The organism is Streptomyces sp. NPDC051664, assembly GCF_044453545.1.
Classification (GTDB): Bacteria; Actinomycetota; Actinomycetes; order Streptomycetales; family Streptomycetaceae; genus Streptomyces.
In genome coordinates, this window is record NZ_JBITCU010000004.1 from 429,779 (window position 1) to 485,431 (window position 55,653).

At 70.4% G+C, this 55,653-nt stretch carries 55 protein-coding genes; 37 read left to right on the top strand and 18 right to left on the bottom strand.

Translation table 11 applies throughout. The features are described from left to right. The first annotated feature begins 132 nt into the window (after positions 1-132). Positions 133-492: a hypothetical protein gene (locus ACIA8E_RS10985; RefSeq protein WP_399296667.1), complete on the top strand. Its 360-nt coding sequence runs from the start codon at positions 133-135 to the stop codon at positions 490-492. 104 nt (positions 493-596) lie between these two features. On the opposite strand, the gene ACIA8E_RS10990 is transcribed toward ACIA8E_RS10985, so the two are convergent. The 4 genes from ACIA8E_RS10990 to ACIA8E_RS11005 all read right to left on the bottom strand — a co-directional run bounded on the left by ACIA8E_RS10990 (position 597) and on the right by ACIA8E_RS11005 (position 3,657). Continuing rightward, positions 597-749 carry a hypothetical protein gene (locus ACIA8E_RS10990; protein ID WP_399296669.1) on the bottom strand — a complete coding sequence of 51 codons (153 nt, stop codon included), beginning with the start codon at positions 747-749 and terminating at the stop codon, positions 597-599. 124 nt (positions 750-873) lie between these two features. Then, positions 874-1,887, bottom strand: a complete 1,014-nt coding sequence (locus ACIA8E_RS10995; RefSeq protein WP_399296672.1) for a heme A synthase — start codon at positions 1,885-1,887, stop codon at positions 874-876. A 79-nt stretch (positions 1,888-1,966) separates the two neighbouring features. After that, a complete protein-coding gene (locus ACIA8E_RS11000; protein WP_399296674.1) occupies positions 1,967-2,734 on the bottom strand; it encodes an ABC transporter permease in 768 nt (255 codons plus the stop codon). Then, positions 2,731-3,657, bottom strand: a complete 927-nt coding sequence (locus tag ACIA8E_RS11005) for an ABC transporter ATP-binding protein (protein WP_399296677.1) — start codon at positions 3,655-3,657, stop codon at positions 2,731-2,733. Before ACIA8E_RS11005 ends, ACIA8E_RS11000 begins: the two co-directional genes overlap by 4 nt. Before the next feature lie 136 nt (positions 3,658-3,793). On the opposite strand from ACIA8E_RS11005, the gene ACIA8E_RS11010 reads away from it, so the two are divergent. From ACIA8E_RS11010 to ACIA8E_RS11055, 10 genes are all read left to right on the top strand, one after another. Then, a complete protein-coding gene (locus tag ACIA8E_RS11010; RefSeq protein WP_399296679.1) occupies positions 3,794-4,534 on the top strand; it encodes a helix-turn-helix transcriptional regulator in 741 nt (246 codons plus the stop codon). Then, the gene (gene sufB, locus ACIA8E_RS11015; RefSeq protein WP_326603017.1) at positions 4,531-5,952 is read left to right on the top strand and encodes a Fe-S cluster assembly protein SufB; all 1,422 of its coding nucleotides are present in this window, start codon (positions 4,531-4,533) and stop codon (positions 5,950-5,952) included. The genes ACIA8E_RS11010 and sufB overlap by 4 nt, the downstream gene beginning before the upstream one ends. Before the next feature lie 59 nt (positions 5,953-6,011). Further along, positions 6,012-7,193, top strand: a complete 1,182-nt coding sequence (gene sufD / locus ACIA8E_RS11020; RefSeq protein ID WP_399296682.1) for a Fe-S cluster assembly protein SufD — start codon at positions 6,012-6,014, stop codon at positions 7,191-7,193. Next, positions 7,193-7,510, top strand: coding sequence for a bifunctional 3-phenylpropionate/cinnamic acid dioxygenase ferredoxin subunit (locus ACIA8E_RS11025; RefSeq protein WP_030919832.1), 318 nt, complete (start codon positions 7,193-7,195; stop codon positions 7,508-7,510). Before sufD ends, ACIA8E_RS11025 begins: the two co-directional genes overlap by 1 nt. 7 nt (positions 7,511-7,517) lie before the next feature. Next, on the top strand, positions 7,518-8,282 hold the full coding sequence (gene sufC / locus ACIA8E_RS11030; protein ID WP_327423740.1) for a Fe-S cluster assembly ATPase SufC: 765 nt from the start codon (positions 7,518-7,520) through the stop codon (positions 8,280-8,282). Beyond that, the gene (locus ACIA8E_RS11035) at positions 8,279-9,535 is read left to right on the top strand and encodes a cysteine desulfurase (protein ID WP_399296685.1); all 1,257 of its coding nucleotides are present in this window, start codon (positions 8,279-8,281) and stop codon (positions 9,533-9,535) included. Before sufC ends, ACIA8E_RS11035 begins: the two co-directional genes overlap by 4 nt. 10 nt (positions 9,536-9,545) lie before the next feature. Beyond that, complete coding sequence (gene sufU, locus ACIA8E_RS11040) at positions 9,546-10,001, top strand: Fe-S cluster assembly sulfur transfer protein SufU (protein WP_037852851.1); 456 nt, start codon at positions 9,546-9,548, stop codon at positions 9,999-10,001. Next, complete coding sequence (locus tag ACIA8E_RS11045; RefSeq protein WP_030974666.1) at positions 9,998-10,336, top strand: metal-sulfur cluster assembly factor; 339 nt, start codon at positions 9,998-10,000, stop codon at positions 10,334-10,336. Before sufU ends, ACIA8E_RS11045 begins: the two co-directional genes overlap by 4 nt. A 140-nt stretch (positions 10,337-10,476) precedes the next feature. After that, the gene (locus ACIA8E_RS11050; protein WP_399296689.1) at positions 10,477-11,871 is read left to right on the top strand and encodes a DUF3616 domain-containing protein; all 1,395 of its coding nucleotides are present in this window, start codon (positions 10,477-10,479) and stop codon (positions 11,869-11,871) included. Between the two features lie 65 nt (positions 11,872-11,936). Further along, positions 11,937-12,302, top strand: a complete 366-nt coding sequence (locus ACIA8E_RS11055) for a VOC family protein (protein WP_399296691.1) — start codon at positions 11,937-11,939, stop codon at positions 12,300-12,302. 55 nt (positions 12,303-12,357) lie between these two features. Here the strand turns inward: ACIA8E_RS11055 and ACIA8E_RS11060 are convergent, their stop codons facing one another. After that, on the bottom strand, positions 12,358-13,380 hold the full coding sequence (locus tag ACIA8E_RS11060) for a hypothetical protein (protein ID WP_399296694.1): 1,023 nt from the start codon (positions 13,378-13,380) through the stop codon (positions 12,358-12,360). Positions 13,381-13,654: 274 nt separating this feature from the next. Here ACIA8E_RS11060 and ACIA8E_RS11065 point away from each other — a divergent pair, with 274 nt between their 5' ends. Next, positions 13,655-13,975, top strand: coding sequence for a multidrug efflux SMR transporter (locus ACIA8E_RS11065; RefSeq protein ID WP_267005785.1), 321 nt, complete (start codon positions 13,655-13,657; stop codon positions 13,973-13,975). Continuing rightward, positions 13,975-14,511, top strand: a complete 537-nt coding sequence (locus tag ACIA8E_RS11070) for a TetR/AcrR family transcriptional regulator (protein WP_399296696.1) — start codon at positions 13,975-13,977, stop codon at positions 14,509-14,511. Before ACIA8E_RS11065 ends, ACIA8E_RS11070 begins: the two co-directional genes overlap by 1 nt. Before the next feature lie 89 nt (positions 14,512-14,600). Here ACIA8E_RS11070 and ACIA8E_RS11075 read toward each other — a convergent pair whose 3' ends face one another. Then, positions 14,601-15,470: a winged helix-turn-helix transcriptional regulator gene (locus tag ACIA8E_RS11075; protein WP_399296698.1), complete on the bottom strand. Its 870-nt coding sequence runs from the start codon at positions 15,468-15,470 to the stop codon at positions 14,601-14,603. A 100-nt stretch (positions 15,471-15,570) separates the two neighbouring features. On the opposite strand from ACIA8E_RS11075, the gene ACIA8E_RS11080 reads away from it, so the two are divergent. Together ACIA8E_RS11080 and dapD are read left to right on the top strand one after the other, a co-directional pair. Further along, a complete protein-coding gene (locus ACIA8E_RS11080) occupies positions 15,571-16,818 on the top strand; it encodes an MFS transporter (RefSeq protein WP_399296700.1) in 1,248 nt (415 codons plus the stop codon). 91 nt (positions 16,819-16,909) lie between these two features. Further along, a complete protein-coding gene (dapD, locus tag ACIA8E_RS11085; RefSeq protein ID WP_399296702.1) occupies positions 16,910-17,896 on the top strand; it encodes a 2,3,4,5-tetrahydropyridine-2,6-dicarboxylate N-succinyltransferase in 987 nt (328 codons plus the stop codon). On the opposite strand, the gene dapA is transcribed toward dapD, so the two are convergent. After that, positions 17,893-18,777 carry a 4-hydroxy-tetrahydrodipicolinate synthase gene (gene dapA, locus ACIA8E_RS11090; RefSeq protein ID WP_399296704.1) on the bottom strand — a complete coding sequence of 295 codons (885 nt, stop codon included), beginning with the start codon at positions 18,775-18,777 and terminating at the stop codon, positions 17,893-17,895. The two genes, dapD and dapA, sit on opposite strands and share 4 nt — an antisense overlap. A 213-nt stretch (positions 18,778-18,990) precedes the next feature. On the opposite strand from dapA, the gene ACIA8E_RS11095 reads away from it, so the two are divergent. Beyond that, on the top strand, positions 18,991-19,620 hold the full coding sequence (locus ACIA8E_RS11095) for a DUF4232 domain-containing protein (protein WP_399296706.1): 630 nt from the start codon (positions 18,991-18,993) through the stop codon (positions 19,618-19,620). A 15-nt stretch (positions 19,621-19,635) separates the two neighbouring features. Here ACIA8E_RS11095 and ACIA8E_RS11100 read toward each other — a convergent pair whose 3' ends face one another. Beyond that, a complete protein-coding gene (locus tag ACIA8E_RS11100) occupies positions 19,636-20,079 on the bottom strand; it encodes a GNAT family N-acetyltransferase (RefSeq protein WP_399296708.1) in 444 nt (147 codons plus the stop codon). Between the two features lie 423 nt (positions 20,080-20,502). Here ACIA8E_RS11100 and ACIA8E_RS11105 point away from each other — a divergent pair, with 423 nt between their 5' ends. From ACIA8E_RS11105 to ACIA8E_RS11120, 4 genes are all read left to right on the top strand, one after another. Continuing rightward, positions 20,503-21,960 (top strand): hypothetical protein, encoded by a 1,458-nt coding sequence (locus ACIA8E_RS11105; RefSeq protein WP_399296710.1) that lies wholly within the window; start codon positions 20,503-20,505, stop codon positions 21,958-21,960. A 178-nt stretch (positions 21,961-22,138) separates the two neighbouring features. Further along, on the top strand, positions 22,139-23,602 hold the full coding sequence (locus tag ACIA8E_RS11110; RefSeq protein ID WP_399296712.1) for an alkaline phosphatase PhoX: 1,464 nt from the start codon (positions 22,139-22,141) through the stop codon (positions 23,600-23,602). A gap of 488 nt (positions 23,603-24,090) precedes the next feature. Continuing rightward, positions 24,091-25,671, top strand: a complete 1,581-nt coding sequence (locus ACIA8E_RS11115) for a TROVE domain-containing protein (protein ID WP_399296714.1) — start codon at positions 24,091-24,093, stop codon at positions 25,669-25,671. A gap of 78 nt (positions 25,672-25,749) precedes the next feature. After that, positions 25,750-25,980 (top strand): hypothetical protein, encoded by a 231-nt coding sequence (locus ACIA8E_RS11120; RefSeq protein WP_014156926.1) that lies wholly within the window; start codon positions 25,750-25,752, stop codon positions 25,978-25,980. A 120-nt stretch (positions 25,981-26,100) separates the two neighbouring features. Here ACIA8E_RS11120 and ACIA8E_RS11125 read toward each other — a convergent pair whose 3' ends face one another. The 3 genes from ACIA8E_RS11125 to ACIA8E_RS11135 form a co-directional block, all read right to left on the bottom strand. Then, positions 26,101-27,315: a TerD family protein gene (locus ACIA8E_RS11125; protein ID WP_399296717.1), complete on the bottom strand. Its 1,215-nt coding sequence runs from the start codon at positions 27,313-27,315 to the stop codon at positions 26,101-26,103. A 64-nt stretch (positions 27,316-27,379) separates the two neighbouring features. Further along, positions 27,380-27,613 (bottom strand): hypothetical protein, encoded by a 234-nt coding sequence (locus ACIA8E_RS11130; RefSeq protein WP_399296719.1) that lies wholly within the window; start codon positions 27,611-27,613, stop codon positions 27,380-27,382. 63 nt (positions 27,614-27,676) lie between these two features. Further along, the gene (locus tag ACIA8E_RS11135) at positions 27,677-28,486 is read right to left on the bottom strand and encodes an NAD-dependent epimerase/dehydratase family protein (protein WP_399296721.1); all 810 of its coding nucleotides are present in this window, start codon (positions 28,484-28,486) and stop codon (positions 27,677-27,679) included. A gap of 262 nt (positions 28,487-28,748) precedes the next feature. Here ACIA8E_RS11135 and ACIA8E_RS11140 point away from each other — a divergent pair, with 262 nt between their 5' ends. Beyond that, complete coding sequence (locus ACIA8E_RS11140) at positions 28,749-29,726, top strand: 5-dehydro-4-deoxyglucarate dehydratase (protein WP_399296723.1); 978 nt, start codon at positions 28,749-28,751, stop codon at positions 29,724-29,726. Beyond that, positions 29,723-30,904, top strand: a complete 1,182-nt coding sequence (locus ACIA8E_RS11145) for a hypothetical protein (RefSeq protein WP_399296725.1) — start codon at positions 29,723-29,725, stop codon at positions 30,902-30,904. Before ACIA8E_RS11140 ends, ACIA8E_RS11145 begins: the two co-directional genes overlap by 4 nt. Here ACIA8E_RS11145 and ACIA8E_RS11150 read toward each other — a convergent pair. Then, positions 30,887-32,119, bottom strand: a complete 1,233-nt coding sequence (locus ACIA8E_RS11150) for an MFS transporter (RefSeq protein ID WP_399296727.1) — start codon at positions 32,117-32,119, stop codon at positions 30,887-30,889. The two genes, ACIA8E_RS11145 and ACIA8E_RS11150, sit on opposite strands and share 18 nt — an antisense overlap. A 225-nt stretch (positions 32,120-32,344) precedes the next feature. On the opposite strand from ACIA8E_RS11150, the gene ACIA8E_RS11155 reads away from it, so the two are divergent. From ACIA8E_RS11155 to ACIA8E_RS11205, 11 genes are all read left to right on the top strand, one after another. Then, positions 32,345-33,004 (top strand): GntR family transcriptional regulator, encoded by a 660-nt coding sequence (locus ACIA8E_RS11155; protein WP_030974630.1) that lies wholly within the window; start codon positions 32,345-32,347, stop codon positions 33,002-33,004. A 32-nt stretch (positions 33,005-33,036) separates the two neighbouring features. Beyond that, positions 33,037-33,939 (top strand): dihydrodipicolinate synthase family protein, encoded by a 903-nt coding sequence (locus tag ACIA8E_RS11160; protein ID WP_399296829.1) that lies wholly within the window; start codon positions 33,037-33,039, stop codon positions 33,937-33,939. Continuing rightward, complete coding sequence (gene araD / locus ACIA8E_RS11165; RefSeq protein WP_399296729.1) at positions 33,927-35,672, top strand: L-arabinonate dehydratase; 1,746 nt, start codon at positions 33,927-33,929, stop codon at positions 35,670-35,672. The genes ACIA8E_RS11160 and araD overlap by 13 nt, the downstream gene beginning before the upstream one ends. Positions 35,673-35,804: 132 nt before the next feature. After that, positions 35,805-36,734 carry a carbohydrate ABC transporter permease gene (locus ACIA8E_RS11170; protein ID WP_399296731.1) on the top strand — a complete coding sequence of 310 codons (930 nt, stop codon included), beginning with the start codon at positions 35,805-35,807 and terminating at the stop codon, positions 36,732-36,734. Beyond that, complete coding sequence (locus ACIA8E_RS11175) at positions 36,731-37,639, top strand: carbohydrate ABC transporter permease (RefSeq protein ID WP_399296733.1); 909 nt, start codon at positions 36,731-36,733, stop codon at positions 37,637-37,639. The genes ACIA8E_RS11170 and ACIA8E_RS11175 overlap by 4 nt, the downstream gene beginning before the upstream one ends. Before the next feature lie 109 nt (positions 37,640-37,748). Continuing rightward, positions 37,749-38,924, top strand: a complete 1,176-nt coding sequence (locus tag ACIA8E_RS11180; protein ID WP_399296735.1) for a Gfo/Idh/MocA family protein — start codon at positions 37,749-37,751, stop codon at positions 38,922-38,924. Next, complete coding sequence (locus ACIA8E_RS11185; RefSeq protein ID WP_399296737.1) at positions 38,921-39,751, top strand: PmoA family protein; 831 nt, start codon at positions 38,921-38,923, stop codon at positions 39,749-39,751. Before ACIA8E_RS11180 ends, ACIA8E_RS11185 begins: the two co-directional genes overlap by 4 nt. Further along, positions 39,748-41,328 carry a family 43 glycosylhydrolase gene (locus tag ACIA8E_RS11190; protein WP_399296739.1) on the top strand — a complete coding sequence of 527 codons (1,581 nt, stop codon included), beginning with the start codon at positions 39,748-39,750 and terminating at the stop codon, positions 41,326-41,328. Before ACIA8E_RS11185 ends, ACIA8E_RS11190 begins: the two co-directional genes overlap by 4 nt. Continuing rightward, the gene (locus tag ACIA8E_RS11195) at positions 41,325-42,659 is read left to right on the top strand and encodes an ABC transporter substrate-binding protein (protein WP_399296741.1); all 1,335 of its coding nucleotides are present in this window, start codon (positions 41,325-41,327) and stop codon (positions 42,657-42,659) included. Before ACIA8E_RS11190 ends, ACIA8E_RS11195 begins: the two co-directional genes overlap by 4 nt. Positions 42,660-42,853: 194 nt before the next feature. Then, entirely contained in the window at positions 42,854-44,176 is a 1,323-nt protein-coding gene (locus ACIA8E_RS11200; protein WP_399296743.1) for a polysaccharide lyase family 1 protein, read from the top strand. 88 nt (positions 44,177-44,264) lie between these two features. Continuing rightward, the gene (locus tag ACIA8E_RS11205; protein WP_399296745.1) at positions 44,265-45,329 is read left to right on the top strand and encodes a pectinesterase family protein; all 1,065 of its coding nucleotides are present in this window, start codon (positions 44,265-44,267) and stop codon (positions 45,327-45,329) included. Positions 45,330-45,699: 370 nt separating this feature from the next. Here ACIA8E_RS11205 and ACIA8E_RS11210 read toward each other — a convergent pair whose 3' ends face one another. The 3 genes from ACIA8E_RS11210 to ACIA8E_RS11220 form a co-directional block, all read right to left on the bottom strand. Next, on the bottom strand, positions 45,700-46,530 hold the full coding sequence (locus ACIA8E_RS11210; protein WP_399296747.1) for a pectate lyase: 831 nt from the start codon (positions 46,528-46,530) through the stop codon (positions 45,700-45,702). A gap of 94 nt (positions 46,531-46,624) precedes the next feature. Then, complete coding sequence (locus tag ACIA8E_RS11215) at positions 46,625-47,335, bottom strand: hypothetical protein (RefSeq protein ID WP_399296749.1); 711 nt, start codon at positions 47,333-47,335, stop codon at positions 46,625-46,627. Then, positions 47,335-47,907 carry a SigE family RNA polymerase sigma factor gene (locus tag ACIA8E_RS11220; RefSeq protein ID WP_399296751.1) on the bottom strand — a complete coding sequence of 191 codons (573 nt, stop codon included), beginning with the start codon at positions 47,905-47,907 and terminating at the stop codon, positions 47,335-47,337. Before ACIA8E_RS11220 ends, ACIA8E_RS11215 begins: the two co-directional genes overlap by 1 nt. A 233-nt stretch (positions 47,908-48,140) precedes the next feature. On the opposite strand from ACIA8E_RS11220, the gene ACIA8E_RS11225 reads away from it, so the two are divergent. Continuing rightward, positions 48,141-49,565 carry an NCS2 family permease gene (locus tag ACIA8E_RS11225; RefSeq protein WP_399296753.1) on the top strand — a complete coding sequence of 475 codons (1,425 nt, stop codon included), beginning with the start codon at positions 48,141-48,143 and terminating at the stop codon, positions 49,563-49,565. Between the two features lie 123 nt (positions 49,566-49,688). On the opposite strand, the gene ACIA8E_RS11230 is transcribed toward ACIA8E_RS11225, so the two are convergent. The 3 genes from ACIA8E_RS11230 to ACIA8E_RS11240 form a co-directional block, all read right to left on the bottom strand. Beyond that, a complete protein-coding gene (locus ACIA8E_RS11230) occupies positions 49,689-51,140 on the bottom strand; it encodes a peptidoglycan D,D-transpeptidase FtsI family protein (RefSeq protein ID WP_399296755.1) in 1,452 nt (483 codons plus the stop codon). Between the two features lie 105 nt (positions 51,141-51,245). Then, positions 51,246-51,770, bottom strand: coding sequence for a GNAT family N-acetyltransferase (locus ACIA8E_RS11235; RefSeq protein WP_399296757.1), 525 nt, complete (start codon positions 51,768-51,770; stop codon positions 51,246-51,248). 3 nt (positions 51,771-51,773) lie between these two features. Next, positions 51,774-52,544, bottom strand: a complete 771-nt coding sequence (locus ACIA8E_RS11240; RefSeq protein ID WP_030919961.1) for an IclR family transcriptional regulator — start codon at positions 52,542-52,544, stop codon at positions 51,774-51,776. Between the two features lie 155 nt (positions 52,545-52,699). Between ACIA8E_RS11240 and ACIA8E_RS11245 the strand changes: the two genes are divergently transcribed. From ACIA8E_RS11245 to ACIA8E_RS11255, 3 genes are all read left to right on the top strand, one after another. Further along, positions 52,700-54,220, top strand: a complete 1,521-nt coding sequence (locus ACIA8E_RS11245) for an aldehyde dehydrogenase (NADP(+)) (protein WP_399296760.1) — start codon at positions 52,700-52,702, stop codon at positions 54,218-54,220. Then, positions 54,217-54,828, top strand: coding sequence for a DUF1349 domain-containing protein (locus ACIA8E_RS11250; RefSeq protein WP_399296762.1), 612 nt, complete (start codon positions 54,217-54,219; stop codon positions 54,826-54,828). Before ACIA8E_RS11245 ends, ACIA8E_RS11250 begins: the two co-directional genes overlap by 4 nt. Before the next feature lie 219 nt (positions 54,829-55,047). Further along, entirely contained in the window at positions 55,048-55,518 is a 471-nt protein-coding gene (locus tag ACIA8E_RS11255; RefSeq protein WP_399296764.1) for a GNAT family N-acetyltransferase, read from the top strand. The last annotated feature ends 135 nt before the right edge of the window (positions 55,519-55,653 follow it).

A 55,653-nucleotide genomic window follows, 5' to 3' on the forward strand; every position in this document is an offset into this window, starting at 1 on the left:
CCGCGCGGGCCCCCGCCCCCCCGCCGGCGCCCCCCCCCCCCCCCCCCCCCCCGGGGCCCCCCCCCCCCCCCCCCCCCCCCCCCCCCCCCCCCCCCGTCGCCAGTTGATCTACCCGTCGGTAGCATCCGTTGCATGGCAGAGACGGCAGAAACCCAGCAGGTTGACGACAGCAAGCAGGCCGCCCGCGCGGAGCGCAGGGCAGCCAGGCTCGCCAAGCAGATCGGCGCCTTCGCCAAGGCGCACGGCGGCGCCGAGGGGCACCTCGCGTACATCGGGCAGATGGGCACCCGCATCGTCCTGGTCGGTGGGGACGGCGGCTGGGGCGACCTCGTCGCACCGTCGTACGCGGTTGCCGAGAGCGCCACCGCGAAGGCCGGGATCACGATGCACGAGTCCTTCGACGGCGAGTTCGCCGCCAAGGTCCGCACCGGCCCCTACGAGTGGACGCGGATGGCCGGGATCCAGGTCGGCGGCCCGTCCAACAAGGCCTGACCGGCCGCCCGGGCCGCATCCGACGGCGTGCGGGGCGCACCCCGGTGGCGCAGGAGCAACACCTGACACCGGGTTCACCCGTTAGGACGTGTACACACACGTGGTCAGCCCTTGTCCTTGTCGGTGGCCTTCCCGTGGGATTCGGCCGCCGGAGCGAAGCGGGCTCCCTGTTTCTCGGCCGAGCCGCGGAAACCGGACATGTGGGTGGGGGTCGTGAAATGACCGGGGTCCTCTCCCGTGCCCGTGCGCAGCAGCACGTATTGGCACCCCTGGCAGTGCTTGAGGTCCGGTCCCTGCGTACCCCCGGTCGCGTACACCCGATCCGCGAAGTGGGCGGCGCTGTCTGGGGGAGGGGAAGTGAGCCGATCGCCGCCCTTGCGCTCAGCCGGCGGCTGCGGGCTCCGGCTGTTCCGCGGCGGGTCCGGGCACGGAGGCGACGGCCGAGGGGCGCTCGCGCAGCGACAGCAGGACCCGCAGGACCGCGATCCACACCAGGCACGAGCCGAGCATGTGCAGCCCGACCAGGATCTCCGGGGTGTCGGTGAAGTACTGGACGTAACCGATCACGCCCTGCGCCATCAGCACCAGGAAGAGATCACGGGTGCGGCGCCGCGGCCCGGCCGGCGCGTCGACGGCCTTCAGTACGAACCAGAGCGCCACCGTCAGCGCCACCACGACCCACGCGAGATCGGCGTGCAGCTGTGCGATCGTCTTCCAGTCGAGCGGGATGCGGTGGACATCGCTGGAGTCGCCCGCGTGCCGTCCGGCACCCGTGACGATCGTGCCGACCGCGATCAGCAGACCGGCCGCGCCCGTCAGCAGCCAGGTCAGCTGTGAGACCGCCTTGCCCACCAGCGGACGGGGCTCGGCATCGCCCTCACGGACCCGCTGCCAGGTCACCACGGCGACCGTGAGCAGCGCCGTGGAGAGCAGGAAGTGCGCCGCGACGGTGTACGGGTTGAGGCCGACGAGCACCACGATGCCGCCGAGCACCGCATTGCCCATGACCACCCAGAACTGTGCCCAGCCGAGCCTTGTGAGGCTTCGCCGCCACGGCTTCGCCGAGCGGGCGGCGATGATCGTCCAGCCGACCGCCGCGCACAGCACGTACGTGAGCATCCGGTTGCCGAACTCGATGGCGCCGTGGAGGCCCATCGCGCTGGTCGCGGTCAGGGACTCGTCGGTGCACTTGGGCCAGGTCGGGCAGCCGAGGCCCGAGCCGGTGAGCCGGACGGCGCCGCCGGTCACCACGATGAGCACGGCCATCACGACGGCCGACATCGCCGCCCGGCGGACCGTCCGGGGGGATGGAGTCCAGCGTCCGGCGATGCAGAGAAGCGGGTTCCGCGTGGCTTGAGCGACTTCGGCTCGGGTCAGCTTGGGCACGCGCACCATCGTAAGCGGCGGCTTGTGCAAGCTTTCACGAGGGGGACGAGTTACCCCGAACCGCCGGGCCGGAGCGGTCCGTCCGCGGTCATTCCCAGCGGAAGAACTTCGCCGCCGCGCCCAGCCCGAGCACCGCCCAGACCGCGAGGATCCCGAGATCCCGCCACGGCATCGAGGCGCCGTGCTGGAGCACGTCCCGCAGCCCGTCCGACAGGGCCGCGATCGGCAGCAGCCCGAGCACCGACTGCACCGCGTCCGGGAACTTGTCCAGCGGCACGATGACCCCGCCGCCCACCAGCAGCAACAGGAAGACGAGATTGGCAGCGGCGAGCGTCGCCTCCGCCTTCAGCGTCCCGGCCATCAGCAGCCCGAGCCCGGAGAAGGCCGCGGTGCCGAGCGCGAGGAGCAGCAGGACGGCGAACGGACTGCCGTGCGGCGACCAGCCGAGCGCGAACGCGATCGCCGTCAGCAGCACGACCTGCAGCACCTCGGTGACCAGCACGGAGAGGGTCTTGGCGGTCATCAGACCCCAGCGGGGCAGCGGTGAGGCACCGAGCCGCTTGAGCACGCCGTAGCGCCGCTCGAAGCCGGTGCCGATCGCCTGGCCGGTGAACGCGGTTGACATGACGGCGAGAGCGAGAATGCCGGGCGCCAGGAAGTCGACGGACCTGCCCGCGCCGGTGTCCACGATGTCGACCGCACTGAACAGCACCAGCAGCAGCGTCGGAATGATCACCGTCAGGAGCAGCTGCTCGCCGTTGCGCAGCAGCATCCGTGTCTCCAGCGCGGCCTGGGCACCGATCATGCGGGGCAGCGGGGCGGCACCGGGCCGCGGGGTGTACGTACCGGCGCTCATGCGCGCAGCTCCTTGCCGGTCAGTTCCAGGAAGACGTCCTCCAGGGTGTGGCGCTCGACGGAGATGCCGTCCGGCATCACGCCGTGCTGCGCGCACCAGGAGGTGACGGTGGCCAGCAGCTGCGGGTCGACCTGGCCGCTGATGCGGTACGCGCCGGTGGTGAGCTCGGCCGCCTGCGTGCCGTCGGGCAGCGCCTTCAGCAGCGAGCCGAGGTCGAGACCGGGGCGGCCGGTGAAGCGCAGCGTGTTCTCGGCGCCCCCGCGGCAGAGCGTCTCCGGGCTGCCCTGGGCGATGACCCGGCCCGCGTCGACGATGGCGACATCGTCGGCGAGCTCCGCGGCCTCGTCCATGAAGTGGGTGGTGAGGACGACCGACACACCGTCGGAGCGCAGCTCCCGTACGAGATCCCAGGTGGAACGGCGGGCCTGCGGGTCGAGGCCCGCGGTCGGCTCGTCCAGGAACACCAGCTCGGGGCGGCCGACGACGGCCATCGCCAGGGCGAGCCGTTGCTGCTGGCCGCCGGAGAGCCGCCGGTAGGTCGTACGGCCGCAGCTGCCGAGGCCGAGGCGCTCGATCAGGGTGTCCACGTCCAGCGGGTGGGCGTGGAGCTTCGCCATGTGGCGGAGCATCTCGTCGGCGCGTGCTCCGGAGTGGACACCACCCGACTGCAGCATCACGCCGATCCGGGGGCGGAGTGCCGCCGCGTCGGTGACCGGGTCGAGGCCGAGGACGCGGACGGTGCCCGCGTCGGGCCGGCGGTAGCCCTCGCAGGTCTCGATCGTGGTGGTCTTGCCGGCGCCGTTGGGGCCGAGGACGGCCGTGACCGCACCGGTGCGTATGCCCAGGTCGAGGCCGTCCACGGCGGTCTTGGTGCCGTACCGCTTCACCAGGCCACGGATCTGCACGACCGGCTCGTTCTTCATGGCCGGTAAGTCTAGGCAGCGGCCCGGCGGACGAGTCCCCCGGGGCCGGATTAGGTAACCCTAAGTGACGAACTCCACCATTGATCGTTTCGGACCGTGGTTGTCAGGGCCGGAGGAATTACGCAACAATGGCGTTGTGAAATACCAGGGCGAGGCTCCGCAGGAGGAACTCGCGTCCGGCGAGCGCTCGACGCGCAACCGGGTCGCGCGCTCCATCCTGGACCACGGCCCGTCCACCGTCGCCGATCTGGCGAAGCGCCTGGGACTGACCCAGGCCGCCGTCCGCCGCCATCTGGACGCTCTCGTCTCCGACCGTGTCGTCGAGGCCCGCGAACAGCGGGTGTACGGGGCGCGGACCCGCGGCCGTCCGGCCAAGGTGTTCGCCCTGACCGACTGCGGCCGGGACGCCTTCGACCAGTCGTACGACAAGCTTGCCGCCGACGCCCTTCGCTGGATCGCCGAGACCGCGGGCGACGAAGCGGTCGTCGCCTTCGTCCGCGCCAGGGCGGCTGCCCAGTCGGTGGGCTACCGCAAGACGATCGACGCGGCGGCCCCCGAGAAGCGCACAGAGGCGCTGGCCAAGGCCTTGTCCGCCGACGGGTACGCTGCTACGGCGCGAAGCGCGCCGGGCCCCCAGCAGGGCGAGCAGCTGTGCCAGCACCACTGCCCGGTCGCACATGTCGCCGAGCAGTTCCCGCAGCTGTGCGAGGCGGAGACGGAGATCTTCTCCAGCCTGCTCGGGACCCATGTGCAGCGTCTGGCCACCATCGCCCACGGCGACGGGGTGTGCACGACGTTCGTACCGCGCGGCGGACCCGCAACCGCACAGACCACCACATCAGCATCTGCAAGCACGGCCGGGAGGAACCCCGAATGACGCTCCCCACGGAGACTGCCCACCCTGAGCTCGAGGGTCTGGGTACGTACGAATTCGGCTGGGCCGACTCCGACGCGGCAGGCGCGGCGGCCAAGCGTGGCCTCTCCGAGGCTGTCGTACGCGACATCTCGGCAAAGAAGAACGAGCCCGAGTGGATGCTGAAGCTCCGTCTCAAGGGGCTGCGTCTGTTCGACAAGAAGCCCATGCCGAACTGGGGCTCGGACCTGTCGGGCATCGACTTCGACAACATCAAGTACTTCGTGCGGTCCACCGAGAAGCAGGCGGAGTCCTGGGAGGACCTGCCCGAGGACATCAAGAACACGTACGACAAGCTCGGCATCCCGGAGGCGGAGAAGCAGCGCCTGGTCGCCGGTGTCGCCGCGCAGTACGAGTCCGAGGTCGTCTACCACCAGATCCGTGAGGACCTGGAGGAGCAGGGCGTCATCTTCCTCGACACGGACACCGCGCTGAAGGAGCACCCGGAGCTCTTCAAGGAGTACTTCGGCACCGTCATCCCGGTCGGCGACAACAAGTTCGCCTCGCTGAACTCGGCCGTGTGGTCCGGTGGCTCGTTCATCTACGTGCCGAAGGGTGTCCGCGTCGACATCCCGCTGCAGGCCTACTTCCGTATCAACACGGAGAACATGGGCCAGTTCGAGCGGACGCTGATCGTCGTCGACGAGGACGCCTACGTCCACTACGTCGAGGGCTGCACCGCGCCGATCTACTCCTCGGACTCGCTGCACTCCGCCGTTGTCGAGATCATCGTGAAGAAGGGCGGCCGCTGCCGCTACACGACGATCCAGAACTGGTCGAACAACGTCTACAACCTGGTCACCAAGCGTGCCGTGGCGTACGAGGGCGCGACCATGGAATGGGTCGACGGCAACATCGGCTCCAAGGTCACCATGAAGTACCCGGCCGTCTACCTGATGGGCGAGCACGCCAAGGGCGAGACGCTCTCCATCGCCTTCGCGGGCGAGGGCCAGCACCAGGACGCCGGATCCAAGATGGTCCACATGGCGCCGAACACCTCCTCCAACATCGTCTCCAAGTCGGTGGCGCGAGGCGGCGGCCGTACCTCGTACCGCGGTCTGGTCGAGATCGGCGAGGGCGCCGCGGGCTCCAAGTCCAACGTGCTGTGCGACGCGCTCCTGGTCGACACGATCTCCCGCTCCGACACGTACCCGTACGTGGACGTCCGCGAGGACGACGTGTCCATGGGTCACGAGGCCACCGTCTCCAAGGTCTCCGAGGACCAGCTCTTCTACCTGATGAGCCGCGGTCTGACCGAGTTCGAGGCCATGGCCATGATCGTGCGCGGATTCGTCGAGCCGATCGCGCGCGAGCTGCCCATGGAGTACGCGCTCGAGCTCAACCGGCTGATCGAGCTGCAGATGGAGGGTTCGGTCGGCTAGCACAGCCTGACGACCGAATCCCCCGACTTTTGACAGAGAAAGCGAGCACTACGACAGCCATGGCTGAGGCTCAGAACATTCCGGCGGGGTCCACCACCACCGGGTCCATCGCGGTGGCCGCCGAGTCGACCGTCGCCACGCGCATGAGCGCGCCCCCGTCCTTCGACGTAGCGGACTTCCCGGTCCCCCACGGCCGCGAGGAGGAGTGGCGGTTCACGCCGCTGGAGCGGCTGCGCGGGCTGCACGACGGCACGGCCGTCGCGACCGGTGGCGCCGTCAAGGTCGCGGTGGAGGCCCCCGAGGGCGTCACCGTCGAGACCGTCGGCCGTGACGACGCCCGGCTCGGCCGGGCCGGCACCCCGGTGGACCGTGTCGCCGCCCAGGCGTACTCGTCCTTCGAGCAGGCCTCGGTCATCACGGTCGCCAAGGAGGCCGTGCTCTCCGAGCCGATCCGGATCGCCGTGCACGGTGAGGGTGGTGTGGCCTACGCCCACCAGATCATCGAGCTGGGAGCCTTCGCCGAGGCCGTCGTCGTCATCGACCACACCGGTGACGCGGTCGTCGCGGGGAACGTCGAGTACGTCCTCGGTGACGGCGCGAAGCTCACCGTCGTCTCCGTCCAGGACTGGGACGACACCGCCGTCCACGCCGCCCAGCACAACGCGCTGATCGGCCGGGACGCCACCTTCAAGTCGATCATCGTCACCTTCGGCGGGGACCTGGTCCGGCTCCACCCGCGGGTCTCCTACGCGGGCACCGGCGGCGAGGCCGAGCTCTTCGGTCTGTACTTCACCGACAAGGGCCAGCACCAGGAGCACCGCCTCCTGGTCGACCACAACACCCCGCACTGCAAGTCCAACGCCGTCTACAAGGGCGCGCTGCAGGGCCAGGACGCGCACGCCGTCTGGATCGGTGACGTCCTCATCCAGGCCAAGGCGGAGGGCACCGACACGTACGAGATGAACCGCAACCTGGTTCTCACGGACGGTGCGCGGGTCGACTCCGTGCCGAACCTGGAGATCGAGACCGGCGAGATCGTCGGCGCCGGTCACGCCTCCGCCACCGGCCGCTTCGACGACGAGCAGCTCTTTTACCTGATGTCCCGCGGCATCCCGGCCGAGGAGGCCCGCCGACTCGTCGTGCGCGGTTTCTTCGCCGAGCTCGTCCAGCAGATCGGTCTGCCGGACGTCGAGGCCCGTCTGCTCGACAAGATCGAGGCCGAGCTGAAGGCTTCCGTCTGATGGCCTTCGTCAAAGTCTGTGCGCTGAGCGAGCTGGAGGAGGACACCCCGAAGCGGGTGGAGCTCGACGGTACGCCGGTCTCTCTGGTCCGCACCGAGGGCGAGGTGTTCGCGATCAACGACATCTGCTCGCACGCGAACGTCTCACTGTCCGAGGGAGAGGTCGAGGACTGCATGATCGAGTGCTGGCTGCACGGCTCCAGCTTCGACCTGCGCACCGGCAAGCCGTCCGGTCTTCCCGCGACGCGCCCCGTCCCCGTATACCCCGTCAAGATCGAAGGGGACGATGTGCTCGTCTCCGTCACCCAGGAGTCCTGAGTCACCCATGGCAACGCTTGAAATCCGCGACCTGCACGTCTCCGTCGAGGCCGACAACGCCACGAAGGAGATCCTCAAGGGCGTCGACCTGATCGTGAAGCAGGGCGAGACCCACGCCATCATGGGCCCCAACGGGTCCGGCAAGTCGACCCTCGCGTACTCCCTCGCGGGTCACCCCAAGTACACGATCACCAGCGGCACGGTGACCCTGGACGGCGAGGACGTCCTGGCGATGTCCGTCGACGAGCGCGCCCGCGCCGGCCTCTTCCTGGCCATGCAGTACCCGGTCGAGATCCCCGGTGTCTCGGTCTCCAACTTCCTGCGTACCTCCGCCACCGCCGTCCGCGGCGAGGCGCCCAAGCTGCGTACCTGGGTGAAGGAGGTCAAGGAGACGATGGCCGACCTCCAGATGGACCCGGCGTTCGCCGAGCGCAACGTCAACGAGGGCTTCTCCGGTGGTGAGAAGAAGCGCCACGAGATCCTTCAGCTGGAGCTCCTCAAGCCGAAGGTCGCGATCCTCGACGAGACCGACTCCGGTCTGGACGTCGACGCTCTGCGCGTCGTCTCCGAGGGCGTCAACCGGGTCCGCGAGACCGGCGAGGTCGGCACGCTGCTGATCACGCACTACACGCGGATCCTCCGATACATCAAGCCCGACTTCGTGCACGTCTTCGCCAACGGCCGCATTGCCGAGTCCGGCGGCGCCGAGCTCGCCGACAAGCTGGAGAACGAGGGCTACGAGGCATATGTGAAGGGTGGCGCTTCCGCGTGACACAGCTGCCGGGCCTCCTCGACACCGAGGCGATCCGCAAGGACTTCCCCCTGCTGGATCGTACGGTCCACGACGGGAAGAAGATCGTTTACCTGGACAGTGCGGCGACTTCGCAGAAGCCGCGCCAGGTGCTCGACGCTCTCAGTGAGTACTACGAGCGGCACAACGCCAACGTCCACCGAGGTGTGTACACGATCGCGGAGGAGGCCACGGCGCTGTACGAAGGCGCCCGTGACAAGGTCGCCGCGTTCATCAACGCGCCGAGCCGCAACGAGGTGATCTTCACCAAGAACGCCTCGGAGTCGCTCAACCTGGTGGCGAACATGCTCGGCTGGGCCGACGAGCCCTACCGGGTGGACCACGAGACCGAGATCGTCACCACGGAGATGGAGCACCACTCCAACATCGTGCCGTGGCAGCTGCTCTCGCAGCGCACCGGCGCGAAGCTGAAGTGGTTCGGCATCACCGACGACGGCCGCCTCGACCTGTCCAACATCGACGAGATCATCACGGAGAAGACGAAGATCGTCACCTTCACGCTGGTCTCCAACATCATGGGCACGATCAACCCGGTCGAGAAGATCATCCGCCGTGCCCAGCAGGTCGGCGCGCTGGTCTGCATCGACGCCTCGCAGGCCGCCCCGCACATGGTGCTCGACGTGCAGGCGCTGCAGGCCGACTTCGTGGCCTTCACCGGTCACAAGATGGTCGGCCCGACCGGCATCGGTGTGCTCTGGGGCCGCCACGAGCTGCTGGAGGACCTGCCGCCGTTCCTCGGTGGTGGCGAGATGATCGAGACCGTGTCGATGCACTCGTCGACGTACGCCCCGGCGCCGCACAAGTTCGAGGCGGGTACGCCCCCGATCGCGCAGGCCGTCGGCCTCGGCGCGGCCGTGGACTACCTCTCGGCGATCGGCATGGACAAGATCTTCCAGCACGAGCACGCGATCACCGAGTACGCGGTGAAGCGTCTCCTGGAGGTCCCGGACCTCAAGATCATCGGTCCGGCCACCGCGGAGGACCGCGGCGCCACGATCTCGTTCACGCTCGGCGACATCCACCCGCACGACGTGGGCCAGGTCCTCGACGAGCAGGGCATCGCGGTCCGGGTCGGACACCACTGCGCACGGCCGGTCTGCCTGCGGTACGGAATTCCTGCGACGACGCGAGCGTCGTTCTATCTGTACTCCACGCCTGCCGAGGTCGACGCCCTGGTGGACGGTCTGGAGCACGTACGGAACTTCTTCGGCTGAGGGTTGACTGGTGAAGCTTGATTCGATGTACCAGGAAGTGATCCTGGACCACTACAAGCACCCCCACGGGCGTGGCCTGCGGGACGGCGACGCCGAGGTGCACCACGTCAACCCGACGTGCGGCGACGAGATCACGCTCCGGGTGAGGTACGACGGCGAGACCATCGCCGACGTGTCGTACGAGGGCCAGGGCTGCTCCATCAGCCAGGCCTCCGCCTCCGTGCTGAACGAGCTGCTGGTCGGCAAGGAGCTGGGCGACGCGCAGAAGATCCAGGAGACCTTCCTGGAGCTGATGCAGTCGAAGGGCCAGCTGGAGCCGGACGACGCGATGGAGGAGGTGCTGGAGGACGCGGTCGCGTTCGCCGGTGTCTCGAAGTACCCGGCCCGGGTCAAGTGCGCGCTGCTGAGCTGGATGGCGTGGAAGGACGCGACGGCGCAGGCGCTGTCCGAAGGGAAGACGGCATGAGCGACAACGAGACTCTCACCACCAAGCCGGCCTCCGAGGAGGAGGTCCGCGAGGCCCTGTACGACGTCGTCGACCCCGAGCTGGGCATCGACGTCGTCAACCTGGGCCTGATCTACGGCATTCACATCGACGACGCCAACATCGCCACCCTCGACATGACGCTGACGTCCGCGGCCTGCCCGCTGACCGATGTCATCGAGGACCAGGCGAAGTCCGCGACCGACGGCATCGTCAGTGAGCTGCGGATCAACTGGGTCTGGATGCCGCCGTGGGGCCCGGACAAGATCACGGACGACGGGCGCGAGCAGCTGCGCGCGCTCGGCTTCAACGTCTGAGCCATTGCGTGGCCGAACGGCCCCCGGCTTCCGCCGGGGGCCGTTCGGCGTTGTTCGTCTGCTGGACGCATGGTGTGTGTCCGCCGTTGGCGCGGGAGCCGGAGCCTACTCCTCGACATCACGCCGACGAGAGGCACGTTGTGCTGCATCAGCTTTCGCTCCGGAACCGCAGGGCGGCCACCGCCGCGACGGGCGTTCTTGTGCTGGCCGCCCTGGGGGGAAACGCCCCTGCGCACGCCGTCACTTACGGGACTCCGACGATCACTCTGTCGGCCGCCTACCTCTCCGGCGCCGTCGCAGCGACCGGCGACCCCGTGGTCACCGTCACCGTCGCGCAGAGCGGCGCCGATGTCACCGCGCTCGGCGTGGCGGCGTCCGCCAGCTCCAAGTCGTCCGTCGCCGGAACCGGTGATGTGACCGTGACGGGGACCGGCGCCACCCGGCAGCTCGCAGTCGCCGCGCACGCGCGCGGCTACACGGACCTCACGATCAAGGTCACCGGGCTCGGCGGCAAGACCGCCACCAAGACGCTGCACTACGCCGCGTCCGCCGCCGTGCAGAACTCTGCCGACACGCGCTACCTCACCGGGTCCTCGGACGCCTCCGCCGCCGTCGATGTCGGGGGCGGTTACGCGGTGGTGGCCGACGACGAGTCCAACACGCTGCGGCTGTACAGCCGTTCGGTATCCGGTGCGCCCGTGAAGAGCTGGGACGTCGGTTCGGCGCTCGGGGCGGACAAGGAGATCGACATCGAGGGCGCGACCCGGGTCGGGAACACCATCTACTGGACCGGTTCGCTCGGCAACAACAAGGACGGTGAGTACAAGTCCGCCCGCAACACCGTCTTCACCACGACGGTGACCGGGTCGGGCGCCACCACCCAGCTGACGGTCGGCGGCTCGTACAAGAAGCTCCGGGACGACCTCGTCGCCTGGGACAAGGCGAACGGCAACCGGTACGGCTTCGCCGCGGGTACGGCGAGCGGTCAAGTGCCGAAGCAGATCGACGGGTTCAACATCGAGGGCCTTGAGTTCGCGCCCGGCTCGACCACCACCGCGTACCTGGGCTTCCGGGCTCCGCTCGTACCGCCGAGCGAGGGCGGCAAGGCGCTGATCGTGCCCGTCACCAACTTCGACAAGGTGGCCGGGAGCGGGGCGAAGGCGGTCATCGGCACGCCGATCGAGCTGGACCTCGGCGGCCTCAGCATCCGGGACATCCGGAAGAACGCCGCCGACCAGTATCTGATCGTGGCCGGCTCCTGGGCAGCCGATGACAACTCCGACCCGTACGCCCTCTACTCGTGGGACGGTGTCGCCGGACATGCGCCGGTCAAGCGGGCCGATCTGCCGACCGCCGACCCGGGCGGCTGGGAGGCCGTCGTCGACGTGCCGGACCTGACGGTGCCGGGTGCGCGGGCGCAGCTGATCACGGACGCCGGTTCTGCCGACCTGTACGGGGACGGTACAGAGGCGAAGGACCTCGACCACGCCGAGTGGAAGAAGTCCCGTTCCGTCTGGTTCACCGTCAGCAGCTGACGAACGGGCACGGCTTCGCGTCTCGTCATGGCGAACGGCCATGTCCACCGGGCAGACTGGCGGTCATGGCCGTTTCCTTTTACTCCATCGTCGTCGACGCCCACGATCTGCCGTCGCAGGCCCGGTTCTGGTGCCGGGTGCTCGACTGGAAGTTGCTCTTCGAAGCCGACGACGAAATCGTCATCGGCGCCGACAAGGACGCCTTGCCCGGCATCACTTTCGTCCCCGTACCGGAGGAGAAGGCGGTCAAGAACCGGCTGCACATCGATCTCGCCCCCGACGACCAGGCCGTGGAGGTCGCGCGGATCATCGGTCTCGGGGCCACCCGGGCGGACGTCGGCCAGCGCGCCGATGCGAGCTGGGTCGTGCTGGCAGACCCCGAGGGGAACGAATTCTGTGTGCTGAGCCCGAAGAACTCGCTCATCGACTGAGAGTCGCCTGCACCCGTACCCGGGTCGGGCCCGTGTACGCGGGCCCGACCCGCGCTCACGGACCGAACTGCGGGGGTACGGCAGCGGCTTCGGCGAGCACCGGGCCGAGGTTCTCGTTGCGCATCCGGCGGTCGACGTACAGCAGACCGGTCACCAGCTGCGGGAACGTTGCCGAGACGAGCTGGCTGACCAGCTGCCCCAGCAGCGTCGCCACCAGGTAGCCGCTCATGGCGACGACGACCGCTGTCGCATTCGGGTCGGAGCCCAGGCTCTCCATGCCGATCACGCCGGGGAACATGCCGAGGATCGAGAACGGCAGCTGGATGACGTAGCTCGCCACGGCTGCCATGAGCATGGCCAGCAGCGAGATGCCGAAGATCCGCCACCAGTCACCGCGCACCAGCTGCGACGAGCGGCGCAGCGCGGCGATCGGGCGCTGCCCCTCGAAGACCGCGGCCGCGGGGGCCAGCGAGAACTTCACCCAGAGCCAGATCGCCAACGGGGCGGTGGCCAGAGCGCCCAGGACGCCCACCGCGATCGCCACCCCGCTGCCGGATCCGCTGTCCAGGGTGATGAAGGCGATCGTCATGGCGATGAAGGCGACCAACATGAGCACCATCGGGATCACCGCGACCAGGGAGGTCAGGAGCACCGTGCCGATCACGGCCGGGACCCGCGCCCAGGCCCGGCGCCAGATGATGCCGAAGGTGGTCGGCCGGCCCAGAACCGCGTCCTGCAGAACCGCCGGAACCGTCGCGTACATCGTCGCCGTGGCGGTCACCAGCGCCAGGACGGCCACCAGCCAGACGGCGCCGAAGGCGATCACCAGCGGCACGATGTCCTCCGTGCGCGGGCTCTCCTCCGAGGAGAGCTCCATGACCCGGTGCAGAGGGTCGTTGACCGCGGAGTACGCGATCGCGACCGCCGCCCCGACCACGACCAGCGCCCCGCCGTACACGGCCGCGCCCACGCCGAACAGCTGCTTCCAGTAGCGGCCCATCGTGGAGAAGGCTCCACCGAGTATGTCCCCGAGGCCGAGGGGCCGGAGAGGTATCACCCCGGGCTTCGGCGGCGGCATCCAGCCGCCGCCCCATCCCGGTGGCCCGGGAGGCCCCCCGTACGGCGCTCCTCCGTACGGTGTGCCGCCCCCGGGCACACCGCCGCCCCACCCTGCGTCCTGCGCCACTGCTGCTCCGTTGTCTGTTGTCGTTGCTGTGTGCCGGTCGGGACACCGTAGCGGTCCGGACCCGGGAGCGGATCCCGGCCGGCGGCACCGACCGCTGCGGGCCGGGGATACCGGGTCCGGCCATGGTTGTGTACAGATGTACGCAACGATGCGTACACTCGTACATATGGGATACGGACTGCTGGCCGCGGCCATCGCGGCGGAGGTGGCCGGGACGACGGCCATGAAGTACAGCGAGGGCTTCACCCGGCTGTGGCCCTCGCTCATCACCGTCGTCGGCTATCTGCTGGCCTTCTCGCTGCTCGCCCAGACCCTGAAGACACTCTCCATGGGCACCGCGTATGCCATCTGGGCCGGGATCGGCACGGCCGCGGTCGCCACCATAGGCGTCCTGTTCATGGGCGAGTCAGGCAACCCGGTCAAGGTGGCGGGCATCGCCCTGGTCATCGCCGGTGTGGTGGTGCTCAACCTGGGCGGAGCCCACTGATGGCCCGCCGTTACGACCCCGCGCGCCGTGGCCGCATCATCGACGCGGCGATCCGGGTGGTGGGCGCCAAGGGCATCGCGGGGCTCAGCCACCGCTCCGTCGCCGCCGAGGCCGATGTGCCGCTCGGCTCGACGACGTATCACTTCGCCTCGCTCGACGAGCTGCTGATCGCCGCGCTGCGCCGGTCGAACGAGAACTTCGCCTGCGCCATGCGGGAGAGCGAGGCGCTCCTCGCGCCGGACGCGGACCTCGCCGAGGAGCTGGCCCGGCTGCTGGGGGAGTGGTTCTCCGGCGGGCGCGGGCGACTGGAGCTGGAGTACGAGCTGTATCTTGCGGCGCTGCGCCGGCCCGCGCTGCGGCCCGTCGCCGCCGAGTGGACGAACGGTACCGCCGAGCTGCTCGCCGGACGCACCGACCCGGCCACCGCGCGGGCGTTGACAGCGCTGATGGACGGGATCTGTCTGCAGGTGCTGCTGACGGGCGGGACGTACGACGCGGCGTATGCGCGGGAGATGCTGGCCCGGATCACCGGCTGACCCGGGCCGGCCAGGGCAGGGCAGGGCGGTTCCGGGCCGGGTGGGCGTCGGCGCATCGCTCATCGGCAAGCCGGGGGCGACCGCCCGGTTCAGCCGCCGACCGCCATCAGTGCCGCCCGCACGCTCGCCTCGATGTCCGTGATCGGATACAGCGCCTCGCGGACCGTCCGGTCCCGGTCCACCACCAGCGTCAGCCGCTTCAGCCGGCTGGCCCCCGCGACCCGGAACGTCGGCAGGCGCAACGCTGCCGCCAGCTCCAGCTCCGCGTCGGACAGCAGTGGGAAGCGCAGCCCCTCCGCGTCCGCGAACGCCCGCTGCTCGTCCGGGCGTTGGGTGGAGACTCCGTGCACGCTCGCCCCCGCCGCCGTGAACTCGGCCAACTGGTCGCGGTACGTGCAGGATTCGAGGGTGCAGCCGCGCGCGCCCGGGATCCCCGCCCAGCCGGGCGGATAGGCGTCCTGGCGGGCGTACGCGCCCGGAAAGCAGTACAGGACGGTGTGCGGGGTGTCGGCGACCGGGTCGCGCAACACGCCGTAGCTGTCGAGGAGTTGCAGCTCGGGCAGGCGTGTGCCCACCAATGCGTGCACCCGCGCCGCCTCCCGGGACGCCTCCGTGGTCGTTGCCATCGTCTCTCCGTCTCCCGTCACCCAGGTGTCACCCCAGTCCTGGAGCGCGATCAGCACAGGCAGCAGTGCCCGACCGCGCGGGGTGAGCCGGTACTCGTACCGGGCCGGGCGGTCCTGGTACGGCTCCCGGGCCAGTACGCCCGCGTCGACCAGCAGGCGCAGCCGCTCGGTGAGCACCTTGCGGGACATGCCCAGCTCCTGCTGGAGCGCGTCGAAGCGGTGCACCCCGCGCGCGGTGTCCCGCACGATCAGCAGGGTCCACCAGTCGCCGACGACATCGAGGGCCTGGGCGATCGCGCAGTCGGCGTCGGCCAGGCTGGTGCGCTGCGGCATTGCTTCGTCTTCTTCCGTTCTCTTCCTCATGGATTGACCCGCGGAAAGCATGCTGCCATAGTCCGTTCCCAAGGGGAACTCACTGGGGAGGGTGATGGGGATGGGGATGCTGCGGAACGTGCCGCGGACGGTGCGGCTGTTGGCCTTCGGCGCCTTCCTCAACGGAGTCGTGAGCTTCACCTTCGTCTATCTCTTCGTCTATCTGACCGGACCGCGCGAACTGACCGTCCCGCAGGCCGGAGTGATCGCGGGCGTCGGAGGGGTCGGCCTGGTCGCCGGGAACTTCACCGGCGGCTGGTTCGGCGACCACTACGGCCACCGCCGGATGCTCCTCGCGGGCGCGCTGGTGAGCGGCGCGGCGCTCGTCACCCTGCCGGTCCTGCCGGTCGCGGCGATGTACGGGGTGCTGCCGCTCGCGCAGTACGCGGCCGGCGTCGTACGCGCCGCCAACTCCGCACTCGTCGCCGTCTCCGTGCCCGAAGGCGGCCGACGACAGAGCTTCGCCGTGATGCGCGCCGGCGGCAACGCGGGCTTCACCGTCGGCCCACCGCTCGGCGCGCTGATCGCCGCCCACTTCTCGTACGACTGTCTGTTCGTCGTCGACGGCCTCGGGACGCTGCTCTTCGCCGTGTACGCATCGAAGGTGCTCCCGGCACGCGGCACCGTACACACCCGGCCGGCCCACGACCCCGACGCGCCCGGGCTCCTGAGGGAGCTGCGGGCAAGGCCCGCGGTGCCGGTGCTGCTCGCCGCGATCCTCTGCGTGGACCTCGTCTACCGGCAGCAGTACTCGACCCTGCCGGTCTTCCTCGCCGATCACGGCCGCAGCACCCAGTTCTACGGCTGGCTGCTCGCCATCAACGGCGGCGTCATCCTCTGCCTCGAACTCCCTGTGACGCACGCGCTGCGCCGACGGGCGCCGCTGAGCATCGTCGGCGCCGGCCTGTTGCTGGTGGGGCTGGGGTTCGCGGTACTGATCCCGGGGGCGGGGGTGCTGTTCGCCGTCACCATGATGGCGTCGGTGACCGCGGGCGAGATCCTGTACAAGACCACCGCCACGGCATACGTCGCCGACCAGGCACCCGCCCATGCGCAGGGCCGCTTCCAGAGTCTGTACGCGGGCGCCTCCATCAGCGGGCAGGTGCTGGCGCCACCGCTCGGCGGCGCGCTCTACGCCACCGCGCCGGAGCTGCTCTGGCCGGCCTGCGCGCTGCTGGCGGGCGGCGCGGGTCTCGCGGTGCTGGCGGCGCGGCGGCTGAGGGGGCCCGGGGCGGGAACCGCGCGGGGGCCGGTGCGAGACGTGCCTGCCGGGCAGGCGCCACCCGTACGGCAGCCACAGCCCGGGTGACCGGACCGTGCGAAGCCGGCGGGGGCTGAGCGGTGACCGTCCGGCGAGACCGGTTGGCTCCGGCGGGGCCTCGCCGGTTAGGTTTCGTGTCATGACCGACACGACTTCTCGCACCACCGGCGCCGTCGCCGCCGGCCTCGCCACCATCGCCGGCGACGGTTCCGTTCTCGACACCTGGTACCCCGCCCCCGCGCTCACCGCCGAGCCCGGCCCGGCCGGAACCGAGCGGCTCACCCCCGACCTCGCCGTGAACCTGCTCGGTGAGGGTGCGGCCAAGGCCATCGGCGTGGACGCCCGCCGCGGTGTCGAGATCGTCGCCGTCCGTACGGTCATCGCCTCGCTCGACGACAAGCCGCTCGATGCGCACGACGCGTACCTGCGCCTGCACCTCCTCTCGCACCGCCTCGTCCAGCCGCACGGCCAGAACCTGGATGGCGTCTTCGGCCTCCTCACCAACGTCGCCTGGACGTCGCTGGGTCCGGTCGCTGTCGACGACCTGGAGCACGTGCGGCTGAACGCCCGCGCCGACGGCCTGCACCTCCAGGTCGGCTCGGTCGACAAGTTCCCCCGGATGACGGACTACGTCGTACCGAAGGGCGTCCGGATCGCCGACGCCGACCGGGTCAGGCTCGGCGCGCACCTCGCCGCCGGTACGACCGTCATGCACGAGGGCTTCGTCAACTTCAACGCCGGCACGCTCGGTACGTCGATGGTCGAGGGCCGCATCTCCGCCGGCGTCGTCGTCGGCAACGGCTCCGACATCGGCGGCGGCGCCTCCACGATGGGCACCCTCTCAGGCGGCGGCAAGGAGCGCATCGTCATCGGCGAGCGCTGCCTGATCGGCGCCGAGGCCGGCGTCGGGATCGCGCTCGGCGACGAGTGCGTCGTCGAGGCCGGTCTGTACGTCACCGCCGGTACGCGCATCACGCTGCCGGACGGCCAGATCGTCAAGGCGCGCGAGCTCTCCGGCGCCTCGAACATCCTCTTCCGCCGCAACTCGGTCACCGGCGCCGTCGAGGCCCGCCCGAACAACGCGGTGTGGGACGGCCTGAACGACGTTCTGCACAGCCACAACTAGCGCGTAGCTGCGAGGAGTTCCTCGTACGCCCTCCGCAGCCCGTCGGTCGCCTCGCGCCCGGCGGGCTGCAGCGGTTCCCGGACCGGGCCCGCGTCGAGCAGCGCCTTGGCCGTCACGGTGCCGGGCAGACCCGATGCCATCATCAGCTCGGCCAGTGGCGCGGCCAGCCGGTTGAGCCGGGCGGCCTCCGCGGTGTCCCCGGCGTCGAACGCGTCGAGGACCGCCCGCAGCTGTCGGGGCGCCACATTGGCTACCGTGCTGACATAGCCCGCCGCGCCCACCGCGTACAGCGGCAGGTTGAGCTCCTCGCAGCCCGAGTAGTACGCGAGCGAGGTCGCGCCGATCACCTTCGTCGAGCCGAGCAGGTCGTACGCACAGTCCTTCACCGCCGCGATGCGCGGGTGCTCGGCCAGCCGCAGCAGGGTCGCCGGCTCGATCCGGGTGCCGGTGCGGCCGGGGATGTCGTACAGCATCAGCGGAATGCCGGTCGCGTCGGCGACGCGCCCGAAGTGCGCCTCGACGGCGGCCTGCGGGGGTCTGCTGTAGTACGGCGTCACGACCAACAGCCCGTCCGCGCCCGCCTGTTCGGCCTGTTGTGCCAGCTGAACGGTGTGCCGGGTGTCCGCACTGCCGACCCCCGCGACGAGCGGTACGCCGTCGCCGACGGCTTCCCGGACCGCGCGCAGCAGCGCGGTCTTCTCGGCGTCGGTGGTGGTCGGGGACTCGCCGGTGGTTCCGCTGAGCACCAGGCCGTCGCAGCCGTCGGCGACGAGGCCGGCGGCATGCTTCCCGGCCGTGTCCAGGTCCAGGTCGCCGTCGGCGGTGAACGGAGTGATCATGGCGCAGAGGGCGCGGCCGAAGGGGGCTACGGATGTTGTCATGTCCGAAGTGTCGGACGGTGGGACCGTAAAGGTCTACTTAGTTCTTCTTGGGGTGAAGAGGAAGGAACGCTGAACAATGGTCGTTGGGGCTCAGCCCACGCTCTGGCATGATCGAACGCCTATGCGGCAGGCCGATACGGGGGCGGGTGCATGAGCATGCGGGGAACGGCAAATACGGGGAACGGGACGCCAAGAGCGGTGGCGGCCGTGTGCATGGCCGGGGCGTTGGCCCTGTCGCTGTCGGGATGCGCCGGATTGTTCGTGCCGGCGGGCGAGGGGGAGCCGGCGCCGACGCCGAGCGTCTCGCAGACACCCGGCCGGGTGCACGCGGAGAAACTGCAGCCGGGTGACCTGTCCACCGCCCCGCCCGCCACCGGCGACGTGCCCAGCCCCGCCCCGCCGCCGAGCGCTGCCGCCCGGGCCGACTGCCCGTCCTCCGGCCTCGTCGTGGACATGGGCGAGGTGCAGGCGGCGCTGGGCCACCGGGCCGTGGGGCTCACCCTCACCAACTGCGGCAGGAAGTCGTACCGGGTCGACGGCTACCCGTCCGTCCGGGTCCTGGACGACGAGGGCGAACCGCTGCCGGTCAAGGTGAACCCGGGCTCCTCGTACATGGGAACCGACCCGGGTCCGAAAGAGATCATGCTGAAGCCGGGGAAGTCTCTGCACTCGTTGCTCGCCTGGGTCTCCACCGCGACCGGCGGCGACCTCATCGAGGGCGACGCGCTGGAGATCGCACCGGCCCCGGGGCTGGAGGCGCGCACGTTCCCGCTGAAGGGGAGCGACGTACGGCTGCTCGACGAGCTGAACATGACCGCCTGGCGCACCGTGTCGCCCCAGTAGCGCCGCCGGGGCGGCTCAGAGGGCGAGCCTGAATCCTTCGTGGCTGCGGTCGAAGCCCAGCGACTCGTAGAACCGGTGCGCGTCGGCACGCCGCTTGCTGCTGGTCAGCTGCACCAGCGCGCACCCCCGCAGCCGGGCCCGGGCGACGGCCTGCTTCATCAGCTCCCGCCCCAGCCCACCGCCACGCCGGTCGGCCCTGATCCGCACCGCCTCGATCAGCGCCCGCTCCTCGCCGCGCTTCCCGAGCCCCGGTATGTACGTGGTCTGCAGACAGCCCAGCACGGTGTCGCCGTCCACCAGCACGAGCATCTCGTTGCGCGGATCGCTCTCGATATCGGCGAAGGCTCTCTCGTACTCCTCGTCGACCACGACCGAGGCCGGGTCGACGACCCGGTTCTCGTCAGCGAGGAGCGCGAGCACGGCGGGCAGGTCGTCGCGGGTGGCGGTGCGAAGGATCACGCCCCGGAGTCTGGCACGTGCACCTGAGCGCTCAGCGGCCGGATACGGTCCGGCCGCGCGGCCGGCCGGCACGGGATCCCGTGAAGCCGGTGGTTGACCTCGTCTGCGGGCGGCCGAGTAGTCGGCCGGAACCGGGGCCACGGGCGCAAGCGCGGCGCCTGCGGACCGGCGGTGGTTCGGGCGGACGATGCGGGAGGCAGCACGGGCCCCCGGGAGTGCGGGAGGTGGATGAGGGGATGCCCGCACGCGTCGATCCCCTGCTGTGCACGGAAGTTGTCGAGGCCGGCCGAGTGACCGGCCGCCGTCCGTCGTAGGGGCCGAGTGGCACGGGCGGAATGCGTCTACGCTTGGTCGGCCTGGGACCACCGCCCCCTGCGGGTCGGTCCGAGCCCGTACCCCCGTACGTCCGAGGAGAACCACCTGATGTCCGCAGAGCGCCCCACCCTGCCACCGGTACGGCTGCACTCCGAGGCGGAGCTGGCACGGGACGCGCTCGCCGCGCCGCTGCTCGCCCGGGCCGTCCGGCTCGCCCGCTGGGCGGGACCCGGGACCCGGGTCGGCGCCGGCGGCGAGCTCGTCGAGGCGCAGCTGCCCGCCGCGGCCGAGCACCTCGGGCTGGCGGCGGACGAGGACGGGGCCGCGGAGGCCAGTGAGGCGTGGCGGCTCGCGGTCGACACCGGGCTCCTCGACGTCCACGACCCCGAGGGGGACGACGACGCAGAGGATGCCGAGGGGACCGTCAGCGCGGGCGAGAACCTGGGGCTGCTGACCGGTGGCTCCCCGCAGGACGTCCTCACGATCTGGCTCGACGGCCTGGAGGCCGTGCACGCCGACGCCACCGCACCCGTCTTCGACGACTTCGCCGATCTCGTCGGCGAGGACGGCTCGATCGACTTCGACTCCCTGGACTGGGACCCGGAGGCGGAAGCCGAGTTCCTCGACGGCGTGCTCGGCAACCTGTATCTGCTCACGGTCGGCGACGGCAGCGAGGGCGAGGCGCCCGTACCGCTGCCCGCGCTCGCCGCGTCGATGATCGTGCCCGACGAGATGGGCGAGCCCACCGACGACATCCTGGAACAGGTGTCGGAGGCAATGATGCGCCTCGACGACCAGTTCCGGCTTCTGGAACCGATCGGAATCGTCGCCTACCGGCCGGTGGACGAGACGCTGCTCGCCGAGGAGGGCGAGGAGGCCCAGCCGCCTGCCGACGACGAGGACGTCAGCCGGTACGGCATGGTGCGGCTGACCCCCCTCGGCCTGTACGGCATCCGGGCCCGGATGCTGGAGGCCGGTATCGATGCCCCGGCGATCGGCGATCTCGTGGACAAGGGCGCGGACACGCTCCTCGGCGGCATCGCGTACTACCCGGATGCGGCGGCGCGCAGCGAGGTCGAGCAGTGGCTCGCCCGCCGCGGCGCGGACGGGGCCGCGGGCGAACTGCTGGACGCGGCACGCGGCGTGGACCAGCAGGCCCCGCTGCGCAGGCTCCAGTGTCAGCAGGCGCTCGCCCTGGTCGGCGCGGAGGCGGAGCCCGCGGTCCGTGCGGTGCTCGACGACGCGGAGCTGGGCGGCCTCGCCCGGGTCTGGCTCGCCGAGCGCGGCGCGGCCGACGTGCCCCCGCCGCCGGAGGCGATGATCTTCTGGCTCGCCATCGACACGATCGCCGCCCAGCTGGAGGCGGAAGGCGATCTGGACGAGCTCCAGGGGCTGGTCGAGGGGCTCTCCGGCCAGCACAGCGGGTTCTTCGACGAGGCGTGGCGGGTGGCGCACCCGGCGACGGCGGACGTCCTGGAGGCGATGGGGCGGCTGCACAGCGACAAGAAGCAGGCGAAGGAAGCGCGGAAGGCGGCGTTCAAGGCGCGATCGCGTTCGGGCGGCTGAGCGGGGCGGCCGGCGCCGGGCGTCCAGTCGGGCAGCCGGGCGGAGGGCGGCGGTAGGGGCTCTGTGAAGGTTCACAGAAAGGATGTCGCTCGAAGACGCCCTCAGTTCAACTGGTGTTGGTGCAGGGGCGGGAGCGTGAGCCCACAAACACCCGTCCCAGCAGCTCCAGGAGTTCGTGATGCCCTTCACGCGCAGGGAATTCACCAAGCAGTCCGCCCTCACCGGCGCGGGCATCGCCCTGACCGGTACCGTCGCCGCCCTGGCTACCGCCCCTGGTGCCCTCGCCGCCCAGGAGTCCGGCCACGACGACCACCACGGTCATGACCACGGACACGGTCACAGCCACGAACCCGGCTACGGGCCGCTGGTCTCCGACCCGAAGGGCGTACTCGCGCTGCCCGCCGGATTCTCGTACCGCATCGTCACCCACAGCGGTGTCACCAAGCTGGAATCCGGCGAGTACACCCCCTCCAACCACGACGGCACGGCCGCCTTCGAGGGCCCGCGCGGCGTCACCCTGCTCGTCAACAACCACGAGCTGAGCGGCACCCGGGCCGGCTGGGAGCACCCCGTCCCGCTCGCCGAGGGCCTCGTCTACGACCCGATCGCCGCCGGTGGCTGCACCGTCGTCGAGACCCGCCGCGACGGCCGCACCGCCGAGTGGGTCGGCATCGCCGGCACGTCCACCAACTGTGCCGGTGGCGCCACCCCGTGGGGCACCTGGCTCACCTGCGAGGAGACCGAGGACAAGGCCGGCAAGAACGGTCTGCTCAAGGACCACGGCTACGTCTTCGAGGTCGACCCGTACGACGAGCGCGCCAACCGCGACCCGCGCCCGATCAAGGCGTTCGGCCGGTACGCCCACGAGGCTGTCGTCATCGACCCCAAGCTCGGTCACGCCTACCTGACCGAGGACGCGGCCGGCCCCAACGGGCTGCTCTACCGCTGGGTTCCGCCGCACGGCTTCAAGCACGGCCGCGGCGAGCTGCGCACGCTCGCCGACGACGCCGGTGTCCTCCAGGCCACCAAGTGCTTCGACAAGAGCGGCAAGTTCGTCGACGACCTGTCCCGCGCCACGAAGATCGGCACGGTGTACGGCGTGGACTGGGTCGACGTCGTCGACCGCGACGCCAAGACCGTCTCCGTGCGCAAGCAGTTCGGCGACCAGGACGTCACCCGCGCCCGCAAGCTCGAAGGCATGTGGTGGGGTGACGGCGGCGTCTACATCGTCTCCTCGTTCGCCCGCGAGGAGAGCCCCGTCCAGCACGACGGCCAGGTCTGGTTCTACGACCCGAAGCGCCGCACGCTGACGCTGAAGGTGCTCCTGGGCGTGAACGCCGACCCGTCGAAGGACGGCGCCTTCGACGGCCCGGACAACATCACCGTCTCGCCGTACGGCGGTCTGGTCATCGCCGAGGACGGCGAGGGCGTCCAGCACCTCTTCGGGGCGACGGAGAGCGGCCGCACGTACCCGATCGCGCGCAACGACCTGAACGCGGGCACGGCCGAGGAGCCGGAGTACAGCGAGTTCACCGGCGTCACCTTCTCGCCCGACGGGAAGACGCTGTTCGCCAACATCCAGACGCCAGGCATCATGCTCGCCATCACCGGCCCGTGGAAGCGCCAGCCGAACCGGCACTGACACACCGTCCGGACGCCCCGAAAAACCCGTCGCGCGTCCGGAGGCCGGTCTTCTAAGGTCCTGTCTGTGCCCAGGTGCGCAGGCAGGACCTACTTCCACTCTTAATGGGGATGTCGCGGGTTCGAGTCCCGCCATCGGCTTTCGAGCCGGTGTAGCTCAGGGGGTAGAGCACCTTCGTCGGTTCCGCCGACTGTGATCTCTGGGCACGTACAGCTTCAAGAAATTGCACGCACCTCCCGGTGCGCAGGCCACGGCTACTTCTTCGAAACAAGTTCCGCCGTCGCCGACCTTGATCTCGGGAGGCACAGCATCGGGTGCCCGGTGCGCAGGTGACGGATACTTCTCGGATCTGACGGTTGCGGGTTCAAGTCCCGCCCGGCCACGGCCGGTAGCTCAATGGGCAGAGCATCAGGCAAGCCCGTCGCCGACTCCTGATCTCGGGCACCCATGCGCTGTGTCTTCCCCCAATGAATTCGGGGGAATTCACCATGGCACGCTTCAACACCCGTACCACCAAGGCGAATACGACGTCGCCCGTGAAGTCGACCGGGCGCACCGCGCCCACCCGTCAGGGTGGTCGCGGACATCTCCGGGACAACCGTTCCGAACTTTTTCTGCTTGCCGTCGCCAATTTCGTCTCGCAGCAGACCTTTTACGAGAATGCCGAGCAGCGCGACAGCCGCTTCGCCACTCTGGTACGCATCCTTGCGGTGGGCGACCCCGACTGGACCGCCGGACTGCTGGGATGGCTGCGCCGCGACGGCGGGATGCGGACCGCGGCGATCGTCGGCGCCGCCGAGTACGTGAAGGCCCGGCTCGACGCGGGGGCCGAGGACGGGCCGTCCAACCGACAGGTCGTCGACTCCGTCCTGCTGCGCGCCGACGAGCCCGGTGAGCTGCTGGGGTACTGGACCTCGCAGTACGGCCGTACCGTGCCCAAGCCTGTGAAGCGCGGGATCGCCGACGCCGTACGCCGCCTCTACAACGGCAAGTCGCTGCTGAAGTACGACACCGCGTCCAAGGGCTACCGCTTCGGCGACATCCTGAACCTGGTGCACGCCGCGCCCGACCCGGAGAAGGCGTGGCAGGGCGAGCTGTTCCGCTATGCCCTCGACCGCCGGCACCACCCGGACGCGGCTGTTCCGCCCGCCTCGAACCGCACCCTCACCGCCCACCGGGCGCTGATGGAGCTGCCGGTCGAGGAGCGGCGGGCCGTGATCACCGCACCCGACGGGTCGGACCGGCTGGCCGCAGCGGGCATGACCTGGGAGGCCCTCGCCGGCTGGCTGCAGGGTCCGATGGACGCCGCGGCATGGGAGGCGGTCATTGCGTCGATGGGGGCGATGGCGCTCGTCCGCAATCTGCGGAACTTCGACGAGGCGGGCGTCTCGGACGAGGTCGCCGCGCAGGTGGCGGCGAAGATCTCCGACCCGGCCGTGGTCGCCGCATCGCGGCAGTTCCCGTTCCGCTACCTCGCGGCGTACCGGCACGCGCCGTCGCTGCGCTGGGCGTACCCGCTGGAGCAGGCGCTCGGCCACTCCCTCGCGAACGTTCCGGCGCTGCGGGGGCGGACGCTGATCCTGGTCGACCGCTCGGGCTCGATGTGGTCGCCGCTCTCGGACCGGTCGCAGCTGAACCGGGCCGACGCCGCCGCGATCTTCGGTGCGGCGCTCGCGCTGCGGGCCACCGATGCCGATCTGGTGGAATTCGGTACGAACAGCGCACCGGTGACCTTTCGCAGGGGCGAGTCCGTGCTGAAGATCCTGGACCGGTTCGGTGATCTCGGTGGCACCGACACCGCGGAGGCGGTCCGCCGGCACTACCGCGGCCATGACCGGGTACTGATCGTCACGGACGAGCAGGCGTCGTTCACGTACCGCGGTGATGCCACCGAGGCCGTCCCGGCGAGTGTGCCCGTGTACACCTGGAATCTGGCCGGATACCGGGTCGGGCACGCCCCCTCCGGAAGCGAGAACCGCCACACCTTCGGGGGTCTTTCGGACGCCGCATTCCGCATGGTGCCCCTGCTGGAGGCGGGGCGGGACGCCGACTGGCCCTGGAATCGCTGATTACGAATCCGGCATCAGTGGGCCCCCAGGAGCGGTCGGGCATGGCGTCGGGCGTCCCGGAGGCGCATACTCAACGTAATGAAACAGTCAGCCGGATCCCGGCGTCACCTGCCTTCCAGTCCCTTCAACCGCCCGGCCCAGGCGGCCCCACCGGTCGAATGCTTCGATGTGGGCGACAGGGTGTCGCATGACCAGTTCGGACTCGGTCGAGTCCTCGCTGTCGAGGGCGACAACGACGCAGTGCTCATCGACTTCTCGGGGCGACAGGGGAGGATCCTGAGCCCGTACTCCAAGCTGACCAAGCTCTGAGAGGGACGACGAGCGTACGAAGCGTCCGTCCCGCACCCCCCTTCCGGGGCACCTGCAGATCCCGCAGGTGCCCCGGAAGCCATTTCAGGAGCGAGCTCCAGGCGTGTGCGCAGCGACCTTCTACAGCGCCTGGGCGGCGGGTTTGACCATGCCGCGGACCGTGCGCGACTTGACGAAGTCACCCATCGCCGTCATCTCCCACTCGCCGGAGAACTGCTTGATCAGCTTCGCCATCATCACGCCGGTCTGCGGCTCGGCGCCGGTCAGGTCGAAGCGGACCAGCTCCTCGCCGGACGTCGCGTCGATCAGCCGGCAGTAGGCCTTGGCGACCTCGGTGAACTTCTGGCCGGTGAACGAGTTGACCGTGAAGACCAGCCCCGTCGCCTCCGGGGGGATCCGGCCCAGGTCCACGACGATCACCTCGTCGTCCCCCGCGCCCTCGCCCGTGAGGTTGTCGCCGGAGTGCTTGATCGCGCCGTTCAGGATGGAGAGCTTGCCGAAGTAGCAGCTGTCCAGGTGGTTGCGATTGGGGCCGTAGGCGATCACCGAGGCGTCGAGGTCGATGTCCTTGCCGCGGAACGCGGGTTCCCAGCCCAGCCCCATCTTGACCTGGGAGAGCAGCGGGCGGCCGCCCTTGACCAGGGACACCGTCTGGTTCTTCTGGAGGTTGACCCGGCCCTTGTCGAGGTTGATCTTGCCGGTGCCGGCGGGCGCCGGAGCGGCGACGGGCGGGGCTGGCGGGGCGGCCGGGGCCGGGGGAGCGGCGATCCGCGGGTCCGCGGGGGCGGCGGCGGGCATCGGGGGTGCGACCGGGGCGGGCGGCGCGGCGGGCTCCTCCTCGACCGAGACGCCGAAGTCCGTGGCGATGCCCGCCAGCCCGTTGGCATAGCCCTGGCCGACCGCTCGGGCCTTCCAGGCGCCATTGCGCAGATAGACCTCGATGACCACGAGCGCCGTTTCGGCACCGAGACCGGGCGGGGTGAAGGTGGCGAGCACGCTGCCGTCGTCCGCGTTGCGCACGGTGGCGGTGGGTTCGATGCCCTGGAATGTCTGGCCAGCCGCGTCGGGGCTCGCCGTGACGACGATCTTCTCGATGCCGGGCGGCACCGCGGCGGTGTCCACCACGATCGCGTCCGGCGCCGTGCCGCCGCCGGAACGGTGGGTCACACCGGGCCCGGTGGGCTGGTTGTAGAAGATGAAGTCGTCGTCGGAGCGCACCTTGCCGTCGGCGGTGAGCAGCAGGCCCGAGACGTCGAGCCGCACCGGGGCGGCGACGTCCACCGCCACGCGGGCGGCGGAGAGAGGGATGTTCGAGCCGGGGGTCATAGCGGTCATGTCCGGGGTAACGAACGACCCGGCTTTGCCGTTCCCTTACCTTCGCGGGCTTGCTCCGTACGGATCAGCGCCCGCCGCGTGCCCGGTTGCGGGGGTGGTCGCGGGCGGTGCGCTCGTTGCCGTGCTTGTAGGCGCCCGTCCAGCGCGCCATGACGAGCTGGGCATCGCCGGACACCACTTCGGCCAGGAACTTCTCCGCCCGGCTGCCCCGTAGGGTGCCTGCCGGGCGGCCGTGATGGGTGATCGTCACGCTCGCGTCGCCATGTTGCTCGTACTGGAATCCGGAAGGCCTCGGCATGGCCGTATGGTGCCCGCTCGCCCCGGATGCCGTCGCATGAATTTCCTGGTTACGGGACAGCCCCTAGTACGGCCAGATCGGCGGGTGGGTGACGAAGTGGCCGCCGAGGTGGGCGTGGTCCGGGTTGTGCGGGTCGAGTTCGCCCTGTTCCGCGACGAGCTTCTCCGCGTACTGCTCGGAGTCGTCCTGCGGCTCGTACCCGAGCGACCGGGCCGTGGTCAGGTCCCACCATAGGCGGGTGTTGTCGGAGGAGCCGTAGACCACCGTGTGCCCGACCTCGTCGGCGGTGAGCGCCGCGTGGAAGAGCCGGGCGCCGTCACCGGGGCTCATCCAGACCGACAGCATCCGTACGGACGTCGGTTCCATGAAGCAGGAGCCGATGCGCACGGAGACGGTCTCCAGGGCGTGCTTGTCCCAGTAGAGCTGGGCGAGATCCTCGCCGAACGACTTGGAGAGGCCGTAGAAGGTGTCGGGGCGGCGCGGTGTGGCGATCGGGATCAGCGGGTCGCCGGGGAGCGGGCGCGGCGTGTAGCCGATGGCGTGGTTGGAGGAGGCGAACACGATGCGCCGGACGCCCTCCTCGCGCGCGGCCTCGTACAGGTTGTACGTCCCCTCGACGTTGGCTCGCAGGATCTTGTCGAAGGAGGCTTCCAGTGAGATGCCCGCGAGGTGGATGATCGCGTCGACGCCGCGCACGGCCTCACGCAGCGCCTCCTTGTCGCCGAGGTCGGCCGTGATCGCGTCCGGCTCGCCTTCGATGGGGGTGACGTCGAAGAGGCGGAGTTCGTAGCCGTACGCGGGCAGCAGGCCGCGCATCAGGCTGCCGAGGCCGCCGGCGGCGCCGGTGAGCAGGACGGTGCGGGGAGCGGGCATTCGCTGATCTCCTCGGTACATACGCGCGACACATCAAATCCATGGACGACATTCACATGCATGGACAAACTAAGAAGTGAGGGCGCGGCGCGTCAAGTGGTACGCGCCTCCTGTGCGGGGGTGTCGACTCCGCTCCGACTCCGCCTCTGTGTCGCGAGCTCCCGTCTTGACCTGCCCCGCGTGGCTGCCTTAACTTGGTGCCGTTCATGAATATGGACGCCGATCAGAATTGTGCACGCCTGAATCCGCTCAGGGAGCGCCCGTGACCTCAGCCCCCCTTGCCGCCCGACTCACCCATGTCGCCGGGCCGCTCTTCTTCCCCGTCACCGCCTACGGGCCGGACGGCGCTGTCGATCTCGATGCCTTCCGCGCGCATGTGCGCGCCGGCATCGATGCCGGCGCGGCCGCCGTCTTCGCCTGCTGCGGCACGGGCGAGTTCCACGCGCTGACGCCGGAGGAGTTCCGTCTCGTCGTCGCCGCGGCGGTCGAGGAGACCGCCGGGGAGGTGCCCGTCGTCGCGGGCGCCGGGTACGGCACGGCCCTGGCGATCCAGTACGCGAAGCTCGCCGAGGAAGCGGGCGCGGACGGGCTCCTCGCCATGCCGCCGTACCTGGTCTTCGCCGACCAGGAAGGGCTGCTCGCCCACTACACGGCGCTGGCCGCGGCCACCTCTCTGGAGACGATCGTCTACCAGCGTGACAACGCAGTCTTCACCCCGGAGACCGTCGTCGCCCTGGCCCGGACGCCCGGGGTCATCGGCCTCAAGGACGGCTACGGCGACCTCGACCTGATGCAGCGCATCGTCAGCGCCGTCCGTACCGAGCTGCCCGGCCAGGACTTCCTGTACTTCAACGGGCTGCCCACCGCCGAGCTCACCGGGCTCGCCTACCGTGGCATCGGCGTCACGCTCTACTCCTCCGCCGTGTTCGCCTTCGCGCCGGACATCGCCCTCGCCTTCCACCGGGCCCTGGACTCCGGTGACGACGAGTTCGCCAACGCACTGCTCGACCACTTCTACCGGCCGCTCGTCGAGCTGCGCGCCAAGGGCCGCGGCTACGCCGTCTCGCTGGTCAAGGCCGCCGTCCGGCTGGAGGGCCACGCGGTCGGCGAGGTCCGCACCCCGCTCACCGAGCCGCCCGCCGCGCACATCGAGGAGCTGGCCGGGATCATCGAGCGCGGCCGCGCCGTGCTGGAGAAGTACGGACAGGCCAGGACCGCGCCCGAGGAGCCCGCAGCATGAAGGCCTCCGCCTTCCTGTACCCGTGGGACATCGTCGGGGACCCGGACGCCGCCGCCCGTGTCGCGGACCTCGGCGTCGGGCAGGTGACGCTCGCCGCCGCCTACCACTCGACCCGGGCGCTGACCCCGCGTCACCCCGGCAGCCGGATCGTCACCGCCGAACACGCCGCGGTGCTGTACCCGGCGGACGCCGGGCGGTGGGCGGGGCGCGAACTGCGCCCGTACGCGCAGTCCTGGGTGGCCTCGGACGATCCGTACGCCGAGGCCGCGCAGGCGCTGACGGATGCCGGTCTGGAGGTGCACAGCTGGGTGGTGCTCGCGCACAACTCCCGGCTGGGCGCCGAGCATCCGGACACCTCGGTGGTCAACGCGTACGGCGACCGCTACCCGTGGGCGCCCTGCATCGCGCAGCCCGCGGTCCGCGCGTACCTGACGGAGCTGGCGGGCGAGGCGGCGGTGCGCGGCGGCACGCGCGGCACCGAGCTGGAGTCCTGCGGCTGGTACGGCTTCGCGCATCTGCACGCCCACGACAAGATCGCGGGCGTCGGCCTCGGGGACGCGGCGCAGTACCTGATGTCGCTCTGCTTCTGCCCCGACTGCTGGACCGGATACGGCGAACACGGCGTGGAAGCGGATGAGTTGAGCCGGGCCGTGTGCGCGGCCCTGGAACCGGTCTGGGCAGGGTCCGGTTCCTCGGAGGCCGGCTGGTCCGGCGTCGAGAAACTCCTCGGCGCCGATCTCGCCGCCGCCACCCTGGAGTTCCGCGGCCAGGTCGCCCGCACGCTCCAGGAGTCCGCGGTCGCCGCTGTGCGGGCGGCGGCCGCGGAGGACTTCCAGGTGCTGCTGCACGCCGACCCCGCCCCGTACCGCTCCGGTGCGAACGTGGGCGTCGACCCGCAGCACATCCTCTCCGTGGCCGACGGGGTGGTGCTGCCCTGCACCGGCGGTGACGCGGCGCGCGAGACGGTCCTCGGACCGTTCGCCGGCCGGTCCGACCGGGTGGTCGCCGCCAACTTCACCGTGGTCGGTGGCATGGGTGGCAGCCCCGCCACGCTGGAGCGCGACGTCGCGCACGCGGCCTCGCTCGGCGCGAACCAACTGCGCCTGTACCACGCCGGGCTGGCTTCCGACCCGGACCTGAGGACCGTCGCCGAAGCGCTGTCACGCCTCGGTCGATGACGGAACCGGATCGGTGGGGGCGGCCGCCGGCCGCCCCCACCGATCCGTGATCAGCAGGGCCGCGGTCAGTAGCCCCGCCGCACCGATCAACGGCAGCAGCACCCGGATGTCCAGCACCGCGATCAGCCCCGCGCCGAGCGCCAGCGCCACCGCGTTCGGCACCATCATCAGCGAGTTGGCGGTCGCCGTCGTACGGCCCAGCACGGCATCCGGTGTCTCCCGCTGCACCGCGGTCATCGCGGCGATCAGCACACACGGCAGACCCGCCCCGATCGCGGCGCTCGTGACCAGAGCCACCGCGTCGTACGGCAGCGCCCGCACCCCCACCGCCGCCGCGAACAGCGCGATCCCGGCCGCGGTGAACACTCGCTCCGGCAGCCGCCGCAGCAACGGACCGGCCAGCAGCCCGATCGCGATGGACCCGGCGCCCTGCGCCGCGTACAGCACACCCGCGTACGTGGGGGAGTGCCCGAGCCCGTCGTCCACGAGGGCGTAGACCGCCGCCCCGCTGAGCCCGGCACAGAGCATCGTCGCCGAACCCGCCAGCACCAGCGGCCGCAGCACCGGCGAGTGCCACACCTGCCGGATCCCCGCGGCCAGTTCGCCCCGCCGGTCCGTGCGGACCGGCCGGGCCGGTTCGCTCACCCGCAACAGCGCGCAGACCCCCGCCGCCAGGGCGAACGACGCCGCGTCGAGCAGCGCCACCGCGCCGCCCCCGAACCGGGCGTACAAGCCGGCGCCGGTCAGCGGCGCGAGGAGCTTCATGCCTTCGGCCGCGATCATCCGGAGTCCGTTGAAGTCGCCGAGCAGCCGGACGTCGACGGTGTGCGCGACGAGCGACGTCTCGGCCGCGTCCATCACGACACCGCTCACCCCGTAGAGCACGAGGACGACGAAGAGGATCCAGATCCGCTCCGCCGAATCGACCGTGAGCAGCACGGTGAGCAGCCCCGCCATGGTGAGGTTCGCCCGGATCAGCAGCGGTTTGCGGCGTACCCGGTCGACGAGCGTGCCGAGCGCGGGCCCGATCAGCGAGGGAAGCCACATGGCGAACACGGCAAGCGCCGCCAGGCTGTCCGACCCGGTCAGGGACTTGACCCAGATCCCCGCCGTGAGCCACATCGCGGACGTTCCGAACCCTGTGACGACGACCGCCGCCAGATACAGCCCGGCGTTGCGATCCCGCAGCACCCTGCCCGCCGCCGACCCTGCCATTGCGCCCCCGAACCCCGGTGACCCGCACGTGTGTTGTGGGACTCATGCTGGCGACTGAGGACGTATCCGGACATCGGGCAGATGCCTTACATCGAGTTGCCGGAAGTTCTTTCGTCAGAAGCGTTGACGAAACATTTGCACCGGCTCTAGCTTCAACGCGTCGTACTTCGTACGTCATATATGAGACGCGATACGCCATACGCGAGATGCGAGAGCCCTTCACTCATGACCTTTGCGCCCACCCCGATTCCGTCCCGCACCCAGTACGTGCTGGAGGCGATCAAGCACGCGATCCTCACGGCGCAGCTGAGACCGGGGCAGGCCCTTGTCGAGACCGAACTCGCCGCACAGTTCGGGGTCTCCAAGACCCCGGTGCGCGAGGCGCTCAAGACCCTTGCCGGTACCGGACTCGTCGTGATGAGCCAGTACAAGGGTGTCACCGTGCGGCTGGTCGACGCGGCGATGGCCCGTGAGGTGTACGACGTACGGCTGCTCCTCGAGCCGGAGGCGCTGCGCCGCTCCATCACCCGCAGGGCCTCGCTCGACGCGGCCCAGGAAGCCCTGGAGCGGGCCGACTCGGCCGGTGACAAGGCCGACCGGTCGCTCGCCAACCGGGACTTCCACCGGGCGCTGTACCTGCCCTGCGGCAACCCGCTGCTGGCCCGGATGCTCGACGAGGTCCGCGACCAGGCCGCACTCGTGTCGACGGTCGCCTGGGCGACCATCCCGTCCTGGGAGCGGGAGGCGGCCGAGCACCGGGAGATCCTGCGGCTCGCGCTCGCCGACGACGCGGACGCCGCGGCCGGCGCCCTGCACGACCACATCGCGTCGTTCGTCCGCCGCGCCTTCCCCGAGGGAGCACAGACCGAGGAGGGCGGGGCATGAACCACCAGCACACCGACGAAAGGCCTGTCCGCATGGACCTCACACCGCTGAAGGCGGCCCTCGCAGATGTCGTCGCGATCCCGGTGACCCCGTTCGCCGCGGACGGGACCATCGACACGGCGGCTCACCGCGGACTGCTGCGGCGGCTCCTCGACGGCGGCGTACGCATCCTCACCCCGAACGGCAACACCGGGGAGTTCTACGCGCTCACCCCCGAGGAGCGGCGCACCGTCACCGAACTGACCATCGACGAGGTGGGCGGACGCGCCACGGTCCTGGTCGGGGTCGGGCACGACGTGCCGACCGCCGTGGCCGCCGCCGAGCACGCACGCGACGCCGGCGCCGAGATGGTGATGGTCCATCAGCCCGTGCACCCGTACGTCTCGCAGGACGGCTGGGTCGACTACCACCGGGCGATCGCGGAAGCCGTCCCCGGGCTCGGCCTCGTGCCGTACATCCGCAACCCGCAGCTCGACGGGGAGCGTCTCGCCGCGCTCGCCGACAGCTGCCCCAATGTCATCGGCGTGAAGTACGCCGTCCCGGACGCCGCGCGGTTCGCGGCCTTCGCCCGGGACGCGGGCCTGGACCGGTTCGTCTGGATCGCCGGTCTCGCCGAGCTGTACGCCCCCGCCTACTTCTCCGCCGGGGCCACCGGCTTCACCTCCGGACTCGTCAACGTCGCGCCCGGGGTCTCGCTGGCCATGCTGGAGGCACTGCGGGCCGGCGACCACCCGTCGGCGATGAAGGTCTGGGAGCAGATCCGCCGCTTCGAGGAGCTGCGCGCCGACCGCCAGTCCGCCAACAACGTGACGGTCGTCAAGGAGGCCCTCGCCTCGCTCGGCCTCTGCCGCCGCGACGTCCGCCCGCCCAGCCGGGTGCTGCCCGAGGAGCGGCGTGCCGAGGTCGCCGACGAGGTCGCCGGATGGTCGATATGACGCGCGAGGACGGAATGATCGGCTCCGAGGAGCTGCGCAGTCACCAGTGGTACGGGACGGACGGGCTGCGGTCGTTCAGTCACCGGGCGCGCACCCGCCAGCTCGGCTACCTCCCCGAGGAGCACCTCGGCAAGCCGGTCATCGCGATCCTCAACACCTGGTCCGACATCAACCCCTGCCACGTCCATCTGCGTGACCGTGCGCAGGCGGTCAAGCGGGGCGTCTGGCAGGCGGGCGGCTTCCCGCTCGAATTCCCGGTCTCCACCCTCTCGGAGACGTTCCAGAAGCCGACCCCGATGCTCTACCGCAACATGCTGGCGATGGAGACGGAGGAGCTGCTGCGCTCCTACCCGGTCGACGGCGCCGTGCTGCTGGGCGGCTGCGACAAGTCGACACCCGCGCTGCTGATGGGCGCCGCATCGGTCGACCTGCCGACCGTGTTCGTGCCGGCCGGACCGATGCTGCCGGGGCACTGGCGCAACGAAGTCCTCGGCTCCGGCACCGACATGTGGAAGTACTGGGACGACAAGCGGGCCGGGCTGATCGGTGACTGCGAGATGGGTGAGCTGGAGAACGGGCTCGCGCGCTCGCCCGGCCACTGCATGACGATGGGAACGGCGTCGACCCTGACGGCCGCCGCCGAGGCACTCGGTGTCACGGTGCCGGGAGCCTCGTCGATCCCGGCCGTGGACTCCGGGCACGACCGGATGGCGGCGCAGTCCGGACTCCGGATCGTCGAGCTGGTGTGGCAGCAGCGGAAGCTGTCGTCGATCCTCACGGCGGAGGCGTACGAGGACGCGGTCGCCACCGTTCTGGCGCTCGGCGGCTCCACCAACGCCGTCATCCATCTGATCGCGATGGCGGGCCGCTCGGGAGTGAAGCTCACCCTCGACGACTTCGACCGGATCGCCCGCACCGTCCCCGTGCTCGCCAATCTCCGCCCTGGCGGGAAGTACCTGATGGAGGACTTCCACTTCGCCGGCGGGCTGCCCGGGTTCCTGGCGGGGCTGACCGACGTACTGCACCTGGACCGGCCGACCGTCTCGTACGACACACTCCGCGAGCAGCTCGACGGGGCGCTCGTGCACAACTCCGATGTCATACGCGACCGCGACAACCCCCTCGCGGAGGAGGGCGGCGTGGCGGTCCTGCGCGGCAACCTCTGCCCGGACGGTGCGGTGATCAAGCACATCGCCGCCGAACCGGAACTGCTGCGGCACACCGGGCCCGCGGTCGTCTTCGAGAACTACCGGGAGATGCAGGGCAGCATCAACGATCCGGCCCTGGCCCTCACGCCGGACCATGTGCTGGTGCTCCGCAACGCCGGGCCCAAGGGCGGTCCCGGGATGCCCGAGTACGGGATGCTGCCGATCCCCGACTATCTGCTCAAGCAGGGTGTCCGGGACATGGTGCGGCTCTCCGACGCCCGGATGAGCGGCACCAGTTACGGGGCGTGCGTGCTGCACATCGCGCCCGAGTCGTACGTCGGCGGGCCGCTCGCCCTCGTCCGCACCGGTGACCTGATCACCCTGGACGTCGAGGCGCGACTGCTTCATCTCGATGTGCCGGACGAGGAGTTGGCGAGGCGCCGGGCCGCGTGGACGCCGCCGCCCACCCGGTACGAGCGTGGTTACGGCGCGCTGTACCACGACCAGATCACCCAGGCCGATCAGGGCTGCGACTTCGCCTTCCTGGCCCGGCAGGGCGAGGTGCCCGACCCGTACGCGGGCTGATCGCCCACCGAGAATTCCGGCGCACCGCCCGTTCGGCAGACCGAACGGCATGCGGAAAGCGCTTGCGCAATACACGCACCTCCAGCACTCGCACCACCGATACCCGCACTTCCCAAAGAACGGAGACGTGTCATGGCCCAAGCCGCCGCTGTGGCCACACCGCCCAAGGTGCCCCGGCGCCGCTCCGCGAACCCGCGTCGGCTGCCGTATCTGCTGGTCGCCCCCGCGGGTCTGCTGATGCTGGGCTTCATCGCCTACCCGATGATCAGCGTCTTCTACTACAGCCTGCAGAACTACAACGTCACCAAGCCGTGGCGGAACGGCTTCGCCGGCTTCGACAACTTCACCCGGATCTTCACCGAGGACGATCAGTTCTGGCCGACGCTCGGCTTCAGCGCCCAGTGGGTCGTCACCCAGGTCGCGCTCCAGCTGGCCCTCGGCCTCGCGCTGGCCCTGATCGTCAATCAGACCTTCATCGGACGGGGCATCTCCCGCGCCATGGTCTTCTCGCCGTGGGCCGTCTCCGGCGTACTCACCAGCACCATCTGGATCCTGCTCTACAACTCGTCGACCGGCTTCAGCCGCTACCTCGCGGACGCCGGGATCGGCGACTACGGCACCTCCGTGCTCTCCGACACCGGCACCGTCTTCTGGGCCGCGACCGTCGCCGAACTCTGGCGCGGGGTCCCCTTCTTCGCCATCCTCATCCTCGCCGACCTGCAGTCCGTCTCCAAGGAGCTGTACGAGGCGGCAGCGGTCGACGGCGCCGGGCGGCTGCGCCAGTTCTTCCACATCACGCTGCCTCACCTGCGGGACGCGATCATCCTCTCCACGCTGCTGCGCGGCGTCTGGGAGTTCAACAACGTCGACCTGCTCTACACCCTCACCGGCGGCGGACCGGCCGGCGAGACGACCACCCTGCCGCTCTATGTCGCCAACACCGGCATCGAGGGCCACGACTTCGGCTACGCCTCCGCACTCACCACCGTCGCCTTCGTGATCCTCCTCTTCTGCTCGATCGTCTACCTGCGCCTGAGCAAGTTCGGAGGCGACCACAAGTGACTGCCGCACTCGCCGAGAAGCACACCGGAACCGTGCTGGAGCCCGTACGCAACACCGAACCGCCCGCCGAGCACCGCCGCGGGCGTGAGCGCGCCTTCGACGACGTACCGCGCTGGCAGATCTACGTACCACTCGGCATCTATCTGCTCTTCACTCTCGTCCCGTTCTACTGGATGTTCCTCTTCGCCGTACGGCCCACCGGATCCACCTCGCTCCTGCCGTGGCCGATGACGGGGGAGCACTTCTCCAAGGTCTGGACCGAGCGGAGCTTCGCCGTCTTCTTCCAGAACAGCATGATCGTCGGCGTCTGCACCCTGGTCGCCACGACGCTCGTCGCCCTGTCCGGCGGCTACGCCCTCGCCCGGTTCGACTTCCGGATCAAGAACGGCTTCATGCTCGCGCTGCTCTGCTCGCAGTTCATCCCCGGCGCGCTGATGCTCGTACCGCTCTTCGAGATCTTCAAGAACCTGCAGATGATCAACTCCCTCGGGAGCGTCGTCATCGCCGAGACGGTGTTCCAGCTGCCGCTCTCCATCATCCTGATCAGCGGCTTCATCAAGAACGTGCCGGTCAGTCTGGAAGAGGCCGCCTGGGTGGACGGCTGTTCGCGCCTCCGGGCCTTCTGCGCGGTGGTGCTGCCGCTGCTGCGCCCCGGACTGATCGCCGTCGGCTCCTTCGCCTTCGTGCACAGCTGGAACCACTTCCTGTTCGCCCTGATGTTCCTCAGCGAGCAGGACAAGCAGACGATCCCGGTCGGCCTGAACACCCTCATCGGCGCGGACAGCGTCGACCTGGGGGCGCTCGCCGCGGGCGGTGTGATCGCAGCGATCCCCGTGGTGATCGTCTTCGCCTTCATCCAGAAGTGGCTGATCACCGGCTTCAGCGCCGGTGCCGTGAAGGGCTGACAGCCGCCCCGTGACGCGCTGTCCCCACCCACCCGCACGCCGCCCGGTCGAGGAGGACTCCACGATGACCGCAACCCCACCCACACGCCGGACGCATACGGAGGGCCGGATGAGCACGGTCCGGACGCCCGTCCCGGTCGTCCTCGCCGGCGCACGCGGCCACGGACGCTGGCATCTCGCCAACATCCGCCGCCTCCAGGACCAGGGCCTCGTCCGCCTTGCCGGCATCTGCGAGCTGACTCCGCTGACCGAGACCGAGCTCGCCCCATTCGTCGGTGAACTCCCGGCCCAGTCAGCCGATTTCGGGGAACTCCTCGAATCCACCGGAGCTCGCGTCGCCGTCGTCTGCACCCCGATCCAGACCCACACCGAACTGGCCCTGACCGCCGCCGCGCGCTCCGTCCACCTCCTGCTGGAGAAGCCGCCCGCCGCGACATTCGCCGACTTCGAGCGGATGGTCACCGGCGTGCGGGCGGCCGGCATCGCCTGCCAGGTCGGCTTCCAGTCCTTCGGCTCGCACGCCGTGCCGGCCATCCGCGCACTCGTGGACTCCGGTGCCATCGGCGCCGTGCACGGCATCGGCGCCGCGGGTGCCTGGGTCCGCGACGACGCCTACTACCACCGGGCGCCCTGGGCCGGGCGGCGCAGGATCGGCACGGCCGACGTCGTCGACGGCGTCCTCACCAACCCCCTCGCCCACGCCGTCGCCACCGCACTCGAACTCGCCGGCAGCGGGACGGCCGACGACGTGGCGTCCATCGAGACCGAGCTGTTCCGCGCCCATGACATCGAGGCCGACGACACCTCCTGCGTACGCATCACCACCACGCGCGGGCTGCCCGTCACCGCCGCCGTCACCCTGTGCGCCGAACAGGCCGGCGAGCCCTACGTCATCGTCCACGGCGATCGCGGCCGGATCACCTTCTGGTACAAGCAGGACCGGGTCCTGATCCAGCGCGCCGGACACGGCCCCGAGGAGGCCGTGCACGGGCGGACCGACCTCCTCGAGAACCTCGTCGACCACCTCGCGGGCCGCGCCGCACTTCTCGTACCGCCCCAGCGCACCGGCGCGTTCATGCGGGTCGTCGAAGCCGTACGGACGTCCCCGGAGCCCGTCGCCCTGCCCTCCGACGCCTGGCACACCGAATCCGCGACAGCCTCCACCGGGGCGCGCCGGGTGGTCCGCGGCATCGACGCCCTGGTCGCGGCGGGCGCCGACACCCTCACACTCTTCTCCGAACTCGGCGTCCCCTGGGCGCTTCCCACCGAGGTGAGTTCATCGTGACCGCATCATCCGCACTCCTGAGCTGCGCCGGGCGCCCCGTCGGCCGCTACACCTACCTGCCCGCCACCGAGGGCCGTCCCTACTTCCACCCGGTCACCACCCTCGCGGGCGTCCCGGTCACCGAGGAGCGCCCGGCCGACCACCTCCACCACCTGGGCACCTCGATCGCCGTCCCGGATGTCGCCGGGCACAACTTCTGGGGCGGACGCACCTTCGTACGTGGCCAGGGCCCCACCGCACTCGACAACCACGGGATCCAGCGCCACCTCGGCTGGAAACTCTGCGACTCCGACGGCTTCGTCGAGGAGCTCAGCTGGGTGGCGGACGACACCGAACTGTTGCGCGAGCACCGCACCGTCGCGGTCGCCGCACTCTCCGCCACCGCCTGGGCGCTGGACTTCTCCTTCTCGCTCACCAACCGCGGCACCGACGACCTCTCCATCGGCAGCCCCGCCACCAACGGCCGTCCCGGCGCCGGATACGGCGGCTTCTTCTGGCGCGCCCCGAAGGAACCCGTCGCGCCTGCCGTGTTCAGTGGAATCGGCGACGGCGAGGATGCGGTCCACGGGCGGGTCGCCGACTGGGTGGCCATGGCGGGCGACGGCTGGACCCTCGTCTTCGCCGGCGCGACCGACGAGACCCGGCGCGACCCGTGGTTCGTCCGGACCACCCAGTACCCGGGCGTCGGCTCCTCCCTCGCCGCCGCCGAGCGGCTGCAGGTCCCGGCCGGTGCCACCGTCGTACGCCGCGTGATCACCGTCATCGCCGACGGCCGGCTCGACCGGCAGAAGGCGGCCGCGTACGTCCGCCGGGCGGTGACCGCGTGAGCCGTCCCTGGACCGCCGACCTCGGCGACGGAACCTACCGCAACCCGGTCCTGAACGCTGACTGGTCCGACCCCGACGTCATCCGGGTCGGCGACGACTACTACCTCACCGCGTCCAGCTTCGGCCGGGTCCCCGGACTGCCGCTGCTGCACTCCCGCGACCTGGTCAACTGGTCACTCGTCGGTCATGCCCTCGACCGCCTCGAACCCGCCGCCGACTTCGCCGTACCGCGCCACGACTGCGGGGTGTGGGCGCCGTCCATGCGGCACCACGCCGGCCGGTTCTGGATCTTCTGGGGCGATCCCGACCACGGCATCCAGCAGATCAACGCCGAGTCGGTGCGCGGCCCGTGGAGCACCCCACATCTTGTCAAGGCGGGAAAGGGACTGATCGACCCCTGCCCGCTGTGGGACGAGGAGACCGGCGAGGCCTACCTCGTGCACGCCTGGGCGAAGTCCCGCTCCGGCATCAAGAACCGGATCACCGGCCACCGGATGAGCCCCGACGGACGCGAACTCCTCGACGAGGGCAAGACCCTGATCGACGCCGATCTGATCCCCGGCTGGTTCACCCTCGAAGGCCCCAAGCTCTACCGGCACGACGGCGAATTCTGGATCTTCGCCCCGGCCGGCGGGGTGACCACCGGCTGGCAGGGGGCGTTCCGGTCTCGCGAGTTCTTCGGACCGTACGAGGAACGGGTCGTCCTCGCCCAGGGACGCACCGACGTCAACGGACCGCACCAGGGCGGCTGGGTCCGAACCGCGGCAGGTGAGGACTGGTTCCTGCACTTCCAGGAGCGCGGGGCGTACGGACGGGTGGTCCACCTCCAGCCGATGAGCTGGGGAGCAGACGGCTGGCCGGTCCTCGGCGACCACGGCGAACCCGTCCGCGTACACGCCAAGCCGGTCGCCCCCGAGCAGCCCGTCGAAGCCCCGGCGACCAGCGACGAGTTCCCGGGCGGGCGGTACGGCAGGCAGTGGCAGTGGATGGCGAACCACCGGCCCGGCTGGACCGTCGAGCACGCCGGGGACGGGCTGCGGCTCAGCTGCATACGGACCGCGTACGCGCACGACCTGCGGGCCCTGCCCAACGTGCTGGTCCAGCGGCTGCCCGCCGAGACGTTCACCGTCGAGGTCGAGGTCGCCCTCGGCAGCGACGAGACCGGGGCCAAGGCGGGGCTGGCCGTGCTCGGCGACGCCTTCAACTGGATCGGCCTCGAACGCGCCGAGGACGGCGGGATCCACCTCGTGCACCGGTACGCCGAGACGGTCGCCGAGCACGAACGGGACGCCGAACACAGCCGCCCGGCTCCCGACGGACGGGCCCGGCTCCGGATCGAGGTCACCGCGGGCGCCCGCTGCCGTTTCTTCGCCGACACCGGCGACGGGACGGGTTCAGGGGCCTCGGGGCAGCCGTTCGCCGCGACTCCCTGGCGTTGGGTCGGCGCACTGCTCGGCCTCTTCGCCACCGCACCGGCCGGGAAGGGACCGGCCGGGACGGCCGGCTTCACCGGTTTCCGCATCACCGACCGAACCGCACCAGAACCGACAGAACCCAGAGAGAAGAGCCGACCATGAACATCTCGAAGACACAGCGGAGACGTGTCGCGGCAGCGATGTCCCTCGCGACGGTGCTCGCCCTCGCCGCCACCGCCTGCGGTGACGACGGCAGCAGCAGCGGGAACGAAGGCAGCGGGAAGGGCGAAATCACCTTCTGGGACAACAACGGCGGTCCGCGCACCGCCGTCTGGACCGAGATCATCAAGGACTTCGAGAAGAAGTACCCGGACATCAAGGTCAAGTACGTCCCGATTCCGATCGCCGATGTCCAGTCCAAGTACGACACCGCGATCGCGGGCGGCGGCCTGCCCGACGTCGGCGGGGTCGGCACCGCGTACCTCGCCAACATGGTGTCGCAGGAGGCGTTGGAGCCGCTCACCGGCCGGATCAAGGACTCCTCGCTGAACGGCAAGCTCGTCGAGGGCATGGTCGAGAGCGTCAAGTCAGCGGGCGGCCGCGGCGACGACATGTACTCCGTGCCCACCTCCGCGAACAACGGCGCGCTCTGGTACCGCACGGACCTGTTCAAGGCCGCCGGTCTGGAGGCGCCCACCACCTGGGCGAACTTCTACGCGGCCGCCGACAAGCTCACGGACACCAAGAAGAACAAGTTCGGCTACACCATCCGCGGTGGCGCGGGCTCCATCGCGCAGGCCATGGACGCGGCGTACGGACAGTCCGGCATCACGGACTTCTGGAACGGCGACAAGACGACGCTCAACGATCCGAAGAACGTTGCCGCGCTGGAGAAGTACGTCGCCCTCTACAAGAAGACGACGCCCGCCGCCGACGTCAACAACGACTTCACCAAGATGGTCGCCCAGTGGGACACCGGCACCATCGGAATGCTCAGCCACAACCTCGGTTCCTACCAGGACCACCTGAAGGCGTTGGGCAAGGACAAGTTCGCCGGCGTCCCGAACCCGATCGGTGACAGCGGCACCCGCGTCCAGGTGTCCAACCCGGTCGACGGACTCGGCCTGTTCCGGTCCAGCAAGAACAAGACGGCGGCCTGGAAGTTCATCGAGTTCGCCGCCTCCCACGCCTCGAACAGCAAGTGGAACGAGTCGGCCGGCGCCATCCCGGCCAACACCGAGGCCGCAAAGGACCCGTGGATCAGCGCTGCCGCGCCGACCGAGCTCGCTGCGAAGGCCCTCACGGACGGCTCCACCAAGATCGTGCAGCTGCCGTACTACCTGCCCGACTGGAACAACATCAGCAAGGCCGACAACGAGCCGGAGTTCCAGAAGCTGCTGCTCGGCAAGACCACGGCCAAGGCCTTCCTCGACAAGATCGCCGATGAGCTGAACAAGGCGCAGAAGGAGTGGAAGGAGCTCGGCAACGGCTGATCGTCACAGCCGACGCCCCGGTGACCGGGGGCCGGCGGCGGTCCGGGTCGCGCCCCGCCGCCGGTCCCTCTCTCCCACCCGCTCCCTCTCCGCACATCTTCCTGTACCTCCTCGCGCGTCCGCTCGCACCTCTGCCACGCGCTCTCTTCCGCACGCGCCACCTTCGCCATACGTCTACGACCGAAGGAACCGCCATGCCCGCACGGATGTGTCATGCTCGCGCCATCGCCCTGGTGATGGGCTGCGCCTCGCTCGCCCTCGCCGTCTCCGTCCCCGCCCAGGCCGCCCCCCGTCACCGGGGCATCGAGCGCGCCGTGCTCCCTGCCGGCGACGGCTGGGCCGCCTCGGACGGCTCCACCACGGGCGGCTCCCAGGCAACGCCCGACCATGTCTACACCGTCACCAACCGGGCCGAGCTCATCGCCGCCTTCGAGGACGCGGGCGACGCACCGAAGATCGTCAGGATCGCCGGGACCATCCACGGCAACTCCGACGCCGAAGGCACGCCCATCGGCTGCGAGGACTACCGGACCGACGGCTACACCCTGGACAAGTACCTTGCCACCTACGACCCGGCCACCTGGGGCAAGGTGCTCCCGTCCGGTCCGCTGGAGGATGCCCGCGCCGCCTCCGCCGCCCTGCAGAAGGCCGCGGTCGAGGTCCAGGTTCCCTCCAACACCACGCTCGTCGGCGTCGGCAAGGACGCCACCGTCATCGGCGCCAGCCTGCAGGTGAACAACGTCTCGAACGTCATCGTCCGCAACATCACCTTCGAGGACACCTACGACTGCTTCCCGCAGTGGGACCCCACCGACGGGGAGACCGGTGCCTGGAACTCCGAGTACGACAACCTCGTCGTCACCGGCTCCAGCCATGTCTGGGTCGACCACAACACCTTCAGCGACGGCGACCGGCCCGACGCCGACCAGCCGCGCTACTACGGCGAGCTGTTCCAGCAGCACGACGGCCTCTTCGACATCGTCCGCGGCTCCGACCTGGTCACCGTCTCCTGGAACGTCCTGAAGAACCACGACAAGACCATGCTCATCGGCAACAGCGACAGCGCCGCCACCGCGGCGATCGACCGCGGAAAGCTCCGCGTCACCCTGCACCACAACCTCTTCCAGGACCTCAAGGAACGCGCACCCCGCGTCCGTTTCGGCGCCGTCGACTCGTACAACAACCACTTCGTCGCCACGGCGGGTGCCGCCTACGGCTACAGCTACGGCGTGGGCATGGAGTCCCGGATCGTCGCCGAGCACAACGCCTTCACCCTCGCGTCGCAGGTCGACCCGGCGACCATCCTGAAGAAGTGGAAGGAGTCCCCGATCACCGCCGAGGACAACTACGTCAACGGCCGCAGGACCGACCTGATCGCCGTCCACAACGCGGGAGTTCCCGCGGAGCAGCTCACCCCGGGCGCCGGCTGGACCCCGGTCCTGCGCACCAGGATCGACAACCCGCGCGCCGTCCCGGGGCTGGTCGACCATGGTGCGGGTGCCGGAAAGACCTGCTGACTCTCCTCTTCCGCACGGGGGCCGGGGCGCGCTCTTGCGCTCCGGCCCCGCCCTCTGTTCCTCGAGCCGCAACGGAGGCACCTCCCGCATGACTTCGCACCTCGCACGCCGGTCCGTCCTCAGCGGCGCCCTCGCCGCAACCGCCCTCGCCCTCGCCCCGCGGGCCTCCGCCGCCACCCGGCAGCAGATCCTGCACGTCGACCCGCGCGGCCGGGGCGACCACACCACCGTCCAGGCGGCGGTCAGCGCCGTCCGCTCGGACGGCTGGACGATCGTCCTCGCCCCCGGCGTCTACCGCGAGACCGTCCTCATCCCCCAAACCGCAACCAATCTCACCCTGCGCGGGACGACCCGCGACCCACGCGACACCGTGATCGTGTACGACAACGCCGCGGGTACGGCGAAGCCGTCCGGCGGTACGTACGGGACGACGGGCTCGGCCACGACCACGGTCCAGGCCGACGGTTTCACCGCGCGCGACCTCACCTTCGCCAACGACTGGCTGCGCGCGGATCACCTCGACATCACCTCCGGGACACAGGCCGTCGCGATCAAGGTGCAGGGCGACCGCTCGGCGTTCCTCAACTGCCGTTTCCTGGGCCACCAGGACACGTTGTACGCCGACTCGATGGGCCTGGGGATCTTCGCCCGCCAGTACTTCCGCGACTGCTACGTCGAAGGCGACGTCGACTTCGTCTTCGGCCGTGCCACCGCCGTCTACGAGCACTGCCACTTCCGCACCCTGGACCGTACCGACCTGGCGGCCGCCCCCTACGGCTTCGTCTTCGCGCCCAGCACCGCGGTCGCGAACCCGCGCGGCTACCTGGTCCTGAACTCCCATGTCACCAGTGGCGCCCCGGTGGCCCACTACAAACTGGCGCGCCCATGGGTGCCGGGGTCGGACACCACGGCGAGACCGATGCTGACGGTCCGCGAGAGCGTCCTCGGCCCGGGCATCGACCCCGACGCCCCCTACATGAACATGCAAGACATCTATGCATGGCAGGCCCAGCGCTTCGCCGAGTACCGGAACACGGGCCCGGGTGCGCGGATCAATGTCCCGGAGAACCGGCCCCAGCTAACGGATGCCGACGCCCAGGTGCAGACCCGGTCCGCCTATCTGGGTGACTGGACGCCCTGGAAGGGGTGCTGAGATGCGCCGTCGCACGCTGCTGACAGGCTTGGCAGCGGGCTCGGCCAGTTCATCCAGGCGGCTGTGGACACCGTCCCCGGCGCGGACCGGACGGTCTTGCTCGATCCGGGGACGTACCGGGAGACGGCGACTGTCCCCGTGTGGATGACGTGGTTCGAGCCGTCGTCGGTGTAGCGGAAGGCTGCGGACGCCGAGGACAGCAGGCCGGAACCGGTGGCTGTCGCGACGCCGGTCGCAGCGACGCCGACGGCGCCTGCGCCGATGACCCGGCGGCGGCGAGACGCCTCTTGTGGGTGCTCATGGGAGTCCAGGTGGGTGGGGCTGTGCGGCGCGACCGGAGCGAGCCCGGTCGCGCCGCGCCTGGGAACGGCTACTGGTAGCTGATGTCCGAGGCGGAGTAGCGGCAGTACGTGCCGTCCGGGCCGCTGCCCGTCTCGGTCGGCTCGTCACCCGTGTTGTTGCCCGTGTAGCGGACACACGGCTTGATCTTCTTGCTGCTGTCGCCGTGGATCCGTACCGAGCGCAGCGTCGCGGTGTCCCCGTAATTGGTGTTGATGCCGGCGATGGCACTGCCGGGGGCCGTGACATCGACATCGTTGACGGTGATGGTGCGCTTGTACTGGGTCGAGCAGTTGCCGCAGGAGCGGACCAGCTTGCCGAAGTCGGAGACCTGGAACCCGCCGGTGATGGTCAGGCTGCCCGCGCCGTTGAACTGGAAGACCTTGTCGGAGGCCTTCCGTGCGCCACCGCCGGTCACCGTGTACACGGCACTCGACGAGGTGCCCTTGAAGGACGCCGCGTCCTCGCCGACGTCCTCCCACCACACGTTCTGAAGCGTGCAACTGCCCGAGCAGTGGATGCCGTCGGCAGCCGGCGAGCCCAGGACGACGTTCTTCAGGACCGCCCCGTTCGCCAGCTTGAAGATCGGATCCTGGTCCTCGCTCTGGCCTCCGTCGCCGAGATCCCCGCTTCCGTAGAAGCGCTTCAACCCGCCGTCGTACGTCCCCGAGACCGCGATGGTCGCCGAGACGGGCTGGGAACCGTTCGGCGTGGGCCAGGCGGCGACCGCGGTGGTCGCCGCGCCGGCCGGCTGGACCGTGAGGCTCGTGACGACGGCGGCGCCGGTGAGAGCCAGCGCGGCGGTCAGGGCGGCATACATGCGCCGCCGATGGTGGTGGCGGAGTGCGGTTCGTTCCTTCATCTCGATGTCCCGTTCCTCGGAGGTGGCGGAGCGTTGCGCTCTCTGGTCGCCGCCGCCGGAGGAAGGGTTGCCGGGTTCGGGGATTCTTTCCGTGTCAGTGGTCGGACGTGAAGTTGTCGCCCACGGACACCTGCTGACCGGTGGTGCGGGCGGCGCTCGCGGTGAAGTAGTCGCCGTCGGCGCCCCGGTCGCCCTCCGCGTGGTTGTACTGGCCGGCGAACGTGTGCGTACCGACCGGCACCGTACGCCCCGGCTTCAGCGTCCACCGGTAGACGAGGAAGCCGTCCTTCTCCTGCGCCGAGCCGGTGAAGTCCTGCTCCGGCAGGGAGCGCCAGGAGCCGGTGGTGTTGACGCCGCCGGTCTGAGCGATGCGCAGTTCGACCGTGAGCGAGGAGAGCGGCTGCGTCGTCCTGAGCATCACATTGCTCTGCGCCCAGTACGCGTTGCTGTGCGGGTCGACGGCCCCGTCCGCCCACAGCGGCCCGTCCTCGGTACGCAGATCGGGCACGCGACCCGGCGCCGCCGGGGCCGAGGCGGAGGGGACCGGGGAAGCGGCCACCTGCCCGCCCCGCGTCTGCCCGCCGCCCGCCGAAGTGACGGCGTACGCCCCGACGGTCAGCACGCCGCAGACCGCCGCCGTCGCCCCGACCACCCGCAGCCACGGCAGCGGACCCCGTGGAGCGCGCGGAGTACGGGCGGAAGGTGCCTCCACCATTCCTCGTTCGAGCCGGGCCAGCATCCGCTCCCGGTCGGGACGGTGCGCCTCGGCAGCCGCGCGCAGCCGCTCACGCAGCTTGTCGTCCATCAGTGCCTTCCTCCGCCGCGCTGCGCCGCGACAGCCACCTGTACCTGCGCGGCGGGCGTATCGGGACCGAGCAGCCGCTGCAGCTCCGCCACGGCGCGCGAGGTCTGGCTCTTCACCGTGCCCACCGATATGCCCAGCACCAGCGAGGTGTCCCGCTCCGACAGGTCGAAGGCGTGCCGCAGCACCACGCACGCCCGCTTGCGGAACGGCAGCCTGCGCAGCGCCCCCTGGACGTCGACGACCGTCGACACATCCGGGTCGTCGACCGCGTAGCCGTCCCCGCCTCCGCGCGGCGCCCAGAACAGGGCGATCCTGCGGCGCTCGCGCACGGCGCTGCGGATCCGGGTCCGGGCGAGGTTCGCGACGACGCCGCGCGCGTACGCGACGGGATGGTCGGCGTTCCTGACCCGGTCCCAGCGGTGCCAGAGCGCCAGCAGCGCATCGGCCGCCAGATCGTCCGCGGCGTCGGTCTCACCGGTCAGCAGATGGGCGAGCCGGGCGAGTTCGGCGTAATGGGCCTCGAAGAACTCATGGAACTCGGCGGCAGCGGCATCGTCGACGACTGTGCCCACGGGTACCTCTCTGTGCACTCGATTCCCTGTACGCGCGTTGTACCGCTGTGTACGTTCACCGGTACCGCCCGCGGGGCGCGGGCGGGGCGCGAGCGTACCAGCGCACCCCGGAAGCGCTTCGACTCGGGTGCGTGACCCCAGTAAGGCGTAACACAGCGAAAACCTGAAGACCCAGTGTCCGAAGGAACAATCCAGCTACCCACCGAGGGACCTTCACGCACCCAGGAGCGCCCATGCCGGAAAGCACCGTGCAACGCAACGCCGTCGACCGCTACTTCGCCATCAGCGATCGCGGCTCGACCTTCGGACGCGAGATACGCGGCGGCTTCGCCACCTTCTTCACCATGGCCTACATCCTGGTCCTCAACCCGATCATCCTCGGCTCGGCCGAGGACAAGTTCGGCGCGCATCTCTCCGGTCCCCAACTCGTCACCGCCACCGCCCTGGTGGCCGCCGTGATGACCGCGATCATGGGGCTCGGCGGCAATCTGCCACTCGCCATCGCCGCCGGACTCGGACTCAACGCCGTCGTCGCCTTCCAGATCGCACCACTGATGAGCTGGCCCGACGCGATGGGCCTGATCGTCCTCGAAGGGCTGCTGATCTGCGTCCTGGTCGTCACCGGGCTGCGTGAGGCCGTCATGCGGGCCATCCCGCCCGCCCTCAAGCAGGCGATCAGCGTCGGCATCGGGCTCTTCATCGCGTTCATCGGCTTCATCGACGCCGGCTTCACCACTCGCATCCCCGGCGACACCGGTTCCGTCCCCGTACAGCTCGGCGCCACCGGGCAGCTCTCCGGCTGGCCGGTCCTGGTCTTCTGCCTCGGTGTGCTGCTGACCGTCGCGCTGCTGGCCCGCAAGGTGAAGGGCGCCATCCTCATCAGCATCGTCGTGATGACGGCCGTCGCGATCGTCATCAACGAGATCGCCGACATCGCCCCGGCCGCCTGGGGCCTGACGGTTCCGTCCGTCCCCGACGACGTGGTGGCCGCCCCGGACTTCGGCCTCATCGGCTCCTTCAGCCTCTTCGGGGCGTTTCAGCAGACCGGCGTCATCACGATCGTCCTGCTGGTCTTCACCCTGATCCTCAGCGACTTCTTCGACACGATGGGCACCGTCGTCGGCGTCTCCAACGAGGCCGGACTCCTCGACGAACAGGGCAAGGTCCCGAACCTCGGCCGGGTCCTGCTGATCGACGGTGTCGCGGCCGTGGCGGGCGGCGCGGCCTCCGCCTCCTCCAACACGTCGTACATCGAGTCCGCGGCCGGCGTGGGCGAAGGCGCGCGCACCGGCTTCGCCTCCGTGGTCACCGGCGCGCTGTTCGCCGTCGCCCTCTTCCTCACCCCGCTCGCCACGGTCGTCCCGGCCCAGGCTGCCGCACCGGCCCTGATCGCCGTCGGCTTCCTGCTGATGGCACAGGTCCGGCACATCGACTGGGAGCGCTACGAGATCGCCATCCCGGCCTTTCTGACGATCGCCGTGATGCCCTTCACGTACTCGATCACCAACGGCATCGGTGCGGGCTTCCTCGCGTACGTCGTCATCAAGACCGTCCTCGGCAAGGCGCGCGAGGTGCACTGGCTGCTCTGGGGCACCTCGGCGCTGTTCGCGGTGTACTTCGCGATCGACCCGATCGAGCAGCTGCTCGGCGTGAAGTAGCAGCTGTGGCGGGGCGATCCGGCCGGTCGGCACCGACCGCGCACGACGCGGCCCGCGCCGCCCCGCACAGCCCGTCGTCCGTCCGGCACGGAGCCCCGGCCCCTGAGCCGGACGGACGCTTCCTCACCTCTTGAGCGCCGCCTTCATCATCTTCTGCGCGATCGGCGCCGCCAGTCCGTTGCCGCTGACCTCGGAGCGCGCCGAGCCCGAGTCCTCGACGACCACGGCGACCGCGACCTCCTTGCCGGTGGACCTGTCCTTCGCGTACGAGGTGAACCAGGCGTACGGGGTGTTGCTGTTGCCCACTCCGTTCTGCGCGGTGCCCGTCTTGCCGCCGACCTCCGCCCCGTCGATCCGGGCGTTGGTGCCGGTGCCCTGCTCGACGACGGTGACCATCGCGCTGCGCAGCTGCTCGGCGGTCGAGGCCGAGACGACCCGCTTCGTGTCACCGTCGGCGAACTTCTGCAGGGCGTTGCCGTCCGAGTCCGTCACCTCGGACACCATGTGCGGCGCCGCCAGCTCACCGCCGTTGGCGAGGGCTGCGGAGACCATCGCCATCTGCATCGGGGTCGCGGTGACCTCGAACTGGCCGATGCCGGTCAGCGCCGTCGACGACTTGTCCATGCCGGACGGATAGACGCTCTTCGAGGCGCGCACCGGGACGTCCAGCTTCTCCGTGTTGAAGCCGAACTTCTCCGCCGTCGCCCTCAACTTGTCCTCGCCGAGATCGGCGGCGACCTTCGCGAAGACGTTGTTGCAGGAGTACTGGAGCGCCGTGCGCAGGGTGGCGTTCTCGCAGGGGGCGGAGGCGCTCTCGTTCTTCAGGACCGTGGAGGTGCCGGGCAGCGTGTACGGGTCGGGGCTGTCCGTGCGCTCGTCGACCGAGCTGTAGAGGCCGTTCTCCAGCGCCGCCGACGCCACCACGAGTTTGAACGTCGAACCGGGCGCCAGCGGCTGTCGCAGGGCTCGGTTGACCAGCGGCTTGTCCGGGTCGGAGAGCAGCTCCTGCCAGGTGTCGCCGTCCGATGTCCCGCTGATCTTCGACGGGTCGTACGAGGGGGTGGAGACCATCCCCAGGATCTGTCCGGTCCCGGGGTCGATCGCGACGGCCGCGCCCTTGTCGTCGCCGAGCGCCTCGTACGCCGCCTTCTGCACACCCGGGTCGATCGTCGTCAGCACACTGCCGGGCGCCGCCTGCTTGCCGGTCGCCACGTCGAGGGGGTTCTTCAGCCGGTCGTCGGTGCCGTCGAGCACATGGCTGTAGATCCCTTCGAGCTGGGTGGCGCCGTACGCCTGCGAGCTGTACCCGGTGACGGCGGCATAGAGCTCGCCCTGTGTGTATGTGCGCTTGTACGCGAGATCGCCGGCCTGGGTCCCCTTCGATCCGGTGACCGGTGATCCGGCCACGATGATGTCGCCGAGCGGCTGCGCGTACTGCGCGATGGTCTTCCGCCGGTTGTGGTCGTCGTCTGCGAGGGCTCGGGTCTGGTACGCCTGCACCCAGGTCGCCCGCCCCAGCAGGGCGAGGACCAGCAGCAGACAGAAGACCGAAGCACGCCTGATTGTTCTGTTCATCCCGCTGGAGGGACGAGCGGGGCGGTCCGGCGCGTTCCCGTCTGTGCCGCTTCTCACCGATTTTTCAGACTGCCCGACCGACCGCAGCCGTACGGCGCGGACCCCTCACGGGGTCGTGGAGCGGCCTTCGTCCGGCGCCCGGCCGGCCGGGCGCACCAGCGTGAAGAGCAGCTCGTCGGTCAGCTCGCCGCGGGCGTGCGCGAAGCCCCGGTCCTCGCCCGTGACGGTGAAGCCGCACTTCTCCAGCACCCGGCGCGAACCGGTGTTGTCGGCCGCCGCCCGGGCGTGCAGCGGACGTTCCGGCACGGCGTCCAGCAGCGCCCGCAGCGCGGCGGTCGCGAGTCCGCGGCCCCAGTGCGCCCGGTCGATCCAGTAGGTGACCTGGCGGTCGCCCCCGGGCCCGTACACCCCGGCGTTGCCGACCACCGCGCCGTCGGCGAGCACCGTCCGTATCACGATCGTCCGGTCGGCCAGGAGCCGCCTCCAGTGGGCGTCGAACGCGGCCCGGTCGGTGGGGTCCTCGCTGGTGAACGCGGCCGTGCGGACGGACTCCGGATCGCACATGTACGCATAGAACAGCGGCAGATCGCTGCCGCGCACCTCGCGCAGGGTCACCTCTGCCGCACTCATCGGTCAGAGCCTCCGGGTGGCCAGCGTCAGCCGGTCCCGCGCGTCGAAGAGCGCGTCCTTGACCATCTGCTCGTGCGCGGGGGTGAGCCGGGCGACCGGCACCGAGCAGCTGATCGCGTCGCGCGCCGGAGTCCGGTACGGGATCGCGATGCCGAAGCACCGCAGCCCCAGGGTGTTCTCCTCGCGGTCCACCGCGTACCCCTGCTCGCGGATGACGTGCAGCTCCTCGATGAGCTTCTCGCGGTCGGTGAGGGTGTGCTCGGTCAGCGCGGGCAGCGTCTCCGGCAGCATCTTGCGGACCTGCTCGTCGCTGTGGGTGGCCAGCAGAGCCTTGCCGAGCGAGGTGGAGTGGGCGGGCAGCCGGCGGCCGACGCGGGTGAAGGGACGCAGATAGTGCTGGGACTGCCGGGTGGCGAGATAGACCACGTTCGTACCGTCGAGGCGGGCCAGGTGGATGGTCTCCGTGGTGTCGTCGGAGAGCCGGTCCAGCGTCGGCCTGGCGGCCGCGACGACCTCGTCGCCGTCGATGTACGAGGTGCCGACCAGCAGGGCCCGCACGCCGATGCCGTACCGCGTCCCCGTCGCGTCGGTCTCCACCCAGCCCAGCTCGACCAGGGTGCGCAGCAGCATGTAGAGGCTCGACTTGGGATAGCCGACGGCTTCCTGCACGGCCGCCAGCGAATGCATACCGGGCCGCCCGGCGAAGTACTCGAGCAGCTCCACCGTCCGTACCGCGGACTTGACCTGTGCCCCACCTGACTCGGCAACCGACATCGCCCTACGCCCCTTCCAGCCCACTTGCGAAACCCTGCGACTTCTTGCCAACACGGAACGCCCGGAAATAGAGTCCCTACATATTCACGATCAGGAACTCTGTTCAGAATACCGAACAACTTCTGATGTGTAGCAGTGGAGCGGAAGGAAACACGGTGGCAGCAGCACCAGTCTGGAGCGTCGACCCCCGCACCGGGAACCCGCGTGAGCAGGTTGCGGTGGAGGCTACAGCGGAGGAGGTCGACCGTGCCGTCAGGGCGGCACATGCCGTACGGGACTCGCTGGCCGACCGCACCGTACGCGCCGCCTTCCTGCGTACCGCGGCCGATCTGCTCGCCGAGGCCGGCGAGCACGTGATCGAGGCCGCCGACGCTGAGACCGCACTCGGCCCGGCCCGGCTCACCGGTGAACTCGCCCGCACCGCGGCCCAGTTGCGGGCCTTCGCCGAGGTCGTCGACGAGGGTGCCTTCCTCGACATCCACATCGACCACGCGGACGCCACCCGGACCCCGCCGTGGCCCGACCTGCGCCGCTACAAGATCCCGCTCGGCGTCGTCGCCGTCTACGCGGCCAGCAACTTCCCGCTCGCCTTCTCCGTACCCGGCGGCGACACCGCCAGCGCCCTGGCGGCCGGCTGCCCGGTCGTCGTCAAGGCGCACCCCGACCACCCCGCCACCTCCGAGCTGTGCGCCTCCGTGCTGCGCCGGGCCGCCGCCAAGGTCGGCCTGCCCGAGGACGTACTGGTCCTGGTGCACGGCTTCGAGGCGGGCGTCGAGCTGGTCAAGCACCCGCTCGTGGCCGCCGCCGGCTTCACCGGCTCGATCCGCGGCGGGAGGGCGCTGTTCGACGCGGCGGCCGCCCGGCCCACCCCGATCCCGTTCCACGGCGAGCTCGGCTCCCTCAACCCCGTCGTCGTCACCGAGGCGGCCGCCGCCGAGCGCGGCGAGCAGATCGGTGCCGGGCTTGCGGGCTCGATGACCATGGGCGCGGGCCAGTTCTGCACCAAGCCCGGGTTCGTCCTGGCCCCGACGGGTGAGACCGGCGACCGGCTGCTGAAGTCGCTGACCGACGCGGTCAGCGACAGCGAGGCCGCGGTCATGCTCGACCACCGGATGCGGGACGCCTTCGTCGCAGGTGTACGGGCCCGGGCCGAACTCCCGGACGTGGACGCCCCCGTCACCCCCGGTGCGAGCGGTGACCACACCGTCTCCGCGGGCTTCCTGACCGTACCGGCACACCTGCTGGCGACCGAGGGCCCGCACGACGCGCTCCTGGAGGAGTGCTTCGGCCCGGTCACCGTCGTGGCCCGGTATGCCTCCGAGGACGAGATCACCGCCGTCCTGTCCCGGCTCCCCGGCAACCTCACCGCCACTCTCCAGATCGCCGAGGAGGGCGCCGACGCCGACGCCCCCGGGCTCCTCGCGGCCCTCACCCCGCTGGCCGGCCGGGTCCTCGTCAACGGCTGGCCGACCGGTGTCGCGGTCGCCCCCGCCCAGCACCACGGCGGCCCCTACCCGGCCACCACCTCCACCTCCACCTCGGTCGGCGCCACCGCGATCGAACGCTGGCTGCGCCCGGTCAGCTACCAGACGACACCGGAGGCCCTGCTGCCACCGGAACTGCGCGAGGACAACCCGCTGGGCCTGCCGCGCCGGGTGGACGGACGCCGCGCATGACGCTGAGCCTTCCCGAACTCCCCTTTGAGCTACGGTCGTTCGGCCCGGAGGGGCAGTGGTCGTACGAGGACGGTGTACTGACCGGGCGGGCGGGCGTCCGGCAGGACCGGTTCGTGCCGCCCGGCGGCGACGCCCTCGACCCGGCGAGCGACGCACCGCGACTGCTCGGCGTGGCACCGGACGGCGACTTCCAGCTGATCGCCCGGGTGAACGTCGGCTTCGCGGCGGCCTTCGACGCCGGGGTGCTCTATCTGCACGTCGGGGAACGGGAATGGGCGAAGCTCTGCCTGGAACTCTCCCCGGCCGACCCCACCGTCTGCACGGTCGTCACCCGCGGCCGTTCCGACGACGCCAACGCCTTTGTCGTGGACGGCGACAGCTGCTGGCTGCGGCTCAGCCGCAACGGCAGCGCGTTCGCCTTCCACGCCTCGGCCGACGGCGAGAAGTGGACCTTCGTCCGCGTCTTCGCCCTCGGTGACGCGGACGGGGCGGCAGCGGCGTCGATCGGCTTCCTCGTCCAGTCGCCGACCGGCGAGGGCTGCGTGGCGTCGTTCGACCGGATCGCCTTCCGGCCGACCGGGCTCGACGATCTGCGCGACGGCAGCTGAGTCGCCTCGCGTCCGCGCCCGTCCGCCGAGCGGACGGGCGCGGACGCCCGGCGGAACCGGGTGACAGCCCATGGCGGCGACCGTGCTCGGTGCCGCGGCGGCCATCCGGCCGCCGAAGCGACTCCCGCTCGTCCGCGCACGACCGAAGCCGCCTTCTCGGACGGCCGCCGTGCGGACCGGCGTCGCAACCACGGGCCGACCCGTCGCGTCCCTCCCTTCATGATCAGAACCGCCACGCCCGCCGATCTCGACGCCATAGTCCAGCTGCACACCGAGGCCCGCGCCACCTACTACCGGGGCCACCTCCCGGAGGAGGAGTACGCGGGCGCCGCCGAGGTCGGCCGCAGCCGCGGTGGCTGGTCCCGCGCCATCGACCGCCCGGACGCCACCGTGCTCTGCGCCGAACGGGACGGGGCCCTCGCCGGCGTCGCGGCCTTCGCCGTACGCGACGGCGTCATGCACCTCACGCAGCTCCATGTCTCCCCGTTCCACTGGCGTACGGGAATCGGCACCGAACTCCACACCGCCTGCGTCGCCGCCTGGCAGCAGGCTGGAGTGGACAGCGCCCGGCTGGAAGTCTTCGTGCACAACACCCGCGCCCAGTCCTTCTACGCCGACCGGGGCTGGGCCTCCGATCCCGACCACCCGCGCGCCGGCGCCCATCTGGTCCTGCGCCTCACGGTGAGCTGACGGCCACCCTCCTCGCCAGAGCCTCACCACGGCCCCTTGGGACCGGAGTTGGGCCCTGGGGCCCAAGACTCCACCCCACTGTGCCCCTAGCCTGAACGGGCATCACTCTGCTTGTCGGCAGGTCTGGTTGGGGGA

Bases quoted from the DNA above. Each gene is read 5' to 3' on its own strand.
- ACIA8E_RS11105 (WP_399296710.1), top strand. From the start codon at position 20,503: ATGTCCGCAGAGCGCCCCACCCTGCCACCGGTACGGCTGCACTCCGAG.
- ACIA8E_RS11115 (WP_399296714.1), top strand. From the start codon at position 24,091: ATGGCACGCTTCAACACCCGTACCACCAAGGCGAATACGACGTCGCCC.
- ACIA8E_RS11155 (WP_030974630.1), top strand. From the start codon at position 32,345: ATGACCTTTGCGCCCACCCCGATTCCGTCCCGCACCCAGTACGTGCTG.
- ACIA8E_RS10995 (WP_399296672.1), bottom strand. From the start codon at position 1,887: ATGGTGCGCGTGCCCAAGCTGACCCGAGCCGAAGTCGCTCAAGCCACG.
- ACIA8E_RS11230 (WP_399296755.1), bottom strand. From the start codon at position 51,140: ATGAACAGAACAATCAGGCGTGCTTCGGTCTTCTGTCTGCTGCTGGTC.
- ACIA8E_RS11135 (WP_399296721.1), bottom strand. From the start codon at position 28,486: ATGCCCGCTCCCCGCACCGTCCTGCTCACCGGCGCCGCCGGCGGCCTC.
- ACIA8E_RS11000 (WP_399296674.1), bottom strand. From the start codon at position 2,734: ATGAGCGCCGGTACGTACACCCCGCGGCCCGGTGCCGCCCCGCTGCCC.
- ACIA8E_RS11120 (WP_014156926.1), top strand. From the start codon at position 25,750: ATGAAACAGTCAGCCGGATCCCGGCGTCACCTGCCTTCCAGTCCCTTC.
- ACIA8E_RS11055 (WP_399296691.1), top strand. From the start codon at position 11,937: ATGGCCGTTTCCTTTTACTCCATCGTCGTCGACGCCCACGATCTGCCG.
- ACIA8E_RS11070 (WP_399296696.1), top strand. From the start codon at position 13,975: ATGGCCCGCCGTTACGACCCCGCGCGCCGTGGCCGCATCATCGACGCG.
- sufD (WP_399296682.1), top strand. From the start codon at position 6,012: ATGGCTGAGGCTCAGAACATTCCGGCGGGGTCCACCACCACCGGGTCC.
- ACIA8E_RS11180 (WP_399296735.1), top strand. From the start codon at position 37,749: ATGAGCACGGTCCGGACGCCCGTCCCGGTCGTCCTCGCCGGCGCACGC.
- ACIA8E_RS11125 (WP_399296717.1), bottom strand. From the start codon at position 27,315: ATGACCGCTATGACCCCCGGCTCGAACATCCCTCTCTCCGCCGCCCGC.
- ACIA8E_RS11065 (WP_267005785.1), top strand. From the start codon at position 13,655: ATGGGATACGGACTGCTGGCCGCGGCCATCGCGGCGGAGGTGGCCGGG.
- ACIA8E_RS11025 (WP_030919832.1), top strand. From the start codon at position 7,193: ATGGCCTTCGTCAAAGTCTGTGCGCTGAGCGAGCTGGAGGAGGACACC.
- ACIA8E_RS11110 (WP_399296712.1), top strand. From the start codon at position 22,139: ATGCCCTTCACGCGCAGGGAATTCACCAAGCAGTCCGCCCTCACCGGC.
- ACIA8E_RS11145 (WP_399296725.1), top strand. From the start codon at position 29,723: ATGAAGGCCTCCGCCTTCCTGTACCCGTGGGACATCGTCGGGGACCCG.
- ACIA8E_RS11160 (WP_399296829.1), top strand. From the start codon at position 33,037: ATGGACCTCACACCGCTGAAGGCGGCCCTCGCAGATGTCGTCGCGATC.
- ACIA8E_RS11200 (WP_399296743.1), top strand. From the start codon at position 42,854: ATGCCCGCACGGATGTGTCATGCTCGCGCCATCGCCCTGGTGATGGGC.
- araD (WP_399296729.1), top strand. From the start codon at position 33,927: ATGGTCGATATGACGCGCGAGGACGGAATGATCGGCTCCGAGGAGCTG.
- ACIA8E_RS11250 (WP_399296762.1), top strand. From the start codon at position 54,217: ATGACGCTGAGCCTTCCCGAACTCCCCTTTGAGCTACGGTCGTTCGGC.
- ACIA8E_RS11080 (WP_399296700.1), top strand. From the start codon at position 15,571: ATGGGGATGCTGCGGAACGTGCCGCGGACGGTGCGGCTGTTGGCCTTC.
- ACIA8E_RS11255 (WP_399296764.1), top strand. From the start codon at position 55,048: ATGATCAGAACCGCCACGCCCGCCGATCTCGACGCCATAGTCCAGCTG.
- dapD (WP_399296702.1), top strand. From the start codon at position 16,910: ATGACCGACACGACTTCTCGCACCACCGGCGCCGTCGCCGCCGGCCTC.
- ACIA8E_RS11095 (WP_399296706.1), top strand. From the start codon at position 18,991: ATGGCCGGGGCGTTGGCCCTGTCGCTGTCGGGATGCGCCGGATTGTTC.
- sufC (WP_327423740.1), top strand. From the start codon at position 7,518: ATGGCAACGCTTGAAATCCGCGACCTGCACGTCTCCGTCGAGGCCGAC.
- ACIA8E_RS11060 (WP_399296694.1), bottom strand. From the start codon at position 13,380: ATGCCGCCGCCGAAGCCCGGGGTGATACCTCTCCGGCCCCTCGGCCTC.
- ACIA8E_RS11170 (WP_399296731.1), top strand. From the start codon at position 35,805: ATGGCCCAAGCCGCCGCTGTGGCCACACCGCCCAAGGTGCCCCGGCGC.
- sufB (WP_326603017.1), top strand. From the start codon at position 4,531: ATGACGCTCCCCACGGAGACTGCCCACCCTGAGCTCGAGGGTCTGGGT.
- ACIA8E_RS11235 (WP_399296757.1), bottom strand. From the start codon at position 51,770: ATGAGTGCGGCAGAGGTGACCCTGCGCGAGGTGCGCGGCAGCGATCTG.
- ACIA8E_RS11150 (WP_399296727.1), bottom strand. From the start codon at position 32,119: ATGGCAGGGTCGGCGGCGGGCAGGGTGCTGCGGGATCGCAACGCCGGG.
- ACIA8E_RS11005 (WP_399296677.1), bottom strand. From the start codon at position 3,657: ATGAAGAACGAGCCGGTCGTGCAGATCCGTGGCCTGGTGAAGCGGTAC.
- dapA (WP_399296704.1), bottom strand. From the start codon at position 18,777: ATGACAACATCCGTAGCCCCCTTCGGCCGCGCCCTCTGCGCCATGATC.
- ACIA8E_RS10985 (WP_399296667.1), top strand. From the start codon at position 133: ATGGCAGAGACGGCAGAAACCCAGCAGGTTGACGACAGCAAGCAGGCC.
- ACIA8E_RS11215 (WP_399296749.1), bottom strand. From the start codon at position 47,335: ATGGACGACAAGCTGCGTGAGCGGCTGCGCGCGGCTGCCGAGGCGCAC.
- ACIA8E_RS11225 (WP_399296753.1), top strand. From the start codon at position 48,141: ATGCCGGAAAGCACCGTGCAACGCAACGCCGTCGACCGCTACTTCGCC.
- ACIA8E_RS11075 (WP_399296698.1), bottom strand. From the start codon at position 15,470: ATGCCGCAGCGCACCAGCCTGGCCGACGCCGACTGCGCGATCGCCCAG.
- ACIA8E_RS11210 (WP_399296747.1), bottom strand. From the start codon at position 46,530: ATGAAGGAACGAACCGCACTCCGCCACCACCATCGGCGGCGCATGTAT.
- ACIA8E_RS11195 (WP_399296741.1), top strand. From the start codon at position 41,325: ATGAACATCTCGAAGACACAGCGGAGACGTGTCGCGGCAGCGATGTCC.
- ACIA8E_RS11045 (WP_030974666.1), top strand. From the start codon at position 9,998: ATGAGCGACAACGAGACTCTCACCACCAAGCCGGCCTCCGAGGAGGAG.
- ACIA8E_RS11205 (WP_399296745.1), top strand. From the start codon at position 44,265: ATGACTTCGCACCTCGCACGCCGGTCCGTCCTCAGCGGCGCCCTCGCC.
- ACIA8E_RS11130 (WP_399296719.1), bottom strand. From the start codon at position 27,613: ATGCCGAGGCCTTCCGGATTCCAGTACGAGCAACATGGCGACGCGAGC.
- ACIA8E_RS11240 (WP_030919961.1), bottom strand. From the start codon at position 52,544: ATGTCGGTTGCCGAGTCAGGTGGGGCACAGGTCAAGTCCGCGGTACGG.